This is a genomic window from Acidimicrobiia bacterium (genome assembly GCA_040902765.1).
Taxonomy (GTDB): Bacteria; Actinomycetota; Acidimicrobiia; order Spongiisociales; family UBA11373; genus DATKBG01.
Map to the genome: position 1 here is coordinate 1 of JBBDWO010000004.1, position 46,989 is coordinate 46,989.

Here is a 46,989-nt window from a genome sequence, read left to right on the forward strand (position 1 = left end):
TAAAGGATGTCCCCGGTCCGCACACCCCGAAGGGGGAGGTGGCAGCGACCGCCAGGTCGCTGACGGAGGGGGAGGGCTGACGCGTCGCGAGACCTACGACGCAGCAGCACCTCTTCTGGCCATGAGCCAAGAGCCAATAACTATGAAGTCGTGCCGGACGAAGCCCGGCGCCTACATGCTCTCGGGAGCGCTCACCGCCAGCAGGTCGAGAGTGGCCCGGACGGCGCTCTTGGCCGCCTCTATGAGCCACAGGCGGGCCTGAGTGCGGGCCGGGTCGTCGGTGACCACCCGGCAGTCGGTGTAGAAGCGGTGGAACGCCGTCGCCAGTTCGTGGGCGTACGCGGTCACCCGGTGCGGGGCGCGCCGACGGGCCGCCTCGACGACCTCCTCGCCGAGGCGGTCGATCTGCTTCATCAGGTCCAACTCGGCGGGATCGACCAGGACCGTCAGGTCCACCTCAGCGAGAGGCGCCCGGGTCACACCGGCTTCGGCGGCGAAACGCTCCAGTGAGCAGATCCGGGCGTGGGCATACTGCGAGTAGTAGACCGGGTTGTCCATCGACTTCGCCTTCACCGCCTCCAGGTCGAAGGTCACCTGGGTGTCGGGGCTGAAGGCCGCCAGATGGAAGCGGGTGGCGTCGGTGCCGACCTCCTCCAACACCTCGCGGAAGGTGACAAACTCCCCGGCCCGGGTGGACATCTTCATCGGCTCGCCCGCCCGGCTCAGGTTGACCATCTGGTTGACCAGCACCTCGAGGCGATCCGGGTCGTAGCCGAGCGCCGCCACCGCCGCCTTCATCCGGGGGATGTACCCGTGGTGATCGGCACCCCAGATGTTGATCACCCGGTCGAAACCGCGCTCGAACTTGTCACGGTGGTAGGCGATGTCGGGCGCCAGGTAGGTGTAGCGGCCGTCGGAGGTGATGATCACCCGGTCCTGGTCGTCGCCGAAATCGGTGCTGCGGAACCAGGTGGCGCCGTCCTTCTCGTAGACGAAGCCCGTGTCGCGCAGTTCGGTGATCGAGGCATCCACCGACCCGGACTCGTGCAGGGAGGTCTCACTGAACCATCGATCGAAGGGAATCCGGGCGAGCTCGAGCGTCTCTTCGATGTCGCGCATGGCCCGGGCCAGGCCCCAAGTTCGGATCGTGGCGCGGCGTTCCCCGTCGGGTAGGTCAGCCCAGGCATCGCCCTGTTCGTCGCGCATCTCGGCAGCCCACTCGGTGATGTAGGCGCCGTGGTAGCCGTTCTCGGGGAACTCGACGTCGCGGCCCAGTGCCTGCAGGTAGCGGGCCTCCAGGCTCGCCCCGAAGTGCTCCATCTGCACCCCGGCGTCGTTGTAGTAGTACTCGCGTTCCACCGGATGCCCGGCGTACTCCAGGCAGCGCACCAGCACGTCGCCGATCACCCCGCCCCGACCGTGACCGAAGTGCAACGGCCCGTTCGGGTTCGACGAGACAAACTCCACCTGGATCCGCTCACCGGCGCCGGCATCACTGCGGGCGAACCCGGGACCGCCCTCGGCGGCAGCCCGGACCACCTCGTGGTACCAGGTCGGGGCGAGACGCAAGTTGATGAACCCGGGTCCGGCAACCTCCACCGACTCCAGGTGCGGTATCCCGTCGAGGGCAGCGGCGATCGCCTCGGCCACCTCGCGCGGCGGCTTCCCGGCCTGTCTGGCGGCGACGAGTGCCGCGTTGGCGGCCCAGTCACCGTTGGCCCGATCCCGCGGGCGCTCCACCATGAAGTCGACCGAGCCCACGTCGGGAAAGGCCTTCGCCAATGCAGTGGCGACTGCAGCGCTGATGGTTTCGGAGAAGCCGGACATCGTGGCGCCGGATGGTACCGGGGCATCTCGGGCACTCCGGTGCCGTTGATACACTCGCCGTCGTCCCCCGCCCTCGTAGCTCAGGGGATAGAGCACCGGCCTCCGGAGCCGGGTGCGCAGGTTCGAATCCTGCCGAGGGCGCCCAGTCCGACCGCCCACTCCGTTCGATTCCTATCCAGAATCGAACGTCCTCACGGTTCGCGACTCAGAAATAGCCTCGCGGCTCGCACCAGATGAGCAACAAGGCTCTAGCCTTGATATCGCCCACGCGGAGAAGGTTCGAATCCTGCCGAGGGCACTTCCGCCGAGCTTCGCTCGGCGGAGTCGCCCGTCACCGGTCACCCGTCACGCGTCAGAGATTTCGGAGAGAACTCGTGCCCTATCCACGATGGCTTGCTCGTGTGAACAAGCGGTTGTTCAATCCTGGGGTGGTGCGCCGGGGTGCCAAGCCGATCGTCCGGCATGTTGGAAGGCGGACGGGGACGTCGTACCTGACGCCGATGGACGCTCATCCGACCACCGACGGGTTCGTGCTAGTCGTGCGGTATGGACCGGACTCGGACTGGGTGCGCAACATCCTCGCTGCGGGTGGCGCCGCTCTCATCGTCGATGGGAGCGAGCATGCAGTGGGTGCGCCGCGGCTCGTCACCCAGCAGGAGGCAGCCGATCAACTGCGCCCGGGGGTCGATCCGGGCCGTGACTTCTTCAAGGCCGAGCACTACCTGCTGGTCGACCACCGGAGCTGAACGTCGAAATCCTGAGTCGACCCCGGCGGGCCAGAGCTGCGCTCACCGACGTTCGACGAGCGCAACGAACTGCACGACACCGTCCTCGTTCTGCGTCCAGTAGATCGCAAAGGTCCGATCCTTGGCTTCGATTGTGACTTTCCATGCCCAATCGAAGTCACCCATCACGCGTGCTTGTCGTGCCCACCCAGAACCCGGCTCCCCCACGACGCGAAGTAGGGCAGCATCGAGCAGGTCGATCACGCTGTCGTCTACGGCGTCGTACACCCGAGCGAATGTTGCGGAGACCTCGAAGTCGGCCATCGCGGCCACGATATCACAACCGGATACCCCTCCGGGGCAAATGGGTCTTTGCCCACTATAGGCTGTAGTGCTAGATTGACACCTATCAACATGCGTGTTGATCCAAGGAGCACTCACCCCATGACAACCGCCCCCAAAGTTCCCCGCCGTACTCGCGTCGTCGTCGATGTTGACGAGCGAGGACGAATCTCACTGGCCAGGTTCGGCTTCAAGTCGACGCAAGTCGTTGTAGATACAACGGAGACTGGTGGACTTATCCTCCACGCCGCTGTAGCACTCACACCCGATGAGGTCTCCCACTACACCGACCCAGACGCTGTGCGGTTGCTCAACGAGGGTCTCGATGACCTCCGCGAAGGGCGGACCCAGCAAGGCGTCTTGCGATCGCAAAAGCCAGCTAAGGCGTAGTCTCCAGGCGAGACAGCACCCCGGCCTTTCAGCAGCCAGCACCGTGACACGGCCGGCCGCGCTGCACCCCTCAGAACAGCACTGACCACAGGGTTCCGAAGCCCTGGTCGTGGCCGATCACCAGCAGGTCCATGGTGATGGCCACCGTCCAGTGCAGGAAGAACCCCCACAGGAAGGACCGCGACTTGAGCGCGATCCAGCCGAGGATGAATCCGGCGACGATGGCGGCGCAGGTCTCGGCGACCGGCTTGCCAAAGTGGATCATCGTGTACGGGATGACCATGACCGGGATGGCGTAATAGCCGAGTCGGGCGTGCAGGCCGAACAGCATGAAGCCGCGGAAGAACGCCTCGACACCGAGGAACTGGAGTCCATAGAAGAGCTGGAAGCCCCAGAAGTGCCATCCCCCGAGCCCGGCCAGGTCGTAGAAGGGGTATTTGGCCTGGAAGGCCGGCATCAGCGACGCCAGCCACAACAGGGGCACCATGCCTACCAGGAAAAGCGCGTAGAGCCGCAGGTGCCGCCACTGCCCCCGCACCCGGAACCCCCAGTCGCCGGGGCGCTGGCGCAGGACGAAGACGATGATCGCCACCGGGACCAGCACCCGCAACACCACGCTGCTCACCCCCCAGTACTGAAACGGCAGCAGCGGGAAGTACTCGGCGTATCCGGGGCCGAGGGCGTCGGCGATGCCGCGGTGCCACCGGGTGCCGCTGAACCACCCTGGCAATCCCCAGTACTCAAAGACGACGAGGATGACCGTCGCCGAGACGAACACGATCAGCGACTGCCGATCGATCCGTTCGTGTTGTGCTGGGATGTCGACCACTCGGCCTCCGGGAGGGAGCCCGGAACGCTACCGGCTCATTCCCCGCAGCCGATGCCGCCGCGCACCGACGGCACCTATCATCGACAGATCGCGAAACCCCGGGAGTACCCGTGCGACCCATCTGGAAGGGCGCCATCTCGTTCGGCCTGGTGACCATCCCCGTGGCGCTGTTCACCGCCACCGAGGACAAGCGCCCTAAGTTTCGTCAGCTGCGTTCGGGCGACCACGCCCGGATCCGCTACAAGCGGGTGGCCGAGTCCGACGGCGAAGAAGTCCCCTACGACGACATCGTCAAGGGGTATGAGTTCGAGAAGGACCGCTACGTCGTCTTCACCGACGACGAGCTCGAAGCCGCGCTCAAGGCCAAGGGGTCGGGCATGGTCGACGTCGTCCAGTTCGTCGACATCGAGGAGATCGACCCGATCTACTACCGGTCTTCGTACTACCTGGGCCCCGACAAGAGCGGCGTCAAGGCCTACCGAATCCTCCACGACGCCCTGGCCGCCAAGGGCATGGTCGGCCTTGCTCGAGTGGCGATCCGGGACCGCGAGTACCCGGCAACCCTGCGAGCCGACGACGGAGTGATCGTGATGGAGACGATGTACTGGCCCGACGAGATCCGCGAACCCGTCTTCGAGGAGCTCACCGAGGAGATCGAAGTGCGGCCCGAGGAGCTCAAGATGGCCGAGCTCATCATCGACAACCTCACCGCCACCTTCGACCCGACCGCCTGGATCGACGATTCGCGCAATGCGGTTGAGGAGTTGGCCAAGCGCAAGCTCGACGGCGAAGAGATCGTCACCGCCGCCGGCACCCCGCAAGCAGCCGAGGTGGTCGACATCATGGAGGCGCTCAAGGCGAGCGTCGAGGCGACGAAGGCGAAGCGCAAGGCCGGCTGAGGGGGTGCGCGAATAGGTCGCTGGCTTTATCAGGTTTCGGCTTGCCACAAGCCGAAACCTGATCCCGGGGCGAGCCTATTCGCGCACCCCCTGAGGCTCGGTCGACGGAACCGGCCAGCATCATCCACCGGGCGGCGCCGCCCGCAGAAACATCCCGTACCCTCTGACGATGCGGTGTGACTCGAGTCCGTTGGCGGCGCGTGGCCGTGCTGCGGCACTTCGCGACGGTGACGCCACTGCCCGGCAAGGGCAGGTGTCGTGACGCTCAGTCGGGGCGCGGCCCTCGCCAGGTTCGCCGCCGCACCCGTGGCGTCGCTCGCGACGACCCGCCCAACGGGCGAACCGCACATCGTCCCGGTGACGTTCATCGTCGGCGGCGACACCGCCTACACCATGGTCGACGCCAAGCCAAAGACCACCACGGCGCTGCAGCGCCTCGCCAACATCGCCGCCAACCGGGCCGTGTCCATGCTCGCCCACCACTACGAGGACGACTGGACCGGACTGTGGTGGGTCCGGGTGGATGGGGAGGCTGTGATCTCCGAGGACCCGGAGGTCATGGCCGCCCTCCGCCGACCGTTCGGCGAGAAGTACCCGCAGTATCGGGATCAGCCGCCCGGCGGGCCGGCCATCGTGATCGGGATCACCGACGTCACCTGGTGGGATTGGTCCCGCTGAGAGGATGGGCCCACCGGCCAAAGTCGAGCGTCGAGGCAACCAAGGCGACACGAAAGGCGGAGGACCCGGGAGACCCCCGGCACTACCCGCTCTCGCGCAGGATCTCGTCGGCGGTGTGACCCTGGGCGAAGGCGGCGGCGCCACCCGGTAGCACCAGGCACGACGAGGTCGCCATCGCCACCCGCTTGCCGGCTGAATCGGTGATGTCACAGGCCGACACCCGCAGGCGCTTGCCGGAGTGCCGCACCTCGGCGGTGGCGGTGAGGTCGCCGGTGCCGACCAGAGCCGGTCGGGTGTAGCGGATGTTCATGTCGATGGTGGCGAAGACGTCACCGACATCCTGCATCGAGTAGACGGCGCCGCCCATCATGAAGTCGGCAAGCCACGCCAGCATCCCGCCGTAGATCGCCGGGCCGCCGTTGGAGAACCACGGCGACGTGGGCAGCGTCCCGACCACCCTGCCCGGCTGCATGTCGACCGGGCGCCACCCGGTGAGCCGCGTGATCGGGAAGTACACCTCGCCGGCCACCCCCCTGCGCTGAAGTTCCACCGGGGCCAGGCTCACGATGTCGTCGAGGGAGAAGTAACAGCCCTCCGAGGGTGGCTCGCGCAGATACGGGTCGGGCGGATCGGTGGGTCCCGTGTCAGGCTCCGGAAGGTCGGCGGTGGGATCGACCGGGACGTCGCCGATCAAGCAGCGAGTCGATCCGAAGCCGAGCAGGCGCCCGTTCTGGTCGGCGATCTCGATGCTCGACAGCCCGACCGTGGTTCCCAGATGAATGGTTCGTGCTCGTCCCACGATGTTCGTCGTCGCCCGGGTGATCGGGCGCACGAACGACATGTTGAGCTCCGTGGTGGTCGCCACCTTCCCTGCAGGGAGCCCGGTCCAGATGGCGAGGGCGAGCGGGGCATCGGCGAACAGGGCGAAGATGCCGCCCCAGTAGATGCCGAACCCGTCCTCCAGCCAGCGGGTGATCGGCATCGAGAATGTGCAGGTCCCGGGTCCGGCTTCGGTGGGTCGGGATCCGAGGAGACGGTTGATGGGACCGCCGGGCAGTTCGCCGCGAATGTAGCGACGCACACTGTCCAGGCCGGCAGTCTGGAAGGGGCGCAGGTCGCCGATGGCGCCCCGCACAGGCTCGTCGGGAACCAGATGGACCACGGCGCCACGCTAGCCAGACGGAGTGCCGCCAGCGGAGGCGTCTCGCCCCACGGAAGCGACAGGCCGCGTACGCTTGGCCCATGACGTCACGGGTCGAGCCACCGGAGATCGCCCGCGAGGCAATGAAGCGCCACGATTGGGAGGACGCCTACCGCGAGCTGTCGCAGGCCGACGAGCGGGGTCTCCTCGATGCCGCTGGCTTGCGAGCGCTCGCCGAGACCGCCTGGTGGACCGGTCGACCCGAGACCGTCCTCGAAGCCGCCGAACGGGCCTACGGCGCCTACCTCACCCAGAGCGACCCGGGTGGTGCGGCCCTGGCCGCCTACGAGCTGGCGCTCCAGCACGCCATCCGGCTCGGCGGCCCGATGGCCATGGCGTGGATCGCCCGAGCCGACCAGCACGCCGCCGAGGCGCCCGACTCGGCCGCGGCCGGCTATGTGAAGATGCTTCACGGGATCATGGCTCTCGAAGGAGGCGCCACCTTCGAGTTGGCGATCGAGAACTTCGATGCCGCCCTCGAGGTGGCCGGCCGCACCGGGGACGACAACTTGCAGGCCCTCGCCTCCCACCAGAAGGGAAGGGCCCTCTGTGGCCGGGGTGACCAGGCCGGTGGCATGGCCCTCATGGACGAGGCGATGGTGTCGGTGGTCGGGGGCCAGCTGACCCCGTTCGCCTCGGGAATCATCTACTGCTCGATGATCTCGGCGTGCGCCGACATCGGTGACATTCGCAGGGCGGCCGAGTGGACCGAGGCCACCACCAGGTGGTGTGAGCGGTTTTCGATCAACGGTTTCCCGGGCGTGTGTCGGGTGCACCGAGCCGGGGTCCTGCGACTGCGCGGTGACCTATCCAACGCCGAGAGCGAGGCCCGCCGGGCGGCCGAGGAACTCCCACGGTTCAACTTTCTGTCCGGCGTCGGGGAGGCCTTTTACGAGATCGGCGAGATCCGGAGGCGTATCGGCGACTTCGCCGGGGCTGACGACGCCTACGCCACCGCTCACGAGCACGGAAAGGTTCCCCAGCCGGGGCTCGCCCGGTTGCGCCTCGCCCAGGGGAACCTCGACTCGGCCCGCTCCGGAGTGAACCGGGCCCTCGCCGAGATGAAGGACCGCCCCAGGCGTGTCGAGCTGCTGAGCGCTCAGGCATTGATCGCCCTTGCCGCCGGAGACCCGGACTCGGCCACGGCCGCCGCCGACGAGATCGACGAGCTGGTCTCGGTGATACCGGGGACAACACTCGAGTCGGTGGCTGCCTCCACCAGAGGGGCGGTCCTCCTCGGAGCGGACGACCCTGAGGGGGCGCTCCCTCATCTCGGGCGCGCCCTGCGGGGGTGGCTGGACGTCGACGCCCCGTACGAGGCCGCCGAGGTCCGGCTGCTGCTGGGACGTGCCTACCGCGCCTCTGGGGACGACGAGACGGCGACGCTGGAGCTTCGCACGGCTCGCACCACCTTCGAGCGACTCGGAGCTGCCTGGATGGCCGAACGCGCTGGCGAGCTGCTGGGGGGCATCACGGCGGCGTCGGGCGAGCGGGTCCATCGGGCTCTGATGTTCACCGACATCGTGAAGTCGACCGATCTGGTCGGGGCCATCGGCGACGAGGCGTGGGAGACCCTGCTCGCCTGGCACGACCAGACGCTCCAGTCCCTGTTCGCCTCCCACGGGGGCGAGGTCGCCCACCACACCGGCGACGGTTTCTTCGTGGCCTTCGACGACACTGCCGCCGCGGTGCGCAGTGCCATCGCGGTCCAGCGAGCGCTGGCCGAGCACCGGCGAGCCACCGGCTTCGCCCCCACGGTGCGGATCGGGATTCACACCGCCGAGGCGACGCAACGCGGCCGCGACTACAGCGGCGGGCAAGTGCATGTGGCCGCTCGGGTTGCCGACCAGGCCGAGGGAGGCGAGATCGTCGTAACCGAGGCCGCTCTCGCCGAGGCGGGGACCGAGGTCCAGGCGTCGAAGCACCGTGAGGTCGCGCTCAAGGGCGTGGCCGCCCCGGTGGCCGTGGTATCCATCGACTGGCGCTGAGCGGAACCAGCAGACGCTTTCAGGCGCTCGAGTCGTCGGCGGCGCGCCCCACCAGGAACCAGGTCTCCATCGACCCCTTGCCCCGCACCTCGATCTCGCCGCGGGACTCGAATCGGTAGCGACCGTCGAGGAGCCGGCGATAGCGCGAGGTCACTTGAATCCGACCGGGGACACCGTGTGACTCCATCCTGCTCGCCGTGTTGACCGCGTCGCCCCACACGTCGTAGGTGAACTTGTGCGTCCCAATGACCGCACCCACCGCCCGGCCGGTGTCGATCCCGATGCGAAACACCACCGATGACTCGCCAAGGGGCATCCCGGCGACCTCAACCAGCAGGTCCAGAGCGAGCTCGGCAATGGCCTCGGCGTGATCCTCCCGGGCGATCGGCGCCCCGGCCACCACCTCGTAAGCATCACCGATCGTCTTGATCTTCTCCAGCCCGTGCCGCGCCACCAGGGCGTCGATGGCGGCGAATATCTCACCGAGATCGGCGACGACGCGTTCGGGCGGCAGCGCAGCGGTGGTGGAGGTGAAGCCGACGATGTCGACGAACAGGATGCTCACTGCGGGGAGCTCGTCGGCGATCACCCGCTCGCCCGCCTTGAGCCGTTCGGCGATCTCGCCGGGGAGCACGTTGAGAAGCAGCGCGTCGGCCAGCTCGCGCTGCTCCTGGATGACGGCGCGCGCCCTGGTCCGCTCGCCGTCGAAGAACCGGAGCCCGGCGAAGTAGGTGAGGCCGACGGCGATGGCGTTGATCACGAAGAAGGTGCGAGCCATGGTCCCGGGAAGGGGTGCGACCTGCTCTGCCAGCCTCGAGTCGAGGAATCCGGACAAGACGGAAAGGCCGATGAAGCCGACCACCCAGCGACCGACCGGGGCACCGAACATGACGGCTAAGGCCGGAACCATGAGCCCCCAGGTGGAAACGGCTCCCGAGTGCTGGTATCCGCCAAGCACCCATTGCAGGAGGAACGGGAGCACCGTCATCGTCACCAGGACCACCGTTCGCGGGACCCGAATGCGAGCGGTCCGGTAGAGGAAGGCCAGGGCGACGATCGCTACCACGACGTAGGAGTAGGGGATGAGAGCGGCGAGGGGACGCCCGACCATCAGATAGACCGATCCCCACACCATCGCAGGCGGCACGATCAGCAACGACACCGCGGTCAGGGTCGCCTTCTCCAGGCGGACCGCGTCGTCGTCGCCCGGGGCCGCGCCGAACCCGGCGACCCATGTGGTGAGACGCGACATGGGGCCACCCTATTCGGTACGACGGTGCCCGAGCTTGGGAAGCATCAGGGTCTTTCGGCCCTGGAGAGGGGTCGTGTACCTCCGTACTTTGTGAAGTAATTCACTAATGGTTGGCCAGGAGCCAGCCGAGAGAGAGGTAGCACGAGCATGCAGCGTCGCAACATCTTCTGGACCGTGGGCGCACTGGTCCTCGGTCTCATCGTCGGCGTGGCCGGTGCCCGGCTGGGCTTCGGATCCGCGTCCGGCGGAAACCTTGCGAACATCGCCGCCGAACGCGGCCTCACAGGTGCAGAGGCCGAAGCGGCCCTGGCGACGTTCGTACCGCCCGGTGCCCACGACGAGTACCTGATCTTCGCCTCCGGAGGTCATAGCGGGCAGATGCACGTGATCGGCGTCCCGTCGATGCGCCTGCTCAAGACCATCCCCGTGTTCGCCCCTGACGCCTGGTCGGGCTACGGATACGGGGCCGACTGGAGCATGGAACTGCTCGCCGGGGGCTCGGATGCGAGTCAGAACGAACCGCTGACCTGGGGCGACACCCATCACCCGGCCCTGTCGGAGACCGGCGGCGACTACGACGGTCGCTTCCTGTACATCAACGACCGGGCCAACGGTCGGATCGCCATGATCGACCTGCGCGACTTCAAGACCAAGCAGATCATCGACGTCCCGAACATGGAGAGCTCCCACGGCGGTGTGTTCGCCACGCCGAACACGGAGTACGTCCACATCTCGGCGAAGACGCCCTCTCCGATCTTCTTGGAGAGCGGGTACGCCCCGCTCGACGAGTACCAGGAGCACTACCGCGGCGTCTCGAACTTCATGGCGGTCGACCCGGAAACCGGCCGCATGGACCTCGACCGCAGCTTCCAGATCGAGCTGCCGCCGTACAACCAGGACCTCGCCGATGCCGGGAAGCTGGCCAGTGAGGGCTGGGCGTTCATCAACTCGTACAACGTCGAGATGGCAACCGGCGGGAACCTGGAAGGCAATCCGCCCATCGAGACGGGTGCCATCGCCTTCGACTACGACTACCTGCACATCATCAACTGGGAACTGGCCGAGCAGGTGGTCGCCGAGGGCAAGTTCGAGATGGTCAACGGGATGCGGATGATCCGCCTGCAGACGGCGATCGACGAGGGCATCCTGTGGTTCGCTCCTGAGCCACGGAACCCCCACGGCGTCGACGTTTCGCCCGACGGCAACTACATCGTCGTCTCCGGCAAGCTCGACCCGAACGCCACCGTGTACTCGATCGACCGGATCGAGGCGGCCATCGCCGCCGGCGACATCGAGGGCTACGACCCCTTCGGCGTCCCGGTGCTGCGCTTCGACGCCGTCATGGAGGCCCAGGTGGAGCTCGGTGGCGGTCCGCTGCACACCCAGTTCGACAACCGTGGCAACGCCTACACCAGCCTGTTCGTGGAGAGCGCGGTGGCCCGGTGGACGCTGGGACCCGAGGCCGGTGTCGCCGAAGGCGACGCCTTCACCCTGGTGGACAAGATCCCGGTGCACTACAACATCGGGCACCTGGTGACCGCTCATGGCGACACCGTCAACCCGCACGGTCGCTATCTGGTGGCGCTCAACAAGTGGGCCATCGACCGACACACACCGGTGGGAACGTTGCATCCGCAGAACTTCCAGCTGATCGACATCGATTCACCGGAACTCCGGATCCTGCGTGACATGCCGATCGGGTTCGGCGAGCCGCACTACGTGCAGATGATCGCCGTCGACAGGCTGGCCGACGTGTGGACGGCCTACCCGATGGGGACCGATCCGCTGACCATGGCGACCTCGGAGGTCGTCACCGCCCCAGGCGAGGAGCGAATCGAGCGCGTCGGCGACACCCTTCACGTGTACATGACGGCACGGCGCAGCACGTTCACCCCGGACGTGATTCGTGCCCGTCAGGGCGACACGGTGGTGATGCACATCACCAACATCGAGACCGCACAGGACGCTACCCATGGCTTCGCCATCCCCAGGTACAACGTCCAGGCGAGCCTGGACCCCGGTGAAGTGCTGACCGTGGAGATCGTCGCCGACCGCTCCGGATCGTTCGCCTTCTACTGCACCGAGTTCTGCTCGGCCCTGCACCTGGAGATGCAGGGATGGCTGCTCATCGAACCCTGACCGACGACCGGCCCGGTGGCGCGCACCCCGCGCCACCGGGCCCACGACCCACTACGAAAGGACACGACATGCGATACAGACACCTGGCACTGATGGCGGTCATCGCCATCGCTCTCGCCGCCTGCGGCGGAGGAGACGAGACCACCACCACCGCCGCCCCGACCACGACCGCTGGAGGAGCCGGCGTGGAAGTGATCATCGGGGCGACCGAGTTCGAGTTCGATCCCGACGAGCTCACCGTCCCGGCGGACACGGAGATCACCCTCACATTGGTCAACAACGGGGTGGTGGAGCACGACATCACCATCGACGAGCTCGACTTCCACCTGCTGGCCCGGCCCGGTGAGACGGTGAGCACCACGCTGACGGTCCCTGCCGGCATCTACATGGTCTATTGCGCCGTTCCCGGCCATCACGAGGCGGGGATGATGGGCACGCTGATCGCGACCGGATAGTGATCCCCTCCTCATCCGCCGCGACCGATTCGCCCGTCACTGTTGGCGGCGGGGAGCCTGGCTCCCCGCCGCCAACACGACGCTCGACGCGGTTGATAACGGCGGCACTCGCCACAGCCCTCATCGCCCTCGCCATCGTCCTGCCCATCTGGCGCTCGAGCCTGAGCGCCCCGCAATACCCGGGGGGACTCGAGTTCGTCGCCTACGGCGACCGGGTCGAAGGTGACCTGCAGGAGATCGACAGCCTCAATCACTACGTCGGCATGCGCCCCTTCCGCACCGACCATCTCCCCGAGATGGCCCTGTGGCCGGTTGGGATCGTTGGTGCCTTCGCCGCCATCGCCGTCGCCGCCTTCCTCCGGGTCCGGTGGCCTCTCATCGCTCGCCTGGCCCGCCTCTATCTCTGGCTCCTCCCCGTCACCATCCTCGGGGTCATCCAGGTGCGCCTCTACCAGTTCGGCCACGATCTCGACCAGGGCGCCGCTTTTCGGATGGACGGATTCACCCCGCTCGTGATCGGCCCCACCAAGGTGTGGAACTTCACCGCCTGGTCGATGCCGGGCACCGGGATCTACGCCATGCTCGCCGCGGCGGCGGTGCTCTCGTTCGGGCCCCGGCTGCTCGCCAGGATTCGCCCGGCAGCCCTTGCGACCGCGCTCATACCCGTCCTGCTCATCGGGACGCTTACCCCTCTCGCCGCCGCCGAGACCCGGCTCGATCTCGCAGCGCTGCTGGCGGCGGCCCCGGACGGGGCGACCATCACCCTCGAGCCCGGGACCTACACCGGCAACGTGGTGATCGACCGACCGGTCACCATCGACGGAGCCGGGAACGCCTCGATCGTCGGCGACCGCGCCGGCACCGTGGTCACGATCGCCGCGCCCGGGACCACGATCCGCGGGGTCGCGGTCAGCGGCAGCGGACCCGGTCCGAGCGGCAGCCCCGCGGGCATCCGAATCGAGGCCGATGACGCCGTCGTCGACGGCGTGGTCGTCACCGATTCCTACATCGGGATATCCGTGGCCTCGGCGGCGCGAATTCGCATCGTCGACAGCCACGTGATCGGCCGGGGCGGGACCGTCGGTGGCGACGACCATGCCGTCGGGGGCGACGATCTCGCCGGTGGCGGTCGCGGCGACGGCATCTCCCTGTGGCACGTCGACGACATCCTGGTGCGCAACACGACCGTCGAAGGCGTGCGGGATGCGATTTTCGTGTCGTTCGGATCGGGCACCCTGATCGACGGTAACCGCCTCGTGGACAGTCGCTACGGCGTCCACTCGATGTTCGCCGGCAGCCTCACCCTGGCCGAGAACGTGGTGCGCGGCAACCTTTCGGGCGCCGTCCTCATGTACGGCGGTCCGGCTCTGATCCTGCGAAACCAGCTGACCGACAGCACCTCGGCCTCTACCGGATTCGGCCTGCTCGTCAAAGACGTCGCCGACGTCGAGGCCGTGGAGAACGTGGTGATGCGCAACCGGGTCGGCATCCATGTCGATGGGCAGGCGTCCGGTGAATCGCCCATGAGGTTCACCGCCAACACCATCGCCGACAACCAGGTCGGCGTCGTGTTCTACCCCTCGGCCGAGGCGGTCTTCATGGCCAACTCGTTCATCGACAACGCCGTGCAGGTCCTACAGCAGGGCCGGGGAACGGCGGACGGGATCCGCTGGAACGACCGCGGCCACGGCAATCATTGGAGCACCTACCGCGGCTACGACAACGGCCTCGGCAGGGGTACGACGCCCCACGCCGAGGGGAGCACCGTCGAGCGGGTCCTGGTCAGAGCACCGGTACTGATGCCGCTGGCATCGAGCCCTGCCTTCCGGCTGATCCGAGCCATCGAGGAGCGATGGTCCCTCCAGCATCCGATCCTCGTCGACCCGCTCCCGCTGACCAGGTCGGCGTCACCACCGGTGCCGCGCGACGCCGCGCAGCCGATCGCCGGGGTCGCCCTCGCCGCCATCGGGATCGCCGCCACCCTGGTATCCGTGCGAGCACTGCGTGGCGGGTTCCCGACCCACCGTCCGGGGGTCTCGGGATGAGCTTCCTCGGAGCACGCACCACCGGCCTCGAGATCCTCCGCCTGAGCAAGGCCTACCGCGGTCGGACCGTGCTCGACCACATCGACCTCGAAGTCGACCGGGGATCGATCCTCGCGGTCACGGGGTCCAACGGGTCGGGAAAGAGCACGCTGCTGCGGTGCGTGGCCGGGCTCGCCTCCTGCACCGGAGTCGTCCTGTTCGACGGCGAGCGGATCGCCACCGTCCGCGGCCGGGTGGGTTACCTCCCCCAGGTCCCGGGCCTCCACTCCTGGGCGAGTGTCGCCGAGGTGATGTCGTACTTCGGCCGCCTCCGCGGGGTCGACGACCCCATGGCCGGCGTGCCGGACGGATTCCTGCCCGATGCCTCAGGCCGCATCGGCGTGCTGTCCGGCGGGCAGCGTCAGCGGGTCGCCCTCGCCGTTGCGCTCCTCGGGGCGCCGTCCCTCCTGCTCCTCGACGAGCCCTCGGCGAACCTGGACGACACCGCCCGCGACACCCTGTGGAGCCTGCTGAGAGCAGCCACCGACGACGGCGCCACCGTGCTCGTGGCGACCCCCAAGGACGCCAACCTGGGACCGCTCGCCGACCGAACCGTCCGCATCGTGGACGGTGTCCTCAGCGAATCTATGGCCGCCACGGAGGGCGACCGGTCCCTCGTCGTGTGTGGCGACCTCCAAGGAGGTGTCCGATGATCGCCGCCCGGGGTGTCGGCAGGACCGTCGCCGCCTGGGAGATGCGCAGCGCGGCACGCACGCGATGGCTCCTGGGGGCCGCCCTCATCTATGGGGTCGGCGCCGTCGCCCTCACCCTGGTCGGGTTGCGCTCGCTGCGCGATCTGGGTGTCGGGGGAACCGGTGCCGCCATCGATGGGATCCTCGCCATGGGCGTGCTCCTCTCACCACTGATGGGGCTCCTCGTCGGCGCATCGTCCATCGCCGGTGCACGAGAGCAGGGGACACTGGCCATGCTGGCGGCCCAGCCGATTCGCCGCCGGACCATCCCCCTGTCGACGATCACCGGACTCACGCTGACCATCTGGGCGGCGATCGGCGTCGGTCTGGGCCTGGCCGCGGTGATCCTGTCACCGGTCGCCTCCGGCCGGGAACTCGTCGGACTGGCGGTTGCTGCCGGGGCCAGCCTGGCCGCGGCCGCGGTGGGGGTATCTATAGGCGTCGCCGTATCCGCGATCGCCTCCACCCGGAGTCAGGCCACTGCGGTCGCGGCCGCCATCTGGTTCACCACGGCGCTCGGATTCGACCTGATGCTCGCCGCGGTGGGGCCTGCCATCCGCCTCGGACCGGTGGGATTCCTCTGGTCGGTGCTGCTCAATCCGCTCGAGTCCATCCGACTGCTCGCGTTCTCGATCATCGATCCGGCGACGCTGGGCCCATTCGGTGTGTACATGGCGGACACCTTCGGCACCGCAGGAACCATCGGGATCCTGGCGGGCGCTGTCGCCTTCTGGATCGTGACTCCTGCGATGACGGCGGTCAGGGCGATCCAACGCCGCGACGTGTGACCGGTCGACGAGAGGACTGATCCCGTGCAGATGAGACTCGGCAAGCGAGCCGACTACGCCGTCCGCGCCGTCCTCTCACTGGCACGGACGTGGCGGCCCGGCCAACCCCTCAGGAAGGCCCGACAGATCGCCGGGGAAATGGGGATTCCGGAGAAGTATCTGCCGCAGCTGCTCGCGGCACTCGTCCGGGCAGGGTTCGTCGAGTCGGTGACCGGCCCCGAGGGCGGCTATCGCCTCGTCGATAGCCCGGACCGGGTCACCCTCCTCCAGGTCATCGAAGCCGTGGAGGGGCCGCTGGAGTCCACCGAGTGCGTGCTGCGGGGGGGCCCGTGCCACTGGGACGACCGCTGCGCCATCCACGAGCACTGGTCGGGAGCGCAGGACGCCATGCGGGATCACCTGCACGCCACCACCTTCGCCTCCATCGTGCACACCGACGAGATGCTGGAGACTCACTCCGACGGCAGCGCCTCCGACTCCTCGACGGCCACCGCACCTTTGCCGTAGCCGAGGACCAGGTCGAGCGCCGAGGCCGCCGCGTCGACGAAGGGCCGAAGGATGAACTCGGGTCCGGCTGCCGACAGTCGCTTCGCCGCCGCGTCGTCGAGGGCGACGACCGCCACCTTGCCGGGATAGCCGTGGCTGCGAAGCCCGTGGAGCAGCGTCAGCTGCGTCTCCACGCTGGGGATGGTGCAGATCACCCAGGTGGAACGCGCCAGCGGCAGGGTCTCCAGGAAGTCGAGATCCTCGGCGTCCCCGTACAGCGTCGTGATCGGCTGGTCGGACCAGAAGTCGGCGAGCCTGGGGTCCACATCCACTGCTATCGCCCGCTTCCCGGCCGCCAAGAGGCCGCGAGCGATCCCGGACCCGAGCCGACCCAGGCCGTAGAGGATCACGTCGATGTCGCGCTCGTCGTCCTTCTCCGAAACGTCGCGGGGCCGGCGTCGGTCGAACACCGACAGCACCCTCTCCAGGCGCCGGTAGAGGCCCCGAGCATGGGGAAACACGTAGGTGGAGACCGCGATCGTGATGAGGCCCACCACCGTGATCAGGCTCACCGTGTCGGCCCCGATGTGCCCCAGACTCAACCCGAGCGCGGCCAGGATCAGCGAGAACTCGCTGATCTGAGCGAGCGACACGCCAACGACGAACGAGAGCCTGGCCGGGTATCGCATCAGCCCCATGATCGCGAGCACCACGATCGGCTTTCCGACCAACACGACCGCCGAGAGAATTGCCGCAGCAGCGAGCTGCTGCCGAGCCTCTCCGACCTCGATCTGCGATCCCAATGCGATGAAGAAGAACAACAACAGGAAGTCGCGAAGGCTCACCAATCGGGCCGCGATCGCCTCCCGGAAGGGGGTCGATGCCAGCGAGAAACCGGCGAGGAAGGCTCCGACCTCCGTGCTGAACCCGAGGAGCTCGGTGACCGCGGCCACGACGACGGCCCAGGTGACTCCGAAGATCACCAGCAGCTCGTTCACCCTGGCGAACTCGTGGACCAACCGGGGAAGCACGAAGCGCATCAGCAGGGCCATCCCGGCGAGCAGGGCCGCACCCTTTGCGCCGACGAGGCCCACCTCAGTGAGCACCGACCCCCCGCGAACCCCCCCGATCGCGGTGAGCACGATCATCGCCAGCACCACGACGATGTCCTGAACGATGAGGACGCCAACCGCGATCCGGCCGTGGAGCTGATCGATCTCCCTCCTATCGGTGAGCAGCTTGATAACGATGATCGTCGACGAGAAAGCGAGAGCGAGGGCCACGTAAAGCGACTCGGTGACGCCCATGCTTAGGAGCCGGGCCACCCCGAAGCCGAGCGCCGAGCTGAAAACGACCTGACCCAACCCGGTGGCGAGAGCGACCGGACCGGTAGCCCGCACCAGGTGGAAGTCGAGGCGGAGCCCGACGACGAAGAGGAGCAGGGCGATACCGAGCTCGGCCATCAGTTCCACCGGCCCCTCGGCCACGACCCAGCCGAAGCCGACCGGCCCCACGAGAACACCGATCCCGATGAAGGCGATGATCACCGGCTGACGCAGCCGACTGGCCGCCAGGCCAGCCAGGGCGGCCAGACCGAGTATCACCGCCAGGGTGACGAACGTGTCGTGTGGCATCGAACCGACCCTCCCCGGACCTGTCGGGCAACGGTACCGGCTCGACGGACCCGGATTCGACGTCGGTATATCGTGGTGGCCGTCCAAGCCGGGGAGGGGCAGTGAGCAACGCCATCGAAGTCAGCGGGCTGCGCAAGTCCTACGGAGCGACCGTGGCACTCGACGGACTCGACCTGCACGTCCGTACCGGAGAGGTGCACGGATTTCTGGGGCCGAACGGCTCCGGCAAGACGACCACCATCCGCATCCTCCTCGGACTGATCCGGGCCGAAGGCGGGCGAGCGGTCCTCCTCGGCGGCGACCCGTGGAACGACGCCGCCGAGCTCCACCGGCGGCTCGCCTACGTGCCCGGTGATGTGAGCCTGTGGCCGAGCCTCAGCGGCGGCGAGGTCATCGACCTCCTCGGGCGGCTGCGCGGCGGTCTCGATCAGAAGCGCCGGGCCGACCTCATCGATCGATTCGCCCTGGACCCCACCAAGAAGGGCCGCACCTACTCCAAGGGCAACCGGCAGAAGGTGGCCCTCATCGCCGCTCTCTCCTCGGACGTCGAACTGCTCATCCTCGACGAGCCCACCGCCGGACTCGATCCGCTGATGGAAGCCACCTTCCGCGAACTGATCACCCACGAACGCACCAATGGACGCACGGTCCTGCTCGCCAGCCACATCCTCGCCGAGGTGGAAGCACTGGCCGACCGGGTGAGCATCATCCGAGATGGACGCACCGTCGAATCCGGGACCCTGGAGCAGCTGCGGCACCTCACCCGAACCTCGGTGGACGTCGTCGCAACCACCCCTCCGACGAGCCTCGAACGGATGGCGGGGGTGCACGACCTGGTGATCGACGGCAACCGCGCCCGCTTCGAAGTCGATGGCGAGGCCCTCGGCGCCGTGATGAGCCACGTGGCGGGACTCGGGATCGAGAGCCTGATCTCCCAGCCACCGACCCTCGAGGAGCTCTTCATGCGCCACTACGGCGCATCGCCGGCCACCAAGGACGCATGAGTTCCTACGTCGGCGTCCGCCCGCTGATCCGGCTCATCCTGCGGCGCGACCGATTCCTGCTCCCGATCCTCACGGTGTTGCCCGCGGTCATGGTCGGTGCCACGGCAGCCGCCTTCGCCGACCTCTACCCGACCGACCAGGCGAGGGAACAGTTCGCCACGCTCGTGGCCACCAACCCGGGGATCACCGCCTTCCTGGGCCCGCTCCACGGCACGAGCATCGGGGCCCTCACCTTCTGGCGGACGGTGATCGTCGCCGTGATGCTCGCTGCCCTCCCCGGGGTGTTCCTGGTGATCCGCCACACCCGTGCCGAGGAGCAGGCGGGCCGTCGCGAACTGATCGGGTCGACCGTCGTCGGACGCCACGCCCCCCTGGCCGCCGCCCTGCTCGTCGCCGCTGCCTGGAGCATCCTTATGGGGGCGGGGGTCGCCGCCGGCCTCCTCGCCACCGGACAGCCTGGGGCGGGCTCACTTGCCGCCGGCGCAGCCTGGGCGGGACTCGGCCTCGCCGGAGTGGGGATTGGCGCCCTGACCGCGCAGCTGTTCGAGAATCCCCGGACCGCCCGAGGACTCGCCGGGGGCATCCTCGCTCTCGCCTATGTGCTGCGAATCGTCGCCGACGTCGCCGGTGGCGCACTGGCCGGGCTCAGCTGGCTATCGCCGATCGGGTGGATGCATGAGATACGGGCGTTCGACGGTGAGCGGTGGCCGGTGGTCGGCCTGTTCATCGGGTTCGCCGCAGTGACGACGGCCGCGGCGGCAGCGCTGTCGACCCGGCGCGACCTCGATGCCGGAGTCTGGGCGACCCGCCCCGGTCCGGCTGCTGCCACTCGCGGGCTGAGTAGCCCGAACGGCCTGGCCCGACGGCTGCACCGGGGAGCGTTCGTGGGATGGACGGTCGGGATCGTCGCCTACGGTGTCATCGTCGGCGGCCTGGGCCCCAGCATGGCGGACGTACTCGAGGACAACCCGCAGCTCATGGAGATCCTCGACCGCATCGGCGGCGAGGGTGCCTTCATCGACATCTTCCTGTCGGCCGGCCTCGGCTTCATCGGTCTCATCGGCGCCGCCTACGCCGTGCAGGCGGCCCTTCGGCTCCGGGGCGAGGAGTTGCTAGGCCATGCCGAGACCGTCCTCTCCACTCCGGTGGACCGAGTCCGGTTCGCCGGCTCGCACTCGCTGATGGCCTCCATCGGCCCGGCGCTGGCGATCCTCGCCGGAGGGCTTGCTGCTGGGATCGCCTACGGGGCGGTCACCGACGACCTGGGGGTCCAGGCGCCGCGACTGCTCCTGGCGTCAGCTGCCTACGTGCCGGCAGCGCTCGTCATGGGTGCGCTCACCGTCGCTCTGTTCGGGCTGCTCCCCCGAGCCTCCTCGTGGGCCTGGGCCGTGCTGGTCACCTTCCTGCTGCTGGGCCAGCTCGGTCCCATCCTCGGCCTGGAGCAGACGGTGATGAACCTCTCCCCGTTCACCCACACTCCGGCGGTGCCGGGAGCGCCGCTGCGGATCGCCCCACTCGTCGGACTCACCATGGCCGCAGGGGGGCTGTTCGCCGCCGGTCTCGCCGGCTTCCGGCGCCGCGACGCCGCCATCGGCTGAACCGCCCAACGGCGGGCCCGCACCCCCACCCTTGGGATAGGCGCGCCCCACCCCTACGATCGGTGGTGAGCAACCCGAAGGATCCGTGATGAACCCCAACGCCGTGATCGAGAAGATTGACCTCGGGATGCCGTGGCCCGGTCTCGACCCCTTCATCTTCACCGTCCATCACGTCGACCACTATCCGGCCGGTGACGACCGCCTCGGGCCGGACCGTTCACTCCTCGCCGGCCGCAACCTCGGCGCGGACTTCTCCTACCAGGACGGGTGGAGCATGTACCACGGCGACCACGTCCCCGGCTTCCCCCAGCACCCCCACCGCGGGTTCGAGACGGTCACCGTGGTTCGCCGCGGCTATGTGGACCACTCCGACTCTCTGGGCGCCACCGCCCGTTATGGCGAGGGTGACGTGCAATGGCTGACCACTGGCAGCGGGATCATGCACGCCGAGATGTTCCCGCTCCTCGACCCGGCGGGCGACAATCCGCTGGAGCTGTTCCAGATCTGGCTCAACCTGCCGCCACAGTCGAAGATGGTCCCGGCCCACTTCGGCATGCTGTGGGCGGAGGACATCCCGAAGCTCGAGCCCGCCCCCGGCGTGCGGGTGGAGCTCTTCTCGGGTCCCTGGAACGGTGCGCCAGCTCCACCGTCGCCGCCGCCTGACTCGTGGGCGTCGCGATCGGGCTCCCACCTGGGGATCTGGCACATCACGCTCGAACCCGACGCCGGGTGGGCGCTACCGCTGGCGCCGGCTTCGGTGAACCGGACGCTCCACATGGTCGGCGGAACCATCGTCGACGTCGCCGGAGTGTCGGTAGAGCCGAAGTCTGGTGTGCGGCTCCGCGCCGATACCGAAACGGCCATCGTGAATCGGGGCGATACTGCAACGTTTCTCCTGCTTCAGGGCGAGCCGATCGGTGCCCCCGTGTTCCAGATGGGGCCGTTCGTCATGAACACGCCCGAGGAACTGCGCCAGGCGTTCGACGACTACCGCGCCACCCAATTCGGTGGCTGGCCCTGGTCGGGGCCGAGCCCGGTGCACGCCCGCGACGAGGGCAGGTTTGCGCTCCACGCCGACGGCAAGGTGGAGCACCGAGATCGTCAGACGGCGTAAGCCGATCGCATGACCGTCGTCACAGTCATCACCGGCGACATCACCCATCAGCAAGTTGACGCCATCGTCAACGCCGCCGGCGAGGGACTACACCACGGCGGTGGCGTAGCCCTGGCGATTGCCGAGGCCGGAGGCCCGGCGATTCGGGAGGAGTCCGATCAGTGGATCGCAGACCACGGACCGCTCAGCCCCGGCGTCGCCGCCGTCACCTCCGCAGGCGACATGCCGGCCCGAATCGTGATCCACGTCGCCGGCCCACGGTATGGCGAGGGCGGAGACGACGCCGCCCTGCTCGCCCTGGCGGTCGACACAGCCCTCGACACCGCCGTCGCGCAGGGCTGCCGGTCGGTTGCGATGCCCGCCATCTCCGCCGGCATCTTCGGCTACCCCCTCGCCGAGGCCTGCCGGGTGATCGCCGACGCGGTGACCGCCTGGATCGGATCCAACCCGGACACGCTGGAGGAAGCGCGGCTGATCGGCTTCGACGACGCCACCACGGACGCGTTCCGACTGGCGTCGGACAACGGGTAGCGCACTCCCAGCTACCCCTTCCGACTCTCCCAGGTCTCCCAGTGGACCACGTCGCCAAAGGGCCGTCGGTCGGGCCGAGTGATCGGCTTCAGGGGCCGGTCCGCCGGGTAGCCCAGCGTCATGATCAAGGCGGCAAAGCGGTCCTCGGGTAGGCCGAGGATCTCGGCGGCGAGCGCCTTGTCGTCCACGTACACGATGCCCGAACCGATCCCGAGCGACGTGGCCGCGAGCGTCATGGACGATGCCTGTTGTCCGAGATCGAAGTGGAGGACGGTGCCGCCTCTCGGGTCGTCACCGACGGGGGCGACCATGACGATCGCCGCCGCCGCCTCCGCCACGGGGCCGGCGGCTTGCCACACCCGTGACAGCGCAACCAGTCGCGTGCGATCGGTCATGACGACGAGGTCCCACGGCTGACCGTTCTTGGACGACGGAGAGCGACGACCCGCCTCGGCGATCCGCTCCAGGTCCTGGCGAGAAATCGTACGGTCGGTGAAGTCGCGTACGTTGCGGCGAGTCCGGATGGCATCCCAGGTGTCCATGACCTGAGGCTACCGCCGGCAAATCACTCCGAGCGGCGCGTTCCGGCGCCCGAGAGCGCCCCAACCCACACGCCGAGGAGGACGATCGCTCCCCCGGCGACCCCGGCGACTGTCACTCGCTCGTCGGCGATGAGCGCGCCGAACACCATCGCCGCGATCGGCATCAGCGCCGGCATGTACGCCACTGCCGAGGCGGTCCACCGGCTGAGGGTGAACAGGAACAGTCCGAACAGCACGAGCGACCCGATCACGATCAGGTAGACGAGCGCCAGCCACGTGCTGGCGTTCTGCGGGACCACCCAGGACTCGCCGGTAGCGACAGACAGGGCGAGGAGCAGCACGCTGCCCACCGCCATGGCGGTGGCGTTGGTGGCAACGGGATCGGCGGGTGGGAACAGCTTGAGCACGACGCCCGAGTACCCGGCTGCCAGGGCGCCACCCAGGACGGCGAGCATCGGCAGGAGTTCGATCCGAGCATCGGCTGGAGCATTCGCCAACACGGCGATACCCCCGATCACGATCACCGAGCCGACGAGTCCCCTGAACCGAAACGGCTCGAGGCGGTGGATGGCGACCACGAACAGGGTTAGCAGTGGCGTGGACGCCAGCAGCACCGAAGCGACGCCTGCGTTGAGAGACTGGAGCGCCCAGTACAGGAGCGCGTACACCGCCGTGAACGAAAGGACCCCGTAGATCACGGTTCCGACCAGGGCCCGGCCCCTGGGGAACCTGCTCCGGCGCAGACGCATCACGACCAGGAGCAGGACGGCGGCGATGGCGAATCTGGCCCCGGCGCCGAACAACGGCGGCAGTTCCCTGTTGGAGAAGCGAACGGCGACGAAGTTCATGCCGCCGATGGTCACGGCGATGGCGAAGGCAGCAAGCGTTGTCCGCTCCGGGCCCGTGGCCGGCTCCCGCATCGCGAGAATGATGGCAGGGGGGACGCCCGCGTGTCGGCGTTCGAGGAACCGGCAGACCGCGGCCGTCGTCCAATCGGCGACACACACAACCCCTAGAGAAAGCGAAACGAACATGCGCAGGTCACTGATCCTGTTGGTTGGAGTGGCCGTGCTCATCACGGCCTGCGGAACGGACGCAGGACGCGTCGGAAGCGCGAGCACCGACAAGACCACCGGGATCTCGGTGACCGGCCGGGGCCGGGTCGCCGGTACCCCGGACACGATGACCATCACCCTGGGTGTGTCGGTGCAACGCGATGGCGTGGACGAGGCGACCGCCGACGCCGCCGCCCTCACCAACGCCATCATCGGTGCCGTCACCGCCAACGGTGTGGCCGCCGAGGACGTGCAGACGGCGAACTACGCGGTCTATCCCGAGTACGACTGGTCGGGCAACCGCCAGCGCCTCATCGGCTACCGGGTCACCAACGAGCTGCGTGTCAAGGTGCGCGACCTGGACAACGCCGGTGCGGTCATCGATGCCGCCACGGCGGCCGGCGGCGACGCCATGGTCGTCGGTGGCCTGTCGTTCAGCATCGAGGACAACACGGCCCTGCTCGAGTCCGCCCGCGAGGCGGCATGGAATGACGCCGAGGCCAAGGCCCGGCAGTTGGCCGAGCTCTCCGGGGCGAGCCTCGACGGCGTCATCTCGATCGTCGAGACCATCGACCACTCGTTTCCCCCGGTGTACTTCGAGCGAGCCGCCGGGGACGATGGCGGGATGACCCCGATCGAGCCGGGGCAGTCCGACGTGACGGTGACCATCCAGGTCGTCTTCGCCATCGGCTGAGCGATGCGCAGGGGTCGGGAGCGGTGCGCTCCCGACCCCTGACGCGTCCTGGAGGCCAGCGGTAGGCTGAGTCCATGCCCAAATACCTGTTCCAGGCCAATCTCAACAGCGACGGCGTAGCCGGCATCATCCAGGAGGGCGGGACGGCCCGCGTCGGGGTGGTCAACAGTGCCATCGAGGCACTGGGCGGCACCGTCGAGGCGTTCTACTTCGCCTTCGGCGACGCCGACTCGGTGCTCATCGCCGACCTGCCCGACAACGAGGCCGCAACTGCGTTCGCCCTCGACGTGGCCGCCTCTGGCCGGGTATCGGTGACGACGACGGTGCTCGTGACCCCCGAGGAAGTCGACCGGGCCATCGCCAAGCGACCCGGATTCCGGGGTCCGGGGGCCTGACCCACCGAGGATTCAGGCGCCGAGTGCTTCGCGGACGAGGCGGTTGACCAGCGCACCGTCGACACCGCGTGGGCCGTTCTTCATGATGTGGCCGACCACCTGGCCGAGCTGCTTGGCCTCGGTCGCCTGCAGCTCCTTGATGGCGATCCGCACGACCTCCCGGGTCTCGTCTTCGGAGAGCCCCTGTGGGAGCCACCGGCTCAGATAGTCGATCTCGAAGGTGAGCTTGGTCACGGCCTCCGCGCCGCGCTCACCCAGGGCAGCGAACTCATCGCGTGCCTTGTCCATCTTCTTGCTGTAGGCAGCGATGACCGATCGGTAGAGGGCGTCGTCGGCCTCACCGGAGAAGCCGGGCTCGGTCTTCGCCCTGGACACCTCGGTCTCGATCTGACGGATCACGTCGAGACGATCGCGGTGGCGCGCCTTCATGGCGTCCTTCAATTCGGCGGTGAGTTCTTCGTGGATGGCCATACGGCCGAGAATCGTACCCGCTCGGGCATAAAACCCCGTTCGACGGGGTAGTACGAGGCGACGAAAAAACCTCTTGACCCCGGCGGGTCGGATGGCCTATCGTTCTAGGCGCTTGTGAACCCGTTCACAATGCACGAGTGAGGGACCAAGAAGATCATGTTGACCATCACCGATTGGCGAGAACTGGCGGCGTGTCGAGACTCCGACCCCAGCCTGTTCTTCCCGATCGGAACCACGGGGTCTGCGGTAGAGCAGATCGAAGCCGCCAAGGCCATCTGCGCGCAGTGCTCAGTCCAGGAAGAGTGCCTCACCTACGCCCTGGAGACGAACCAGGAAGCCGGGGTGTGGGCGGGCTATGCCGAGGACGAGCGCCGGCGCCTCCGGAAGCGCTGGCTCGCCGAGCGGCGCCGCCGCGCTTCCTGAGGGGGTGAGCGAATAGGCTCGCCCCCTGAGCGTTCCTCACTCCGCCTGAAGAACCCTCAGACGCTGAAGCCGACGCGTCGGTCCCGGCTGGGTTCGACGTCGATGTAGGCGATCTTGTCGACGACGATCCCGTGACGGTGCCCCTCGCGATCGGTCACCCACCACACCCGGGCACCGCCGGCGACGGCGTCCTCGAACTCGCGCATGAAGTGGTCGGCATCTTCGACGTCGAGGTCGACTTCGCGGGGAACTTGGCTGAGGCCGATCTTGGCGCGGATCTTGGGAATTTCGGTGACCATGGACCCACGATACCCACCAGCAGCCAGCTACCAGCTACCAGCTACCAGCCAACCACGTTCCCTCAGTGGGTCTGGCGAATCGCGAATCGCGAATTGCGAATCGCGCTGCCTACTTGATCACCAGCTCAGGGCGCATGCGCACTCGCGGGCGCATGTCGGCGATGCTCGCCGCGATCGACTCGAACGCGGTGGCTGCCTCCGAGCCGGCAGCGGCGACGGCCACCGGCTCACCCCGGTCGGCTCCCTCCCGCATCGCCGTGACCAGGGGCACCTGGCCGAGCAGGGGAACTTCGAGGTCTCCGGCGAGTTCGGTTCCGCCTCCGGATCCGAATATCTCGTAGCGTGTGCCGTCGTCTCCGGTGAACCACGACATGTTCTCGATGACGCCGAGCACGTCCTGGTTGACCTTCTCCGCCATCGCGGCCGCTCGCTTGGCGACACGCTGAGCCGTGGGCTGAGGGGTGGTGACGATGATCGCCTGCGCCCTGGGCACGAACTGCGACACCGAAATGGCGACGTCGCCGGTTCCCGGCGGCATGTCGATGATGAGGAACTCGGGCTCGTCCCACCACACGTCCTGGAGGAACTGCTCCAGCGCCTTGTGGAGCATGGGGCCGCGCCACACCACCGCCTGGTCCTGACCGACGAAGAAGTCCATCGACATGGCGCGAACACCGTGAGCCGATGGCGGGACGATGAGCGCGCCGAGGGCCTGTGGCGGCACCTCGACACCGAGCATCCGTGGTATCGAATAGCCCCACACGTCGGCGTCGATGACCCCTACATCGTGGCCGAGCCGGGCCAGCGCCACCGCCGTGTTGGCACTGATCGACGACTTCCCCACGCCACCCTTGCCCGATGCGACCAATAGGACGCGGGTCCGAGAGCCCTGGCCACCCACGATGATCGGCCGCTCCTCGCGCAGCCGATTCCCGAGTGATTCGGCATCCTCCGGTGACATGATCGCTACATCGATGGCGACGTCGTCGATCCCGTCGACCGACTTCGCAGCTGCCGCGATCGCCTGACCGAGTGGCTCGGCGTTCCAACGGGGACCAGGCACGGTGATGCCGATACGAGCCGTCGAGCCCTCCACCGAAGCCTCGCGCAGCATCCCGAGGTCACCGATCGGCCGCCGGAGGTCGGGATCCACCACACCGCTCACGGCATCGAAGACGGTCTGGTCGCTGGGGGTCATGCCCACCGATGGTACCGAGGCTCAGGCAGATGGCAGACGGCAGACGGCAGAGTGCGCGTGATGGGCCTGCGGTAGTGCTCGCCCTCCCCCCTCCCCTGACGGCTCCGCCGTCAGGTACTCCCCCCTTCGGGGGGAGAGAGTCAACAACCGGATGACGGGCAACAGGCAACCGGAAACGGGCAACGGCCGGCGAAGCCGGCCCTACCACCCCCCTCCGCCTCCGCCGCCACCGCCGCCACCGCCGCCACCCGAGAATCCGCCTCCGCCGCCGCTCCCGGAGGAGGCCGGCGGTCGGAACGAGCCGGTGAGAGCCTTCTCGATGCCGGAGATGGCATTGGACGAGTGTCCGCCGAAGCCGTGATTCCCGTACCAGTAGAGGCTGCTCGAGTCACCGAGTTCCTGCGGAGCGCGCAACCGGGCGGCCTCGAGGACGTCCTCGGCCACACCGAGGGCGATCCCATAGACCAGGAACTGCTCCCACAAGGCGAGTGAGATGGGCGGCGCCTCCTCCAGGCGGCTGAAGTCCTGGAGGTATCGCCGGAAGGCCAACCACCGCGCCGATCGCATGGCGCCGTCCTTGGAGCGACGCGCCCAGAGCACATGGCGGGTCGCCAGCCATATGGCCATGAACACGGCGAGAAACGACACCACGATCACCCCAGCGCGCATCACGCCGATGTTGAACAGGGGGAGCAGGCGATCGAGGATGGGGGCGACGACGAACAGCCCGAACAGGCACAGCAGGGCGATCAGGCCAAAGACCATGGCCGGTCCGGCGTAGCGGCCCGAGTCGTCGAGCAGCCGCTGGGACACCAGGGCCTTGCGCACGTGCTCACGAAAGTTCCCGTAGGTGGAGGCGTTGGAGGCGGCGTCCTCGCGGATCCGCTTGCGGAAGGCGGACAGCGGCTCGGCGCCACCCGAGAGGATCCGATTGACGATGGTCACCACCGACCGCTCGTAGGCGGTCAGCTTCTGATCCACATTGCCCGGGCCAATCTCGAGATCCGGGATCTGCTCCTTGCGCAGGCCACCCCAGGTGGATTCCCCCAGCGTCACCGGACGCGCCGTGTACACCCCTCTCCGGATCAGGTCGAACAGCGTGGCGGTGAATTCGGCTTCGTCGGCCTTCCCTTGAGAGACGAGGGCACCGACCAGGGCGGGCGGCAGGTCGTCGGGCGGTTCCTGCTCGTACTCACGGTCGTAGGCCACCTTGGGCTCCGACCCGTAGCGGCGAAAGACGTAGGTGACGATCAGCGGGACCGGGATGATGAACCCGAGCGCCGCCAGCAGCGCGATGCCGCGCGCCCGCTCCGCCTGGGCCGCACGCTCCTGGTCCCGCAGGTAGCGAGCATCCTGGGACCGCTCTTCCTCGAGGATCCCCTCCAGTCCGGCGCCGCCTCGGACGATGGCGCCATCCGTCGAGCCCAACACGCGGGTGGGGAAGGCGACGCGGAACTCGACCCACTGGCCGGCGGGGACACCGCTGGCCTCCAGCGTCGGGGATAGGCCGTCCTCGCCGAGGCTCGTCGAGCCCCTGACCGTCGCCGGGTGGCCCCACACGTAGACCTCGCCCGAGGTGGCACCGTCGGGGAAACGGAACTCGGCAGTGAGCTCGTCGAGGTCAAACTCCCACTCGTCGCCCCACACCTTGAGGTACACGTCGGCGACGTCGTCGTATGCGACGCTCAACCCTTGGAGCCGGTAAGCGACGGTAAACGTGCGGTCCTCGTCGGTGGCGCGGTAGTGCCACACGACCCGCATGTACGAGCCCACCCGGGTCACCCCGTACGAGCCCGGGACGTCGTCAACACCGAGCTCCGTCGAGGCGCCTGGCCGGTAGCCCGTCGATCCTTCGAAGACGCCTACTTCGGTCATCACCTCGTCGGATCGCAGCGGGATGTCGCGGTAGGCGCCGCGGAAGGAGCCGTCGAAGCGGAAGGTCAGATGCTCGTACACGATCACCGAGCCGTCGTCGTCCACCACGACCTCAATGTGCGCCCGGACGACCCGAAGGGACCGGGCGAGCGCCGCCGGCGCGACCAGGGCGACGACCAGCAGGGCCAGGAACGAGACGACGAGGAGCCGGCCAACTGGCCCCCCGCCCGCCCCGCGAACGCCGGTGGCTGCGGTACGGCTCAGAAGCGCACCTCGGGGGCGCTGCGGGCGTCGCCGTCCGTCTCGAAGTACGGCAGCGTCTGGAACCGGAAGACCGTCGCCACGATGTTCGACGGAACCGTCTGCACCGAGTTGTTGTAGGAGAGCGTGGCGTCGTTGTAGATCTGGCGGGCGACGGCGATCTTGTTCTCCGTGTCGCTCAGTTCTGCCTGCAAGTTGTTGAAGTTTTCACTGGCACGCAGTTCCGGATAGGCCTCGGCGAGCGCGAACAGGCGGCGCAGGGCACCGGTGAGCATGTTCTCGGCCTCCCCCTGCTCCGGGACCGACTTGGCGTCCATGGCGGCGGCACGCGCCTGGACCACCTCCTCGAAGGTCTGGCGCTCGTGGGACGCGTAGCCCTTGACCGTCTCGACCAGGTTGGGCACCAGGTCATAGCGACGACGAAGCTGCACGTCGACCTGCGCCCATGCGTTGTCGGTGCGGTTCCTGAGCCGGACCAAGCGGTTGTAGATGACGACTGCGAACAGCACCACCAACGCCAGTCCGGCGATGACGCCAAGAGTCACGGGATCGGGCATGAGCCGGAGTGTAACGAAAGCGCGATTCGCGATTCGCGATTCGCAATTCGCAGGACGTACCACGAGGGGGATCACGCGGTCCCCTCCCCTGTAGGGGGAGGTGGAAGCGGCCGAAGGCCGATGACGGAGGGGGAGGCCAGACGCGTCGCGAGGCCCACGAAGCGCTCGCCCTCCCCCCTCCCCTGACGGCTTCGCCGCCAGGTACTCCCCCCTTCGGGGGGAGGGACCGCGAAAGAGACCTCATCACGCGGTCCCCTCCCCTGTAGGGGGAGGTGGAAGCGGCCGAAGGCCGATGACGGAGGGGGAGGCCAGACGCGTCGCGAGGCCCACGTGGCGTTCGCCCTCCCCCCTCCCCTCCGGTCGCTTCGCTCCCTACGGGACTCCCCCCTACGGGGGGAGAGAGTGTTGACGGGCGCCGGGCGCCAGCGGGCCTTCTCCTACACTCGGCTCATGGGGCACGATCCCTTTGGAGTCAGGACCACGCTCTCGACGCCGCTCGGGGAGCGGGAGATCTGGCGTCTGGACGCCCTGGCCGATAGGACCGATCTGGACACGCTGCCCTATTCGATCAAGGTGCTTCTCGAGGCCGTGCTGCGCACCCACGACGGCCTCACGGTGCGCGACGACGACGTGCAGGCGGTCGCCGGCTATGACGCCACCAAGGTCGACGACACCGAAGTCTCCTTCCGCCCGGCCCGCGTCGTCCTCCAGGACTTCACCGGCGTCCCCGCCGTCGTCGACCTGGCGGCGATGCGCAGCGCCATCGTCCGGATGACGGGTGATCCGGCGTCGGCACGGATGGTCAACCCGCTCGTGCCATCCGACCTGGTTATCGATCATTCGGTGCAGGTGGATGCGTTCAACTCGGGGATGGCGTTCGAGATCAACAGCCGGCTCGAGTTCGAGCGCAACCGCGAGCGCTACGCCTTCCTCAAGTGGGGGCAACGCGTCTTCTCGGACCTGCGGGTGGTACCGCCTGCCACCGGCATCGTCCACCAGGTCAACCTCGAGTATCTCGCCAAGGTGGCCTGGGACAGCGGCACCGCCCTGTTCCCGGACTCGCTGGTCGGCACCGACTCGCATACGACGATGATCAACGGTCTCGGCGTGCTCGGCTGGGGGGTCGGCGGCATCGAGGCCGAGGCGGCGATGCTCGGCCAGCCCATCTACCTGTTGCTCCCGGAGGTGGTCGGCTTCCGCCTCGAGGGTTCACTCCCGGAGGGGGCCACCGCCACCGACATGGTGCTGCGGGTGACCGAGATACTGAGAGCCCACGGCGTCGTCGGTCGATTCGTCGAGTTCCACGGACCAGGCCTCGACGGGATGCCGGTGGCCAACCGGGCGACCATCGCCAACATGGCGCCCGAGTACGGCGCCACCGTCGGCTACTTCCCGGTCGACGACCAAACGACCGCCTACCTGCGGCTCACCGGGCGCGACGACGCCCTGGTCGAGACCGTCGAGCAGTACTACCGGGAGCAGGGCATGTGGCGAGACGACTCTCGCACGATCGTCTACTCCTCCAACCTCACTCTCGACCTGTCGACGATCACTCCGTCACTCGCCGGACCGAAACGCCCCCAGGACCGCATCGACCTGAGCGCGGTCAAGGAGCAGTGGCGCCAGGACCTCGTGAACCTGTTCGGCAAGGCCGGCGCCGGGGTGGGCACCACGAAGGACTGGGAAGACGAGGGCGGACAGACCATGGCACCGAAGCCTGATGCCAACGGGGCCAGCGTGACGATGGACGACGGGGAACGGTTCGATCTCGACCACGGCGACGTGGTGATTGCAGCCATCACCTCGTGTACCAACACGTCCAATCCCGAGGTGATGATCGGTGCCGGCCTGGTGGCGCGCAAGGCTCGCCAGCGTGGCCTGGTCCGAAAGCCATGGGTAAAGACCTCGTTCGCCCCCGGTTCCAAAGTGGTGACCGAGTACCTCAAGGAAGCGGGCCTGATGGACGACCTCGAGGCTCTCGGCTTCTACCTGGTCGGATACGGCTGCACCACCTGCATCGGGAACTCGGGCCCGCTGCCGGAGCCGATCAGCCGGGCGATTCACAGCCACGACCTGGTGGTCGCCTCGGTGCTCTCCGGCAACCGCAACTTCGAGGGGCGCATTTCCCCGGACGTTCGCGCCAACTTCCTGGCCTCCCCACCGCTCGTCGTCGCCTACGCCATCGCCGGCACCATGGACATCGATCTGACCACCGACCCCATCGGTCAGGACGGCCAGGGCGACGACGTGTACCTCTCCGACCTGTGGCCGACGCAGGAGGAGGTGGCAACGCTCATCGCCTCCAGCATGAGCCGGTCACAGTTCCAGGAGCAGTACGCCCGGGTCTTCGAGGGCGCCCAGGAGTGGCAGGCGGTGGCGGTGCCCGACGGCGACCTCTACGAGTGGGACCCGGCCAGCACGTACATCCAAGAGCCTCCATTCTTCGTGGACATGGCACCGACAGCCAGCCCGATCACACCGATCACCGGCGCCCGCGCCCTGCTCAAGCTCGGCGATTCGGTCACCACCGACCACATCAGCCCGGCCGGTGGCATCGCCGCCGACTCCCCGGCCGGCGAGTACCTGATCGAGCAGGGTGTCGCCCCTGCCGACTTCAACTCGTACGGGTCGCGCCGGGGCAACGACCGGGTGATGTCCCGGGGGACGTTCGCCAACATCCGCATCCGTAACGAGTTGGCTCCCGGCACCGAGGGCGGGTACACCGTCGACTTCACCGACGGTGAGGTGAAGAGCGTCTACGAGGCGGCTCGCTCGTATCGGTCGGCCGGCATCCCGCTCGTCGTCCTCGGTGGAGCCGACTACGGCATGGGATCGTCGCGTGACTGGGCGTCCAAGGGGGCCTTCCTCCTGGGTGTGGAGGCCGTCATCGTCGAGTCCTACGAGCGGATCCATCGCAGCAACCTGGTAATGATGGGCGTCTTGCCGCTCACCTACCTACCGGGCGAGAACGCGGCCAGCCTGGGCCTCGACGGGACCGAGACCTTCGACATCGCCGTCATCGACGATCTGCTCCCCCGCGCCGAGATCCCGGTCGTGGCTCACCGTGCCGATGGGTCGACCGTCGAGTTCACCGCCATCGCCCGCGTCGACGCCCCCATCGAGATCGAGTACCTGCGCCACGGCGGCATCCTCCACATGGTGCTGCGGGAAATGGCCGCCCGGCACGCGACCGGCGACTGACGACCCCCTGCAATCGGAGCCGCACTGCGCGAGACTCCCGGAATCGAGGGAAGCACCGAGCGGTGAGCATCGAGTTCGTGTCGTTGTACGAGATCCGGGTCCCCTTCCGCGACCCGCTGGTCACCCGCGACGGCACCCACGCCGAGCGCCGATCGATCCTGGTCAGGGTCTCCGACGGAACCCACGCCGGCTGGGGTGAGGCGGCGGCCTTCCCGTCGGGCCGGTTCGGCACCGCCGACGAGGCATGGGAGGCCCTGCGATCACTCGACCCGAACACCCTGCCGGCGGTACCGATCGCCTCTGCGGCCGTGCAAGCGGCCCGAGCCGACATGGAGGCCCGGCGCGCCGGGGTCCCACTGCATCGGTTCCTCGGCGGACGGCGGCGGGCGGTTGCCGCGCGCCACACGGTCGGGCTCGTCGACGATCTCCGATCGGTGATTCGCCGTCTCGAGGGGATCGTCAGCGGAGGCGTCCGCAGGATCAAGGTCAAGGTGACCCCCGGTGCCGACATCGAGCCGGTGCTCGGACTGCGAGCTGCGTTCCCGCACCTCGACATCGCCGTCGATGCCAACGGCAGCTACGACGACCCGTTCGACATCGCCTTCGACGCCCTCGACCACCTCGGAGTGTCGGTGATCGACCAGCCGTTCCCATCGGACGCGCTCGACGCCCACGCCGCGCTGCGCCGCCGAGGGCTCACCATGCAAGTGTGCCTCGACGAGTCGATCGCGTCGGTCGCCAGCGCGGTCACCGCCATGGCGGCACATGCGGCCGACATCGTCTCGGTCAAGGTGGGGAGGATGGGCTTCGAGGCGTCCCGAGCGATCCTCGCCTCGGGGCGCGCCACCGGCACCGGATTCAAGGTCGGCGGGACCTTCGACACGGCGATCGGACGCCGTCACCTCCTCGCCTTCGCCACGCTGGCCGGCGTCACCGACGCCGAGGTGGCGCCACCCTCGGGGTACCTCGCCGCCGACATAGCCGAGTACCCCGCGCTCGACGACGGCACGATCACCCCCGACGACGCCCCGGGGATCGGCGTGGAGCCGGATATGGATCGCGTGGGCGAGCTGTTGGTGAGAAAGCGCGATTAGCGATTCGCAATTCGCGATTCGCCAGAGGCCACCGACGCTCGCGTAACGAAGCTCTTGCGAATTGCGACCTGCGAATCGTGAATTGCGAACTCCTCCTACCCTCACAACCATGGAAGTCGACTCGCCCGAACCAGCGCGGCGGCGCCGCAACCGGTGGCCGCTGGGGATGCTCACCTTGTTGGTGGTGGCGGTGACGGTGGTCGCCGTGGTCCTGCTGCGCGACGACACCCCACCGGACGACGGGGTCGGGCTGATCACGGTGCCGGACTTCGGCGTCAGAGTCGGGGATGTAGCGCCGTTGTTCTCGATCGAACTCATCGGCGGGGGTCGGTTCAGCCTCACCGATCACCTCGAAGCGGGTGGCGGACCGGTGGTGCTCAACCTGTGGGCGTCGTGGTGCACCCCGTGTCGCGAGGAGATGCCGCGCCTCGACGCTGCGTCCCGACGCCACCCTGATGTGTACTTCCTGGGTGTGGCCATCGAGGACGACCCTGCAGCTGCCCGGGACTTCGCCGCCGAGATCGGCGTGAGTTACGCGCTGGCCATCGACGAGGCCGACCGGGTCGCCCGCCGTTATCCCGCTTTCGGACTCCCCGCCACCTACCTGATCTCCTCAGACGGCACCATCGCCCAGGTCTTCTACGGGCTGATGTCGGAGCAGCAGATCGCCGACGCGCTCGCCACCCTGGACTGAACGGGCGACTACGAAGGCCAGTCGGGATGACGCTTTTCGAGGAAGGCAGCCACTCCCTCGGCGGCCGCGTCGGTCGACGCCACCGTGGTGAGCGCGGTGTGGAGATGCTGGAGCGCCGCAGTGAAGTCGAGGTCCTCGACCGCGTAGAAGGCGTCCTTGCCCATGCGCATCACGGTCGGACTGGTGGCGGCGATGCCGCCGACCACGAGGTCCACCGCATCGTCCAGGTCGTCGCGACCGACCACCCGTGACACCACCCCGAGCCGATGCGCCTCCTCGGCGCTGATTCGACGCCCGGTGATCATCAGTTCGAGGGCGGCCTTGTGGGGCATCACCCGCTGGAGTACTGCGGTGATCATCATCGGCCAGAGCCCGACCTTGATCTCGGGAAGGCCGAAAGTGGCGTCGTCGGCGGCGACGACGATGTCACAGGCGGCGGCGAGACCGAATCCGCCGGCGAGGGCATGCCCGTTGACCCGAGCCACGGTGGGTTTGCCGCAACCGCGGAGGGCGAGTACCAGCCGGACCATCGCGCCCCGGGCGTCGTGATCGCCGATCGGATCATCCACGAACCCCCCGCTCAGGTCCCCTCCCGCCGAGAACGCCATTCCCCCGGCGCCGGTCACGACGATCGCCCGCACAGAGTCGTCAGCCGCCGCCTGCCGGACAAGGCCCGCCATTTCGTCCATGGCGGCATTGGAAAGCGGATTGTGCCGCTCGGGATCGTCCATGGTGATCGTGGCCCGCGGCGGCGCTAGGTCGTATCGGAGCATGGGGCAAGGCTACCGCTGGAGGCGCCTGCGGCGCCGTACTTCAACGCTTAACGCTCAACGCCCGACGCGGTATTGCGTTGAGCGTTGAGCGTTGAGCGTTTCTCTGATGACGGTCGACGGTCGACGGACGACGGCCCCTATGCTGCCACCACGCCCCGGCGCTGGAGGATACGGCGGAGGGCGGCGACGACGGCCGGGTCGAAGTCGTAGGCGGCGCCCCGGTGCAAGTACTCCAGAGACTCCATCGGGCTGAGCCCGTTGACCAGTTGCCCGTCGTAGGCGCCGACCACCCGCAGCACCTGAGCACTACCGGGTACCGATTCGTCCTTCTGCTCCCCCGGTCGCCGATACGGACTGTGCTGAACGGCAACGATCTCGCCGACGGGGGCCATGTAGGCGGCCTCCGAGATGATCACCGACGACCAGGTGGCGACGTCGGTCAGGGTGTATGCACCGGCCGCCATGCCCGGGTTGGCCAGAACCACCTTGCCGATGTCGTGGAGGAGCGCCGCGTACTCCACTCGCTTGAGGTCGGTGCCCGACAACCCCACCTCGGCACCGACGGCCAGGGCGAGCTCGGCACAGCGCTCGGCGTGACCCGAGTCGACCAGGCCCGCAGCCTCCGGGATGTGGCTCAGCGCCGCCATCGTCTCGCGATAGGTGCGGTCGGTGTCGCGCAACCGCCCCAACGAGACGTGACTGAAGACGTACGGGAGGCCGGCGAGCGGCACCGACCACAATCCCATGACCCCGTAGGTGGTGGCGAACATGGCCGCCGATGCGAACACGGCGAGATACGACGGCCAGTCCTCCAGGCCCTGGACCACCAGGAGCCGCCGGGCGGTGAACCGACCCTGCTCGGAAGCGAAGGCGCGCGTGCTCGCCGATGCCACGAACCACACCGCCGCAGCGATGCACAACACGACGAGGGACGCCAGGTTGCGATGCATGGGTGACCCGACGACATACGACCCGGCGGCGAACACCAGTCCCGCTGCGACCACCGACACCGGGACCGCGGGGAACACGTCGTCGACGGCACGGCGACCGTACCGGACGTGGACGACCAGCCATCCGAATGGGAGAGCGACGCCGTAGGCGGCGACGACCATGGTGGGTGAGCCGTCGCTGAGCATGGCGACGACGGTGGCCACGGCCGCCACAAAGGTGATGTGGTTGCCCGACCGGGACGGCACGGCGAACGCATGACCGACGACATAGGCGGCGACGGCGATCCCGAACGCCACCAGGTCGGCGGCGCCGAACGCGGCTACCAGCCAGCCGACGAGTGCCGGCGTGACGAGCAGCGATGAGCGGAGGAGTCGTTCAGGCACGGACGGAACGCTCTCGAACCAGCCGCTCCACCTGAGCGGCACTCTCCTCGTCCGGGGATCCGTAGATCTCCCCGGAGGCTTCCACGGCGGCGATGAAGGCAGCAACGACCTCATCGCCCAACACACCGGCCCGCCCGCGAAGGTGTTCGAACGCCTCGGCCTGGGTCACCGCCGACCGGTAGGACCGGGTGCTGGTCATCGCATCGAAGGTGTCGGCCACGGCGAGGATGCGCGACTCGAGGGGCGGATCGGTGGCCGAGCCCTCGACCACGGCGTGATGGGCGGCCGCCACCGCGACCATGGGCGCCAGGAACGTGGCCTGGGCCAGCGAGTCTTCGACCACCCGCATGTGGCGCACCATCCGGCGGTACTCGGCGGCGTCGAGCGGCCCCGGCTTGAACAAGAGGTCTGCGGGGACGGCGACCTTGCCGACATCGTGGATGAGCGCCGCCCACCGGAGGATCTCGAGGCGCTCGTGCGACAGCCCCATCCACTCCCCCGTCGTCCGGCACAGGTGAGCGACCCGCTCGGTGTGTCCCCTGGTGTACGGATCGAGGGCCTCCACCACCTTGACGAACCCCTTGATGGTGTCCTCGTGAGCGCGGCGCAGGTTGGAGTAGGTGGCGAACCCCACGTGGCCGACGAGGAAGGTGACCATCATCAGCGGGAGGATCATCGGCCCGGCCAGGACGAAGGCGGCACCGAGGATGGCCCCGAACGCACCGAGGACCGTCAGGGCGATGTGGGTCGGCAGAGTCGCCGACCAGCTCGGCATCGCCCTCCCCGGGTACATCCGGGCGATGGCGAACCGCACCAACTGGAAGTTGACCCAGTCGTAGACCGTCGCGCCGAGGGCTGCGCCGAAAGCGAGCCTGGGAAGGTGACCGACGGTCACGGCACCCTCAGGGAGGAAGAAGGAAAAGAGCGTGACACCGGCCGACGCCGACAGAACGAGCTGCCCGAAGTTCACCGCTGGCTGACGCCACCGGCGCTGGCGGAGATCGTCGGGATGCAATACGGCGACGGCCGCCATGAGGGCAACGGCGAGGACGGCGCTCTGCCTGCCGAAGGCCACGGCGGCGGTGAACGTCACCATCGCCGACGACGAGATGTAGAGACGATCGGTGATCTCGACGGACGAGAACTCGAGGGCGAAGAAGGTGCCGGCCAGGACGACCCACAGCGTCCACGAGTGCGGGAGCTCCTGCGTGAGGAAGAGACCGACGAGCACGGCTGCGCCGACCGCGGCGAAGGCCACGGCGAGGACGGTCATCCGGCGTTCGTGTCGTGTACTCATGGTGCGTGTGGGCGGCGAGCCCGGGTCCTATCCGTCTCAGCCGACTCGCCAGCTCATGGCTTACGAATCGGCAGGTCCATCCGGTTTGTCAGTTCCCACGGTCAACCACATATCACCTACCGCCTCCCTTCGCTGCTGACTCGACTCCGGAATCCCGGTGCCGGCATCGTCTTCGCTCGTGAGGTGTCTTGTCAGTTGTAGATGACCCGGGCTCGCCCGGGGTCGGTCGATCGTCCGAATCACTTCGGCATGGTCACGGCCCACCTTCAGTAATTAGGTGGGGCCTGTCCGACCCACTCCACTACGCACAAAAGCGGACGCCCCCCGCACCAACGGGGAGACATCCGCCCAATGAGCACGATACCCAGGCTGCCAGAGTGTCGAGACCAGTTTTCGCGATCTGTCCCCCACTTTCGACACACTGCAGCCAGTTCGGCCACTAGGAGTAGCGATATGCGCGTCGCGACGACCAAATGGCATCGCCAAGATAAGACATGAGGTCGGGGCGACCACGTCTTCCGTCCTCCGTCTTCAGACAAACGCTCAACGCTCAACGCAATACCCGGCTCCGGCGTTGAGCGTTGAGCGTTGAGCGTTGAGCGTGTACCAAGTACCGGCGGACGCGCATCCCTAGGCTCAACCAGGTGCAACCCGCCCCTGCCGACGTCTCGACCCACACCACTCCCGGCGCGGTGGCCGTCACCCCGCATCATCTCGCCACCGAGACTGCGGTGCGGGTCATGGCCGACGGCGGTACGGCGGCGGATGCGCTCGTCGCCGCCAACGCGGTCCTCGGCATGGTGCTGCCGACGACCTGCGGGATCGGCGGCGACCTCTTCGCCATGGTCCACCGGCCCGGCATGGATCGCCCCGACGTGCTCAACGCCTCCGGACGGGCCGGCGAAGGGGCCGACGCGGCCCGCCTCCGCGCGGCCGGCCACACCACGCTCGATCTGCGGTCCGCCGACACCGTCACCGTGCCCGGCTGCGTGGACGGGTGGGAGGCGCTGCTTGCCCGTCACGGCACCCAACCCTTGGCGGACCTGCTGGCACCGGCGATCGAACTCGGTGAGGACGGGTTCGAGGTCTCCTCCGAGCTGAGCTCCGACCTGGGCAGGATCGAGGGCTTCGTCGCCCATCAGGCCGGAGCGGCAAGCCTCTACCCGGACGGATCGGTGCCCGCGCCCGGCGCGATGATCACTCGACGGGATCTCGCCAGCACCCTCAGCGGTATCGCCCGCGACGGCCGTGACGGCTTCTACCGGGGACCGATCGGTGCCGCCATCACCCAAGCGACCGACGGCATCCTCACCGCCAACGACCTGGCGAGCAACCATCCCGACTGGGTGGAGGCGATCGGCGCCCAGGTGTTCGGACTCGACGGCTGGACGGTGCCGCCGAACAGCCAGGGATACCTGACGATCGCGGCCGCGCTCCTCCTCGAAGCGCTCGAGCCGCCGAACGATCCTGAGGATCCCGGGTTCCACCACGCCGTCATCGAGGCGTATCGGGCCGTCGCCTGGGAGCGTGACGACCTGGTGGCCGACCCGGACCACGCTCCACTCGACGCCGCCGAACTGCTCGACCCGCAGCGGATCATGGACCGCCTGCCACGACTGTCGGCCGACAGCGTCACGCGCTGGCCGGTGCCGGATCCGGCACCGGGCGGAACGGCCTACTTCTGTGCCGTCGATGCCGACGGCATGGCGGTCTCGATGATCCAGTCGAACTTCACCGGGATCGGCTCCGGAATCGTCGCCGGTACGACCGGAGTGTTCCTACACAACCGCGGCGGCTGCTTCAACCTCACGCCGGGGCACGCGAACGAACTCGCCCCCGGCAAGCGTCCGCTCCACACCCTGTCCCCGACGCTGTGGACCCGTGATGGGTCTCCCGCCATGGTGCTCGGGACCCGCGGGGGGCATCAGCAGCCCCAGTACCTCGTCCAGATGGTGGCCCGGCTCCTCATCGGCGGGATGGGGGTGAGGGAGGCGCAGGCGGCGCCCCGCTGGCAGGCCGACGCCATCGATCCGCTGGGTTCAGCGATCGCCGTCGAAGTCGGGATGCCGGAAGGCGTCGTGGTCGGACTCGTCGAGCGGGGCCACACGGTCTACCGCCGTCCCGACGCCCCCGCTGGATGGGGACCGATCTCGGTCGTGACGATCGACGACACCGGTACCCGACGAGCGGCCGCGGACCCGAGGGTCAGTACGGCCGGCGCGGACGGCGACTAGGGGCCGCACCGCCTGCTCCTCGGCAACCTCCCGGCGTTGCTCGACAGCGGCAAAGGCGGCCTCACGCAGTTCACGAGCGACCCGCTGTCTGTCACGCCTACCCTGGTACGCCATCCACACCGCGAAGAGGATGGTCCCGGCTACCAGGATGGCGCCGATGATCCACTCCCTGCTGCCGCCGAGGATGGAACCCGACTCGTCGAAGAGAGCCAGCCGCCACGCCTCGTCAGCAGTCTCGATGTCGGCATCGAACGGCTCCGACACGACCGCCGGACCCAACATCTCGACGGCGAACTCGGTGAAGTCCCCGGCGCCACCGAACCTGACCTCGGGGTTCCACACGATCGGATCGGCGATCGCGGGTCCTTCCAGCCACGGCGTCGGCGGCCACGGCTCGCGTAGGCCGATGTTCTGGCGAACAAGTGCCAGATGGACGCTCTTCGTGGTGTCGTTGAACCGGTTGCGGTACCAGCCGAGCACCTCCTTGGCGAAACCGGCAGGATAGGTCCCGTCGCTGACCCGCCACTGCGCGAGGTGGACCAGACCGCGTTGGATGCTTCCCTCCACGGTCCCGATCAGCCAGGAAGACACCACGATCAACCCCTCGCCACCGAAGGCGGCGGCCCGTAGGTGCTGGTTGCCGTGCCAGCCGAGTGCCACGCCGTCGAGCGGGAGCTCGTCGGCGAAGACGCAGACGGCGACGCCGTCGAGACCACCGATGGTGTCGTCGATGACCGATGCCGCCTCGGCGGTGGCGTCGGCCCACCGCTGCGCCGCCTGTTCGCCAATCCCTGCGGTGAACACCCGCGCCGGCCCGGCGGAGAGCTCGTGCTCGAACGACACGGCTGGAAACCGATCGGTGCACGAGGCAGCCGGGGCCGCACCCCCCAGTGCAGGGCTGGCCACCGACAAAGCCATCGAGGCGACGACCAGGGCCACGCCGCGACGAAGACCGGGGGAAAGGAGAAAGTGGCTCATGAGCGCTCGCACCCATCGTACCGACCACCGCGAAACAAGCCGTAAAGCGCCCGATTCCACACTCGGAACAGCGATAGGGCCTCGACGGTCATACAATCCAGATCGTGAAAGGACGCAGCACCATCATCGCGACGGCGATCGCCGGCCTACTCGCCGGACTGTCGGTGGCTCGTTGGATCCAGAAGACCCGGAAGCAGGCTGGCTCGGATACCCCAGGAGCCGCCACCGCCGAGTCCGAGGCCGACCTGATCGACATCAAGGGGATCGGCCCGGTCTTTCGACAGCGACTCGTCAAAGCGGGCATCGACTCGTTCGACGAACTCGTCGAGGCGGGGGCAGCCAAGGTGGCGACCGTGACCGGTGTAGGCGAGATCGCCGCCGCCGATTGGATCGCGCAAGCGATCACCCTCGCCGCCTCGTCTTGACCGATCGCCCCAGTCCCTACCTGGAGCGTCCAGAGCACCTCGGCGACCGCCTCCCAGGGGAGCCCCGCTACCGCACCGATCAGGTCCGTGAGTGGCTCTACCGGCACCCGGTGACGGTCGTCGACGCCATGACCAACCTTCCCGGCTCGGTGAGGGAGTGCCTCGAACCGCTGTGGCCCTTTGACGTCGAGACCGAGCAGACCACCGATCGCGGCCGAACGATCAAGACCCTGTACCGCACCACTGACGGGGCGGCGATCGAGTCGGTGCTGATGGGCTACCAGAAGCGCACCACGCTGTGTGTGAGCAGCCAGGCGGGTTGCGCCATGCGCTGCACCTTCTGCGCCACGGGCCAGTTCGGGTTCGAGCGCCACCTCGATGCGGGTGAGATCGCGGCCCAGGTGGCGCACGCCAACGCCAGACTCCGGGCCGAGCCCATGCAGTCCGCACCGGGCCGCGTGACCAACGTCGTCTTCATGGGCATGGGCGAACCGCTCGCCAACTTCGACAACGTCGCCGAGTCGATCCGGCGAATGATCGAGCACATGGGGATGTCCGCCCGATCGATCACCGTGTCCACCGTGGGGGTCGTGCCCGGGATCCACCGCCTCGCCGAGCTCCCCTGGCCGGTGACGCTCGCCGTCAGCCTGCACGCTGCCGACGACGCCCTCCGGGAGTCGCTCGTCCCGCTCAACCATCGGTATCCGATCAGCGACCTGCTGGAGGCGGCGCGGCGCTTCCAGAGTGGGAAGGGTCGGCGAGTCACCCTGGAGTGGACCCTGATGAGGGATGTCAACGACGACGCCCACCAGGCACGGGCTCTGGCCGCCATCGCCCGGGATCTCGGCGCCCACGTCAACCTGATCCCGCTCAATCCCACGCCCCTCGCCCTGCAGCAGCGGCCCGACCCCGAGCGCATCGAGGCGTTCCGGGCAGAGGTCGAACGGCATGGCACCACCGTCACCTTGCGCGACACCCGCGGGACCGACATCGACGCCGCCTGTGGTCAGCTCCGGGTGTCCAGCGAGATCCGAGTACGACGCCGGATCCTGGCGGTCGAAGAGGATCGGTAACCTCGCCGCATGGCACTCGATTCCGGTGACCGGGCCCCCGACTTCGCCGCCACCGACCACGATGGTCGCACGGTGCGACTCGCCGACTACGCCGGAAAGGGTCTCGTCCTTTACTTCTACCCCAAAGCGTTCACCCCTGGATGCACGACCCAGGCGTGCGACCTCCGCGACCGCTACCAGACGTTCGCCGCCGCCGGGTACGAGGTCGTCGGCATCAGCCCCGACCCTCCTGAGCGCCTCGCCGAGTTTCGTGGCGAACACGACCTGCCGTTCTCGATGCTGTCCGATCAGGACCACGCCATCGCCCGCGCCTACGGCGCCTACGGCACCAAGAAGAACTACGGACGCGAGTACGAGGGGATCATCCGCTCCACGTTCGTGATCGGTTCCGACGGCCGCGTCGTGGATGCCTGGATCAATGTGCGTGCCAAGGGTCACGGCGATCGCCTGGCGCGGCTCCTGAGCTGACCCGCCCCCGGGCGGAAGGGACTCTTCGTAGCAAACGGTCGCTCCTACACTCACCAGTCCCGAGTCCTCGCCGGATAGGTCATGCCGAAACTTTCTCGAGATACACAACTAGGGCTACTCGCCGCCGCCTCCGTGATCGTGGTGTCGATGCTGTCGTTCGGCATCAGCCGGGCGGCGGCCGGTGACTCCATCCTCGGTGGTGTCGAGGTGTCCGGCGTCGCCCTCGGCGGCATGACGATCGACCAGGCCAGGGACCGCCTGGAGGAGCTAGAGAGCGACCTGCGCACTGCTCGAGTTCCCGTGAAGGTGGGAACCGCCAACTTCGAGCTCCAGCTCGCCTCCATCGAGTACCGGTTGGACATCGATGCCATCCTCGACCAGGCGGTGGTCAACGGCCGCACCGGCACCGTGCTCGGCCAGTTCGCCTGGTGGCTGCGTGACCTCGTCTCACCGCCGGTCGACATCCCCCTCCCCTATCGGTACGACGAGGACGCCCTCGACCTGCTGCTGCGGGGATGGGAGGTGGAGGGCCTCGCCAACCCACCGTTCCCCGGCGAGGTCGCCGTCGTCGACAACGAGATCACCTACGCCTATCCTGCCGCCGGCACCGGGATCGATCGTGAAGCGGCCGTCGCCCTGATCAGTGCTTCGATCGGCGACCTGGGTCACCCGGCGGTCGTGCTGCCGACCACGATCCTGCTGCCGAGGGTCACCGCGGGCGATGTCGACGCCGCGGTGGCGGAGACCGAGCGACTGCTCGACGGCGGCGTCACCCTCACCGACGCGCCGTTCGGACGCGAGGTGGTGATTCCTCGGGACGTGCTGGGTACGGCCCTGGTGATCACCCTCGACGAGTCCATCCCCGAACCCGAGTTCGACTTCGCCGTCGACACCGAGCCACTCGTCGGCTTCCTCGACGGATTCGCCGAGTTCCTCGACAATGAGCCGGGCGATGCCGAGATCCTGATCGACGTCGAGACCGACGAGATCACCCTGGTTCCGAGTGTCCCGGTCTACGCCACCGACGAGGATCTGATCGCTGACGCCGTCTGGGAGGCGATGAACGATCCCGATCGCGCCGGGATCCTGCCCCTGAAGATCGTCGAGGACGCCGACTTCTCGACCGGCGACGCCGAGGCGCTCGGGATCAAGGAGCTCCTCGGGGAGTTCACCACCCACCACGCGTGCTGCCAGCGCCGCGTGATCAACATCCAACTGATGGCCGACGAGGTCGACGGGGCGCTGGTCCTGCCCGGTGAGGAGTTCTCACTCAACGACCGGGTGGGTCGCCGTACCTCCGTCCGGGGCTTCGTGTGCGCCGGCGCCCTCGTCGGCGGCGAGCTCGTGGAGGAGGGCGACGTCTGCATCGGCGGCGGCACCAGTCAGTTCACCACCACGCTGCACAACGCGGTCTTCTTCGCGGGTCTCGAACACGTCAGGTTCACCCCGCATTCGGCGTGGTTCAGCCGGTATCCGGAGGGCCGCGAAGCGACGATCGGATGGCGAGAGCCGGAGTACATCTTTCGCAACGACACCGAACACGCCCTGATCATCAAGACCCTGTATACCCCCGACTCGATCACTGTGAAGATTTACGGCGACAACGGGGGACTACAGGTTGAAGCCGGCCTCTCCGACCGGTACAACTTCAGCGGCATTCACGAGACCGTACGGCTCAATGACAAGCTCACCACGCCAGGCGCCTGCTCACCGGAAACGGCGGTTACGGTGCAGGGGGGCAATGGCGGATGGTCGGTGACCGTCTACCGCTACCTCACCTACGCCGACGGCACCGAAGTGACCCAGGAGTGGCGGTGGCACTACACGGGCCTCTACCGCATCAAGGAGTACAACCCGGCGACCTGCGAGGCCGAGGAAGTAGAGGAGGGCGAGACTCCCTGAGTCCGCGTACTGGTTCACCCTTCCCCATCGGTGACCCGCGGGACCCCCGCTAGGGTCGGAGCATGACAGACACGATTGATGCCCTGCTGCTGCTCGCCCTCCCGGCGTCGGGCAAGTCGGAGGTGCGGCGCTATCTCGAGCATCTCCCGCCCGACGTCTGCGCTTCGGACATGCGGCTCCGACCGACCATCCAGGTCGACGACTACCCCTACGTCCACCTCATGAGGCGCATCTCCGAGGAGCAGGTGGCGCTCGGCCTGGAGCCTTCCTTCTTCGCCGACGGCGACGAGCCATACATCTACCCCGGCGACTGGCTGACGCTGATCTACCTGCTCAACGAGGACGTGGCCGGCCTCGGCATGGTGACCGAGCACGACCCGGATCCTGCCGCGCTCCTCGACCGCTTCGACCGGGCACGAGCCCTCTCCGGAGTGACGCCAATCCCTCAGGGGGGAAGGTCCGATCTGGCTGCGGCGATTTCCGACGACGCCGCCGCTCTCGCCTCCGGCCTGCCGGTGGTCGATCAGGACCGCCTCGACGGGTCGTCTCTGCTCATCGAGTTCGCCCGGGGCGGACCGGAGGGGGCCACGCTGCCCCTCGATCCGCCGCTCGGCTACCAGCACTCACTAGCGGCGCTCCATCCTGTGATCCTCGACAAGGCGTCGATCCTCTACGTGTGGGTCACGCCCGAGGAGAGCCGGCGCCGTAACCAGGAGCGGGCCCTGCCCGGACCCGAGGGGGACGCGTCCATCCTCCACCACGGCGTTCCCGAGGCCGTGATGCGCGGCGACTACGGCACCGACGACATGAACTGGCTCGAGCAGACGTCACCGGTACCCGGGACCATCGACGTGGACCGCGGCGACATGGGACGCCATCGGCTGCCCTTCGCCCGGTTCGACAACCGCGACGACCTCACCTCGTTCCTTCGGGGTGAGCCTGACGATTGGCCGAGCGACGAAGTGGAGCGACTCCACACCGAACTCGCCGCTGCGTTTGGCGAACTGGGCGATCGTCTGAGTCTTCGGTCGCCGTCTTAGGGGGTGCGCGAATAGGCTCGCCCCGGGATCAGGTTTCGGCTTGTGGCAAG

At 68.1% G+C, this 46,989-nt stretch carries 42 protein-coding genes and 1 tRNA gene; 27 read left to right on the plus strand and 16 right to left on the minus strand.

Translation table 11 applies throughout. The features are described 5' to 3' along the window. Positions 1-171: 171 nt before the first annotated feature. Positions 172-1,827, minus strand: coding sequence for an arginine--tRNA ligase (argS, locus tag WEA29_01615; protein ID MEX2322452.1), 1,656 nt, complete (start codon positions 1,825-1,827; stop codon positions 172-174). Between the two features lie 69 nt (positions 1,828-1,896). Here argS and WEA29_01620 point away from each other — a divergent pair. Beyond that, positions 1,897-1,968 (plus strand) — tRNA-Arg (locus WEA29_01620). 260 nt (positions 1,969-2,228) lie between these two features. After that, positions 2,229-2,573: a nitroreductase family deazaflavin-dependent oxidoreductase gene (locus tag WEA29_01625; GenBank protein ID MEX2322453.1), complete on the plus strand. Its 345-nt coding sequence runs from the start codon at positions 2,229-2,231 to the stop codon at positions 2,571-2,573. A 42-nt stretch (positions 2,574-2,615) separates the two neighbouring features. Here the strand turns inward: WEA29_01625 and WEA29_01630 are convergent, their stop codons facing one another. Together WEA29_01630 and WEA29_01635 are read right to left on the minus strand one after the other, a co-directional pair. Next, positions 2,616-2,876, minus strand: a complete 261-nt coding sequence (locus WEA29_01630) for a hypothetical protein (GenBank protein MEX2322454.1) — start codon at positions 2,874-2,876, stop codon at positions 2,616-2,618. Between the two features lie 478 nt (positions 2,877-3,354). Further along, on the minus strand, positions 3,355-4,113 hold the full coding sequence (locus WEA29_01635) for a CPBP family intramembrane glutamic endopeptidase (GenBank protein MEX2322455.1): 759 nt from the start codon (positions 4,111-4,113) through the stop codon (positions 3,355-3,357). A gap of 110 nt (positions 4,114-4,223) precedes the next feature. Here WEA29_01635 and WEA29_01640 point away from each other — a divergent pair, with 110 nt between their 5' ends. Both WEA29_01640 and WEA29_01645 read left to right on the plus strand, forming a co-directional pair. Continuing rightward, positions 4,224-5,012: a Ku protein gene (locus WEA29_01640; protein ID MEX2322456.1), complete on the plus strand. Its 789-nt coding sequence runs from the start codon at positions 4,224-4,226 to the stop codon at positions 5,010-5,012. 258 nt (positions 5,013-5,270) lie between these two features. After that, positions 5,271-5,690, plus strand: coding sequence for a TIGR03668 family PPOX class F420-dependent oxidoreductase (locus tag WEA29_01645; GenBank protein MEX2322457.1), 420 nt, complete (start codon positions 5,271-5,273; stop codon positions 5,688-5,690). Between the two features lie 82 nt (positions 5,691-5,772). Here WEA29_01645 and WEA29_01650 read toward each other — a convergent pair whose 3' ends face one another. Beyond that, positions 5,773-6,852: a PaaI family thioesterase gene (locus WEA29_01650; protein ID MEX2322458.1), complete on the minus strand. Its 1,080-nt coding sequence runs from the start codon at positions 6,850-6,852 to the stop codon at positions 5,773-5,775. 80 nt (positions 6,853-6,932) lie between these two features. Here WEA29_01650 and WEA29_01655 point away from each other — a divergent pair, with 80 nt between their 5' ends. Then, the gene (locus WEA29_01655) at positions 6,933-8,879 is read left to right on the plus strand and encodes an adenylate/guanylate cyclase domain-containing protein (GenBank protein MEX2322459.1); all 1,947 of its coding nucleotides are present in this window, start codon (positions 6,933-6,935) and stop codon (positions 8,877-8,879) included. Positions 8,880-8,898: 19 nt separating this feature from the next. Here WEA29_01655 and WEA29_01660 read toward each other — a convergent pair whose 3' ends face one another. Beyond that, positions 8,899-10,131 carry an adenylate/guanylate cyclase domain-containing protein gene (locus WEA29_01660; GenBank protein ID MEX2322460.1) on the minus strand — a complete coding sequence of 411 codons (1,233 nt, stop codon included), beginning with the start codon at positions 10,129-10,131 and terminating at the stop codon, positions 8,899-8,901. 147 nt (positions 10,132-10,278) lie between these two features. Between WEA29_01660 and nosZ the strand changes: the two genes are divergently transcribed. The 6 genes from nosZ (at position 10,279) to WEA29_01690 (ending at position 16,796) form a co-directional block, all read left to right on the plus strand. Further along, complete coding sequence (gene nosZ / locus WEA29_01665; GenBank protein MEX2322461.1) at positions 10,279-12,270, plus strand: Sec-dependent nitrous-oxide reductase; 1,992 nt, start codon at positions 10,279-10,281, stop codon at positions 12,268-12,270. Positions 12,271-12,338: 68 nt separating this feature from the next. After that, the gene (locus WEA29_01670) at positions 12,339-12,725 is read left to right on the plus strand and encodes a cupredoxin domain-containing protein (GenBank protein MEX2322462.1); all 387 of its coding nucleotides are present in this window, start codon (positions 12,339-12,341) and stop codon (positions 12,723-12,725) included. 92 nt (positions 12,726-12,817) lie between these two features. Beyond that, a complete protein-coding gene (locus WEA29_01675; GenBank protein MEX2322463.1) occupies positions 12,818-14,770 on the plus strand; it encodes a NosD domain-containing protein in 1,953 nt (650 codons plus the stop codon). Further along, the gene (locus tag WEA29_01680) at positions 14,767-15,462 is read left to right on the plus strand and encodes an ABC transporter ATP-binding protein (protein ID MEX2322464.1); all 696 of its coding nucleotides are present in this window, start codon (positions 14,767-14,769) and stop codon (positions 15,460-15,462) included. Before WEA29_01675 ends, WEA29_01680 begins: the two co-directional genes overlap by 4 nt. Further along, positions 15,459-16,289, plus strand: coding sequence for an ABC transporter permease subunit (locus tag WEA29_01685; GenBank protein MEX2322465.1), 831 nt, complete (start codon positions 15,459-15,461; stop codon positions 16,287-16,289). The genes WEA29_01680 and WEA29_01685 overlap by 4 nt, the downstream gene beginning before the upstream one ends. 30 nt (positions 16,290-16,319) lie before the next feature. Next, on the plus strand, positions 16,320-16,796 hold the full coding sequence (locus tag WEA29_01690; GenBank protein MEX2322466.1) for an Rrf2 family transcriptional regulator: 477 nt from the start codon (positions 16,320-16,322) through the stop codon (positions 16,794-16,796). On the opposite strand, the gene WEA29_01695 is transcribed toward WEA29_01690, so the two are convergent. Continuing rightward, positions 16,742-18,409 carry a cation:proton antiporter gene (locus tag WEA29_01695; protein ID MEX2322467.1) on the minus strand — a complete coding sequence of 556 codons (1,668 nt, stop codon included), beginning with the start codon at positions 18,407-18,409 and terminating at the stop codon, positions 16,742-16,744. The genes WEA29_01690 and WEA29_01695 overlap by 55 nt on opposite strands. Before the next feature lie 101 nt (positions 18,410-18,510). Here WEA29_01695 and WEA29_01700 point away from each other — a divergent pair, with 101 nt between their 5' ends. From WEA29_01700 to WEA29_01715, 4 genes are all read left to right on the plus strand, one after another. Then, positions 18,511-19,413, plus strand: coding sequence for an ABC transporter ATP-binding protein (locus WEA29_01700; protein MEX2322468.1), 903 nt, complete (start codon positions 18,511-18,513; stop codon positions 19,411-19,413). Further along, positions 19,410-21,011: an ABC transporter permease gene (locus WEA29_01705; GenBank protein ID MEX2322469.1), complete on the plus strand. Its 1,602-nt coding sequence runs from the start codon at positions 19,410-19,412 to the stop codon at positions 21,009-21,011. Before WEA29_01700 ends, WEA29_01705 begins: the two co-directional genes overlap by 4 nt. Positions 21,012-21,099: 88 nt before the next feature. Beyond that, a complete protein-coding gene (locus WEA29_01710; protein MEX2322470.1) occupies positions 21,100-22,125 on the plus strand; it encodes a pirin family protein in 1,026 nt (341 codons plus the stop codon). A gap of 9 nt (positions 22,126-22,134) precedes the next feature. Continuing rightward, on the plus strand, positions 22,135-22,656 hold the full coding sequence (locus WEA29_01715; protein MEX2322471.1) for a macro domain-containing protein: 522 nt from the start codon (positions 22,135-22,137) through the stop codon (positions 22,654-22,656). 11 nt (positions 22,657-22,667) lie between these two features. Here the strand turns inward: WEA29_01715 and WEA29_01720 are convergent, their stop codons facing one another. Beyond that, positions 22,668-23,198 carry a nitroreductase family protein gene (locus WEA29_01720; protein ID MEX2322472.1) on the minus strand — a complete coding sequence of 177 codons (531 nt, stop codon included), beginning with the start codon at positions 23,196-23,198 and terminating at the stop codon, positions 22,668-22,670. A gap of 23 nt (positions 23,199-23,221) precedes the next feature. Continuing rightward, on the minus strand, positions 23,222-24,118 hold the full coding sequence (locus WEA29_01725) for an EamA family transporter (GenBank protein MEX2322473.1): 897 nt from the start codon (positions 24,116-24,118) through the stop codon (positions 23,222-23,224). Positions 24,119-24,230: 112 nt separating this feature from the next. Between WEA29_01725 and WEA29_01730 the strand changes: the two genes are divergently transcribed. Then, positions 24,231-24,947, plus strand: coding sequence for an SIMPL domain-containing protein (locus tag WEA29_01730; GenBank protein ID MEX2322474.1), 717 nt, complete (start codon positions 24,231-24,233; stop codon positions 24,945-24,947). 74 nt (positions 24,948-25,021) lie between these two features. Further along, positions 25,022-25,342, plus strand: a complete 321-nt coding sequence (locus tag WEA29_01735) for a GYD domain-containing protein (protein ID MEX2322475.1) — start codon at positions 25,022-25,024, stop codon at positions 25,340-25,342. A 12-nt stretch (positions 25,343-25,354) separates the two neighbouring features. Here WEA29_01735 and WEA29_01740 read toward each other — a convergent pair whose 3' ends face one another. Beyond that, on the minus strand, positions 25,355-25,813 hold the full coding sequence (locus tag WEA29_01740) for a GatB/YqeY domain-containing protein (protein MEX2322476.1): 459 nt from the start codon (positions 25,811-25,813) through the stop codon (positions 25,355-25,357). 156 nt (positions 25,814-25,969) lie between these two features. Here WEA29_01740 and WEA29_01745 point away from each other — a divergent pair, with 156 nt between their 5' ends. Then, positions 25,970-26,236, plus strand: coding sequence for a WhiB family transcriptional regulator (locus tag WEA29_01745; GenBank protein MEX2322477.1), 267 nt, complete (start codon positions 25,970-25,972; stop codon positions 26,234-26,236). Between the two features lie 56 nt (positions 26,237-26,292). On the opposite strand, the gene WEA29_01750 is transcribed toward WEA29_01745, so the two are convergent. The 4 genes from WEA29_01750 to WEA29_01765 all read right to left on the minus strand — a co-directional run bounded on the left by WEA29_01750 (position 26,293) and on the right by WEA29_01765 (position 30,426). Continuing rightward, the gene (locus tag WEA29_01750; protein ID MEX2322478.1) at positions 26,293-26,535 is read right to left on the minus strand and encodes a DUF3107 family protein; all 243 of its coding nucleotides are present in this window, start codon (positions 26,533-26,535) and stop codon (positions 26,293-26,295) included. Positions 26,536-26,644: 109 nt separating this feature from the next. Then, on the minus strand, positions 26,645-27,733 hold the full coding sequence (locus tag WEA29_01755) for a P-loop NTPase (protein MEX2322479.1): 1,089 nt from the start codon (positions 27,731-27,733) through the stop codon (positions 26,645-26,647). Positions 27,734-27,934: 201 nt separating this feature from the next. After that, complete coding sequence (locus WEA29_01760) at positions 27,935-29,872, minus strand: DUF2207 domain-containing protein (protein ID MEX2322480.1); 1,938 nt, start codon at positions 29,870-29,872, stop codon at positions 27,935-27,937. Beyond that, entirely contained in the window at positions 29,869-30,426 is a 558-nt protein-coding gene (locus WEA29_01765; protein ID MEX2322481.1) for a LemA family protein, read from the minus strand. The genes WEA29_01760 and WEA29_01765 overlap by 4 nt, the downstream gene beginning before the upstream one ends. A gap of 450 nt (positions 30,427-30,876) precedes the next feature. Here WEA29_01765 and acnA point away from each other — a divergent pair, with 450 nt between their 5' ends. From acnA to WEA29_01780, 3 genes are all read left to right on the plus strand, one after another. Further along, positions 30,877-33,627: an aconitate hydratase AcnA gene (gene acnA / locus WEA29_01770; GenBank protein ID MEX2322482.1), complete on the plus strand. Its 2,751-nt coding sequence runs from the start codon at positions 30,877-30,879 to the stop codon at positions 33,625-33,627. A gap of 62 nt (positions 33,628-33,689) precedes the next feature. Next, the gene (locus WEA29_01775) at positions 33,690-34,721 is read left to right on the plus strand and encodes an enolase C-terminal domain-like protein (protein ID MEX2322483.1); all 1,032 of its coding nucleotides are present in this window, start codon (positions 33,690-33,692) and stop codon (positions 34,719-34,721) included. Between the two features lie 109 nt (positions 34,722-34,830). Then, positions 34,831-35,415, plus strand: coding sequence for a TlpA disulfide reductase family protein (locus WEA29_01780; GenBank protein MEX2322484.1), 585 nt, complete (start codon positions 34,831-34,833; stop codon positions 35,413-35,415). Between the two features lie 8 nt (positions 35,416-35,423). On the opposite strand, the gene WEA29_01785 is transcribed toward WEA29_01780, so the two are convergent. The 3 genes from WEA29_01785 to WEA29_01795 all read right to left on the minus strand — a co-directional run bounded on the left by WEA29_01785 (position 35,424) and on the right by WEA29_01795 (position 38,795). Beyond that, positions 35,424-36,188 carry an enoyl-CoA hydratase-related protein gene (locus WEA29_01785; protein ID MEX2322485.1) on the minus strand — a complete coding sequence of 255 codons (765 nt, stop codon included), beginning with the start codon at positions 36,186-36,188 and terminating at the stop codon, positions 35,424-35,426. Between the two features lie 137 nt (positions 36,189-36,325). Then, the gene (locus WEA29_01790) at positions 36,326-37,522 is read right to left on the minus strand and encodes an HD domain-containing phosphohydrolase (GenBank protein ID MEX2322486.1); all 1,197 of its coding nucleotides are present in this window, start codon (positions 37,520-37,522) and stop codon (positions 36,326-36,328) included. Next, positions 37,515-38,795, minus strand: a complete 1,281-nt coding sequence (locus WEA29_01795; GenBank protein ID MEX2322487.1) for an HD domain-containing phosphohydrolase — start codon at positions 38,793-38,795, stop codon at positions 37,515-37,517. The genes WEA29_01790 and WEA29_01795 overlap by 8 nt, the downstream gene beginning before the upstream one ends. Positions 38,796-39,463: 668 nt before the next feature. On the opposite strand from WEA29_01795, the gene WEA29_01800 reads away from it, so the two are divergent. From WEA29_01800 to WEA29_01825, 6 genes are all read left to right on the plus strand, one after another. Then, complete coding sequence (locus WEA29_01800; GenBank protein MEX2322488.1) at positions 39,464-41,053, plus strand: gamma-glutamyltransferase; 1,590 nt, start codon at positions 39,464-39,466, stop codon at positions 41,051-41,053. 1,082 nt (positions 41,054-42,135) lie between these two features. After that, a complete protein-coding gene (locus WEA29_01805) occupies positions 42,136-42,456 on the plus strand; it encodes a helix-hairpin-helix domain-containing protein (GenBank protein MEX2322489.1) in 321 nt (106 codons plus the stop codon). Next, on the plus strand, positions 42,453-43,529 hold the full coding sequence (rlmN, locus tag WEA29_01810) for a 23S rRNA (adenine(2503)-C(2))-methyltransferase RlmN (GenBank protein ID MEX2322490.1): 1,077 nt from the start codon (positions 42,453-42,455) through the stop codon (positions 43,527-43,529). The genes WEA29_01805 and rlmN overlap by 4 nt, the downstream gene beginning before the upstream one ends. A gap of 9 nt (positions 43,530-43,538) precedes the next feature. After that, positions 43,539-43,997 carry a thioredoxin-dependent thiol peroxidase gene (gene bcp, locus WEA29_01815; GenBank protein MEX2322491.1) on the plus strand — a complete coding sequence of 153 codons (459 nt, stop codon included), beginning with the start codon at positions 43,539-43,541 and terminating at the stop codon, positions 43,995-43,997. A gap of 81 nt (positions 43,998-44,078) precedes the next feature. Further along, positions 44,079-45,899, plus strand: coding sequence for a VanW family protein (locus WEA29_01820; GenBank protein MEX2322492.1), 1,821 nt, complete (start codon positions 44,079-44,081; stop codon positions 45,897-45,899). Positions 45,900-45,961: 62 nt separating this feature from the next. Next, positions 45,962-46,939: a hypothetical protein gene (locus WEA29_01825; GenBank protein ID MEX2322493.1), complete on the plus strand. Its 978-nt coding sequence runs from the start codon at positions 45,962-45,964 to the stop codon at positions 46,937-46,939. Positions 46,940-46,989: the final 50 nt, after the last annotated feature.

Coding starts and splice junctions, on each gene's coding strand:
- WEA29_01630 (MEX2322454.1), bottom strand. CDS start 2,876: ATGGCCGACTTCGAGGTCTCCGCAACATTCGCTCGGGTGTACGACGCC.
- WEA29_01680 (MEX2322464.1), top strand. CDS start 14,767: ATGAGCTTCCTCGGAGCACGCACCACCGGCCTCGAGATCCTCCGCCTG.
- WEA29_01755 (MEX2322479.1), bottom strand. CDS start 27,733: ATGACCCCCAGCGACCAGACCGTCTTCGATGCCGTGAGCGGTGTGGTG.
- WEA29_01695 (MEX2322467.1), bottom strand. CDS start 18,409: ATGCCACACGACACGTTCGTCACCCTGGCGGTGATACTCGGTCTGGCC.
- WEA29_01795 (MEX2322487.1), bottom strand. CDS start 38,795: ATGACCGTCCTCGCCGTGGCCTTCGCCGCGGTCGGCGCAGCCGTGCTC.
- WEA29_01785 (MEX2322485.1), bottom strand. CDS start 36,188: ATGCTCCGATACGACCTAGCGCCGCCGCGGGCCACGATCACCATGGAC.
- WEA29_01730 (MEX2322474.1), top strand. CDS start 24,231: ATGCGCAGGTCACTGATCCTGTTGGTTGGAGTGGCCGTGCTCATCACG.
- WEA29_01710 (MEX2322470.1), top strand. CDS start 21,100: ATGAACCCCAACGCCGTGATCGAGAAGATTGACCTCGGGATGCCGTGG.
- WEA29_01690 (MEX2322466.1), top strand. CDS start 16,320: ATGAGACTCGGCAAGCGAGCCGACTACGCCGTCCGCGCCGTCCTCTCA.
- bcp (MEX2322491.1), top strand. CDS start 43,539: ATGGCACTCGATTCCGGTGACCGGGCCCCCGACTTCGCCGCCACCGAC.
- WEA29_01735 (MEX2322475.1), top strand. CDS start 25,022: ATGCCCAAATACCTGTTCCAGGCCAATCTCAACAGCGACGGCGTAGCC.
- WEA29_01780 (MEX2322484.1), top strand. CDS start 34,831: ATGGAAGTCGACTCGCCCGAACCAGCGCGGCGGCGCCGCAACCGGTGG.
- WEA29_01670 (MEX2322462.1), top strand. CDS start 12,339: ATGCGATACAGACACCTGGCACTGATGGCGGTCATCGCCATCGCTCTC.
- WEA29_01740 (MEX2322476.1), bottom strand. CDS start 25,813: ATGGCCATCCACGAAGAACTCACCGCCGAATTGAAGGACGCCATGAAG.
- WEA29_01715 (MEX2322471.1), top strand. CDS start 22,135: ATGACCGTCGTCACAGTCATCACCGGCGACATCACCCATCAGCAAGTT.
- acnA (MEX2322482.1), top strand. CDS start 30,877: ATGGGGCACGATCCCTTTGGAGTCAGGACCACGCTCTCGACGCCGCTC.
- argS (MEX2322452.1), bottom strand. CDS start 1,827: ATGTCCGGCTTCTCCGAAACCATCAGCGCTGCAGTCGCCACTGCATTG.
- WEA29_01705 (MEX2322469.1), top strand. CDS start 19,410: ATGAGTTCCTACGTCGGCGTCCGCCCGCTGATCCGGCTCATCCTGCGG.
- nosZ (MEX2322461.1), top strand. CDS start 10,279: ATGCAGCGTCGCAACATCTTCTGGACCGTGGGCGCACTGGTCCTCGGT.
- WEA29_01660 (MEX2322460.1), bottom strand. CDS start 10,131: ATGTCGCGTCTCACCACATGGGTCGCCGGGTTCGGCGCGGCCCCGGGC.
- WEA29_01825 (MEX2322493.1), top strand. CDS start 45,962: ATGACAGACACGATTGATGCCCTGCTGCTGCTCGCCCTCCCGGCGTCG.
- WEA29_01685 (MEX2322465.1), top strand. CDS start 15,459: ATGATCGCCGCCCGGGGTGTCGGCAGGACCGTCGCCGCCTGGGAGATG.
- WEA29_01820 (MEX2322492.1), top strand. CDS start 44,079: ATGCCGAAACTTTCTCGAGATACACAACTAGGGCTACTCGCCGCCGCC.
- WEA29_01720 (MEX2322472.1), bottom strand. CDS start 23,198: ATGGACACCTGGGATGCCATCCGGACTCGCCGCAACGTACGCGACTTC.
- WEA29_01725 (MEX2322473.1), bottom strand. CDS start 24,118: ATGCGGGAGCCGGCCACGGGCCCGGAGCGGACAACGCTTGCTGCCTTC.
- WEA29_01655 (MEX2322459.1), top strand. CDS start 6,933: ATGACGTCACGGGTCGAGCCACCGGAGATCGCCCGCGAGGCAATGAAG.
- WEA29_01745 (MEX2322477.1), top strand. CDS start 25,970: ATGTTGACCATCACCGATTGGCGAGAACTGGCGGCGTGTCGAGACTCC.
- WEA29_01750 (MEX2322478.1), bottom strand. CDS start 26,535: ATGGTCACCGAAATTCCCAAGATCCGCGCCAAGATCGGCCTCAGCCAA.
- WEA29_01765 (MEX2322481.1), bottom strand. CDS start 30,426: ATGCCCGATCCCGTGACTCTTGGCGTCATCGCCGGACTGGCGTTGGTG.